At 36.2% G+C, this 57,671-nt stretch carries 53 protein-coding genes (2 of these 53 running past the window's edge); 5 read left to right on the forward strand and 48 right to left on the reverse strand.

Going from position 1 to position 57,671, the window contains the following annotated elements; all coding sequences use genetic code 11:
- Both AQ616_RS16795 and AQ616_RS19685 read right to left on the reverse strand, forming a co-directional pair.
- Positions 1-176, reverse strand: the beginning of a protein-coding gene (locus AQ616_RS16795) for a diacylglycerol/lipid kinase family protein (protein ID WP_069686334.1). The gene continues 730 nt to the left of window position 1, outside the view; the window shows 176 of its 906 coding nt (coding positions 1-176); the start codon lies at positions 174-176; its stop codon lies beyond the left edge, outside the window.
- A 158-nt stretch (positions 177-334) separates the two neighbouring features.
- Positions 335-511 (reverse strand): hypothetical protein, encoded by a 177-nt coding sequence (locus tag AQ616_RS19685; RefSeq protein WP_017795940.1) that lies wholly within the window; start codon positions 509-511, stop codon positions 335-337.
- A gap of 114 nt (positions 512-625) precedes the next feature.
- Here AQ616_RS19685 and AQ616_RS16800 point away from each other — a divergent pair, with 114 nt between their 5' ends.
- Positions 626-1,534: a nuclease-related domain-containing protein gene (locus AQ616_RS16800; protein ID WP_017795939.1), complete on the forward strand. Its 909-nt coding sequence runs from the start codon at positions 626-628 to the stop codon at positions 1,532-1,534.
- Between the two features lie 285 nt (positions 1,535-1,819).
- On the opposite strand, the gene AQ616_RS20115 is transcribed toward AQ616_RS16800, so the two are convergent.
- The 7 genes from AQ616_RS20115 to AQ616_RS16830 form a co-directional block, all read right to left on the reverse strand.
- Positions 1,820-2,062: an LPXTG cell wall anchor domain-containing protein gene (locus tag AQ616_RS20115; protein WP_084822507.1), complete on the reverse strand. Its 243-nt coding sequence runs from the start codon at positions 2,060-2,062 to the stop codon at positions 1,820-1,822.
- A 68-nt stretch (positions 2,063-2,130) separates the two neighbouring features.
- A complete protein-coding gene (locus AQ616_RS16805; protein ID WP_069686335.1) occupies positions 2,131-2,673 on the reverse strand; it encodes an NUDIX hydrolase in 543 nt (180 codons plus the stop codon).
- A 211-nt stretch (positions 2,674-2,884) separates the two neighbouring features.
- Positions 2,885-3,358 (reverse strand): ASCH domain-containing protein, encoded by a 474-nt coding sequence (locus tag AQ616_RS16810; protein ID WP_069686336.1) that lies wholly within the window; start codon positions 3,356-3,358, stop codon positions 2,885-2,887.
- Between the two features lie 62 nt (positions 3,359-3,420).
- Positions 3,421-4,074, reverse strand: a complete 654-nt coding sequence (locus tag AQ616_RS16815; protein WP_069686337.1) for a hypothetical protein — start codon at positions 4,072-4,074, stop codon at positions 3,421-3,423.
- Positions 4,075-4,154: 80 nt separating this feature from the next.
- Entirely contained in the window at positions 4,155-4,991 is an 837-nt protein-coding gene (phaZ, locus tag AQ616_RS16820) for an intracellular short-chain-length polyhydroxyalkanoate depolymerase (RefSeq protein ID WP_069686338.1), read from the reverse strand.
- A 104-nt stretch (positions 4,992-5,095) separates the two neighbouring features.
- Positions 5,096-5,725 (reverse strand): class I SAM-dependent methyltransferase, encoded by a 630-nt coding sequence (locus AQ616_RS16825; protein WP_084822501.1) that lies wholly within the window; start codon positions 5,723-5,725, stop codon positions 5,096-5,098.
- Between the two features lie 183 nt (positions 5,726-5,908).
- A complete protein-coding gene (locus tag AQ616_RS16830) occupies positions 5,909-6,949 on the reverse strand; it encodes an NAD(P)-dependent alcohol dehydrogenase (RefSeq protein ID WP_069686339.1) in 1,041 nt (346 codons plus the stop codon).
- A gap of 192 nt (positions 6,950-7,141) precedes the next feature.
- Here AQ616_RS16830 and AQ616_RS16835 point away from each other — a divergent pair, with 192 nt between their 5' ends.
- Positions 7,142-7,558 (forward strand): MerR family transcriptional regulator, encoded by a 417-nt coding sequence (locus AQ616_RS16835; RefSeq protein WP_069686340.1) that lies wholly within the window; start codon positions 7,142-7,144, stop codon positions 7,556-7,558.
- A 44-nt stretch (positions 7,559-7,602) separates the two neighbouring features.
- Here AQ616_RS16835 and AQ616_RS16840 read toward each other — a convergent pair whose 3' ends face one another.
- From AQ616_RS16840 to AQ616_RS16960, 25 genes are all read right to left on the reverse strand, one after another.
- Positions 7,603-7,920 carry a CHY zinc finger protein gene (locus AQ616_RS16840; protein WP_026133719.1) on the reverse strand — a complete coding sequence of 106 codons (318 nt, stop codon included), beginning with the start codon at positions 7,918-7,920 and terminating at the stop codon, positions 7,603-7,605.
- A 120-nt stretch (positions 7,921-8,040) separates the two neighbouring features.
- Positions 8,041-9,021, reverse strand: coding sequence for a tRNA dihydrouridine synthase (locus AQ616_RS16845; RefSeq protein WP_069686341.1), 981 nt, complete (start codon positions 9,019-9,021; stop codon positions 8,041-8,043).
- 452 nt (positions 9,022-9,473) lie between these two features.
- Positions 9,474-10,790, reverse strand: coding sequence for a PTS cellobiose transporter subunit IIC (gene celB / locus AQ616_RS16850; RefSeq protein WP_069686342.1), 1,317 nt, complete (start codon positions 10,788-10,790; stop codon positions 9,474-9,476).
- A gap of 184 nt (positions 10,791-10,974) precedes the next feature.
- Positions 10,975-11,880 (reverse strand): ROK family protein, encoded by a 906-nt coding sequence (locus AQ616_RS16855; protein WP_069686343.1) that lies wholly within the window; start codon positions 11,878-11,880, stop codon positions 10,975-10,977.
- Between the two features lie 59 nt (positions 11,881-11,939).
- Complete coding sequence (locus AQ616_RS16860) at positions 11,940-13,379, reverse strand: glycoside hydrolase family 1 protein (RefSeq protein ID WP_017795927.1); 1,440 nt, start codon at positions 13,377-13,379, stop codon at positions 11,940-11,942.
- Between the two features lie 22 nt (positions 13,380-13,401).
- Positions 13,402-14,958 carry a response regulator gene (locus tag AQ616_RS16865; RefSeq protein WP_069686344.1) on the reverse strand — a complete coding sequence of 519 codons (1,557 nt, stop codon included), beginning with the start codon at positions 14,956-14,958 and terminating at the stop codon, positions 13,402-13,404.
- Entirely contained in the window at positions 14,959-16,692 is a 1,734-nt protein-coding gene (locus tag AQ616_RS16870; RefSeq protein ID WP_069686345.1) for a cache domain-containing sensor histidine kinase, read from the reverse strand.
- Positions 16,693-16,723: 31 nt separating this feature from the next.
- Positions 16,724-17,596: a carbohydrate ABC transporter permease gene (locus AQ616_RS16875; protein WP_017795924.1), complete on the reverse strand. Its 873-nt coding sequence runs from the start codon at positions 17,594-17,596 to the stop codon at positions 16,724-16,726.
- A 12-nt stretch (positions 17,597-17,608) separates the two neighbouring features.
- Positions 17,609-18,484, reverse strand: coding sequence for a carbohydrate ABC transporter permease (locus tag AQ616_RS16880; RefSeq protein WP_069686346.1), 876 nt, complete (start codon positions 18,482-18,484; stop codon positions 17,609-17,611).
- A gap of 60 nt (positions 18,485-18,544) precedes the next feature.
- Positions 18,545-19,825, reverse strand: coding sequence for an extracellular solute-binding protein (locus AQ616_RS16885; protein WP_069686347.1), 1,281 nt, complete (start codon positions 19,823-19,825; stop codon positions 18,545-18,547).
- A gap of 485 nt (positions 19,826-20,310) precedes the next feature.
- Positions 20,311-21,903: a glutathione ABC transporter substrate-binding protein gene (locus tag AQ616_RS16890; RefSeq protein WP_069686348.1), complete on the reverse strand. Its 1,593-nt coding sequence runs from the start codon at positions 21,901-21,903 to the stop codon at positions 20,311-20,313.
- Between the two features lie 22 nt (positions 21,904-21,925).
- Positions 21,926-22,990 (reverse strand): M42 family metallopeptidase, encoded by a 1,065-nt coding sequence (locus AQ616_RS16895; protein WP_017795920.1) that lies wholly within the window; start codon positions 22,988-22,990, stop codon positions 21,926-21,928.
- 391 nt (positions 22,991-23,381) lie between these two features.
- On the reverse strand, positions 23,382-24,236 hold the full coding sequence (locus AQ616_RS16900; protein WP_069686349.1) for a formate/nitrite transporter family protein: 855 nt from the start codon (positions 24,234-24,236) through the stop codon (positions 23,382-23,384).
- A 340-nt stretch (positions 24,237-24,576) separates the two neighbouring features.
- Positions 24,577-25,956, reverse strand: a complete 1,380-nt coding sequence (gene rlmD, locus AQ616_RS16905) for a 23S rRNA (uracil(1939)-C(5))-methyltransferase RlmD (RefSeq protein ID WP_069686350.1) — start codon at positions 25,954-25,956, stop codon at positions 24,577-24,579.
- A 115-nt stretch (positions 25,957-26,071) separates the two neighbouring features.
- Positions 26,072-26,989 carry a diacylglycerol kinase gene (locus AQ616_RS16910; RefSeq protein WP_069686351.1) on the reverse strand — a complete coding sequence of 306 codons (918 nt, stop codon included), beginning with the start codon at positions 26,987-26,989 and terminating at the stop codon, positions 26,072-26,074.
- Between the two features lie 221 nt (positions 26,990-27,210).
- On the reverse strand, positions 27,211-28,641 hold the full coding sequence (gene gatB / locus AQ616_RS16915; RefSeq protein WP_069686352.1) for an Asp-tRNA(Asn)/Glu-tRNA(Gln) amidotransferase subunit GatB: 1,431 nt from the start codon (positions 28,639-28,641) through the stop codon (positions 27,211-27,213).
- Positions 28,641-30,107 carry an Asp-tRNA(Asn)/Glu-tRNA(Gln) amidotransferase subunit GatA gene (gene gatA, locus AQ616_RS16920; RefSeq protein ID WP_069686353.1) on the reverse strand — a complete coding sequence of 489 codons (1,467 nt, stop codon included), beginning with the start codon at positions 30,105-30,107 and terminating at the stop codon, positions 28,641-28,643. Before gatA ends, gatB begins: the two co-directional genes overlap by 1 nt.
- A 16-nt stretch (positions 30,108-30,123) precedes the next feature.
- Entirely contained in the window at positions 30,124-30,414 is a 291-nt protein-coding gene (gene gatC, locus AQ616_RS16925) for an Asp-tRNA(Asn)/Glu-tRNA(Gln) amidotransferase subunit GatC (protein WP_011065172.1), read from the reverse strand.
- A 249-nt stretch (positions 30,415-30,663) separates the two neighbouring features.
- Positions 30,664-31,008: a hypothetical protein gene (locus AQ616_RS16930; RefSeq protein WP_069686354.1), complete on the reverse strand. Its 345-nt coding sequence runs from the start codon at positions 31,006-31,008 to the stop codon at positions 30,664-30,666.
- 21 nt (positions 31,009-31,029) lie between these two features.
- The gene (locus tag AQ616_RS16935; protein ID WP_069686355.1) at positions 31,030-32,301 is read right to left on the reverse strand and encodes a helix-turn-helix domain-containing protein; all 1,272 of its coding nucleotides are present in this window, start codon (positions 32,299-32,301) and stop codon (positions 31,030-31,032) included.
- 249 nt (positions 32,302-32,550) lie between these two features.
- Positions 32,551-33,660 carry a CamS family sex pheromone protein gene (locus tag AQ616_RS16940; RefSeq protein WP_017795911.1) on the reverse strand — a complete coding sequence of 370 codons (1,110 nt, stop codon included), beginning with the start codon at positions 33,658-33,660 and terminating at the stop codon, positions 32,551-32,553.
- Positions 33,661-33,672: 12 nt separating this feature from the next.
- Positions 33,673-35,676, reverse strand: a complete 2,004-nt coding sequence (gene ligA / locus AQ616_RS16945) for an NAD-dependent DNA ligase LigA (protein WP_017795910.1) — start codon at positions 35,674-35,676, stop codon at positions 33,673-33,675.
- A gap of 11 nt (positions 35,677-35,687) precedes the next feature.
- A complete protein-coding gene (gene pcrA / locus AQ616_RS16950; RefSeq protein ID WP_069686356.1) occupies positions 35,688-37,913 on the reverse strand; it encodes a DNA helicase PcrA in 2,226 nt (741 codons plus the stop codon).
- A gap of 23 nt (positions 37,914-37,936) precedes the next feature.
- Positions 37,937-38,626: a heptaprenylglyceryl phosphate synthase gene (pcrB, locus tag AQ616_RS16955; RefSeq protein WP_069686357.1), complete on the reverse strand. Its 690-nt coding sequence runs from the start codon at positions 38,624-38,626 to the stop codon at positions 37,937-37,939.
- A 397-nt stretch (positions 38,627-39,023) separates the two neighbouring features.
- Positions 39,024-39,644: a TetR/AcrR family transcriptional regulator gene (locus AQ616_RS16960; RefSeq protein ID WP_017795907.1), complete on the reverse strand. Its 621-nt coding sequence runs from the start codon at positions 39,642-39,644 to the stop codon at positions 39,024-39,026.
- A 135-nt stretch (positions 39,645-39,779) separates the two neighbouring features.
- Here AQ616_RS16960 and kynU point away from each other — a divergent pair, with 135 nt between their 5' ends.
- Genes kynU through kynA form a run of 3 tightly spaced genes read left to right on the forward strand, consistent with a single transcriptional unit; the run spans position 39,780 to position 42,534 of the window.
- The gene (kynU, locus tag AQ616_RS16965) at positions 39,780-41,054 is read left to right on the forward strand and encodes a kynureninase (protein ID WP_069686358.1); all 1,275 of its coding nucleotides are present in this window, start codon (positions 39,780-39,782) and stop codon (positions 41,052-41,054) included.
- Positions 41,055-41,702, forward strand: a complete 648-nt coding sequence (gene kynB / locus AQ616_RS16970; RefSeq protein ID WP_069686359.1) for an arylformamidase — start codon at positions 41,055-41,057, stop codon at positions 41,700-41,702.
- Positions 41,692-42,534 (forward strand): tryptophan 2,3-dioxygenase, encoded by an 843-nt coding sequence (kynA, locus tag AQ616_RS16975; protein ID WP_077595910.1) that lies wholly within the window; start codon positions 41,692-41,694, stop codon positions 42,532-42,534. The genes kynB and kynA overlap by 11 nt, the downstream gene beginning before the upstream one ends.
- A gap of 297 nt (positions 42,535-42,831) precedes the next feature.
- Here the strand turns inward: kynA and AQ616_RS16980 are convergent, their stop codons facing one another.
- From AQ616_RS16980 to purK, 14 genes are all read right to left on the reverse strand, one after another.
- Positions 42,832-43,128, reverse strand: coding sequence for a YerC/YecD family TrpR-related protein (locus AQ616_RS16980; RefSeq protein ID WP_017795903.1), 297 nt, complete (start codon positions 43,126-43,128; stop codon positions 42,832-42,834).
- Positions 43,129-43,152: 24 nt separating this feature from the next.
- Positions 43,153-44,211, reverse strand: a complete 1,059-nt coding sequence (locus tag AQ616_RS16985) for a DUF3048 domain-containing protein (protein WP_069686361.1) — start codon at positions 44,209-44,211, stop codon at positions 43,153-43,155.
- Positions 44,212-44,253: 42 nt separating this feature from the next.
- A complete protein-coding gene (locus tag AQ616_RS16990; RefSeq protein WP_069686362.1) occupies positions 44,254-45,993 on the reverse strand; it encodes an adenine deaminase in 1,740 nt (579 codons plus the stop codon).
- Positions 45,994-46,548: 555 nt separating this feature from the next.
- Positions 46,549-47,820: a phosphoribosylamine--glycine ligase gene (gene purD / locus AQ616_RS16995; RefSeq protein ID WP_069686363.1), complete on the reverse strand. Its 1,272-nt coding sequence runs from the start codon at positions 47,818-47,820 to the stop codon at positions 46,549-46,551.
- Positions 47,821-47,837: 17 nt separating this feature from the next.
- Positions 47,838-49,370, reverse strand: coding sequence for a bifunctional phosphoribosylaminoimidazolecarboxamide formyltransferase/IMP cyclohydrolase (gene purH / locus AQ616_RS17000; RefSeq protein ID WP_069686364.1), 1,533 nt, complete (start codon positions 49,368-49,370; stop codon positions 47,838-47,840).
- A 2-nt stretch (positions 49,371-49,372) separates the two neighbouring features.
- Positions 49,373-49,945 carry a phosphoribosylglycinamide formyltransferase gene (gene purN, locus AQ616_RS17005; RefSeq protein ID WP_069686365.1) on the reverse strand — a complete coding sequence of 191 codons (573 nt, stop codon included), beginning with the start codon at positions 49,943-49,945 and terminating at the stop codon, positions 49,373-49,375.
- Positions 49,942-50,961, reverse strand: a complete 1,020-nt coding sequence (gene purM, locus AQ616_RS17010; RefSeq protein ID WP_069686366.1) for a phosphoribosylformylglycinamidine cyclo-ligase — start codon at positions 50,959-50,961, stop codon at positions 49,942-49,944. The genes purN and purM overlap by 4 nt, the downstream gene beginning before the upstream one ends.
- Before the next feature lie 25 nt (positions 50,962-50,986).
- Complete coding sequence (gene purF / locus AQ616_RS17015; RefSeq protein WP_017795896.1) at positions 50,987-52,393, reverse strand: amidophosphoribosyltransferase; 1,407 nt, start codon at positions 52,391-52,393, stop codon at positions 50,987-50,989.
- On the reverse strand, positions 52,369-54,597 hold the full coding sequence (gene purL, locus AQ616_RS17020; RefSeq protein ID WP_069686367.1) for a phosphoribosylformylglycinamidine synthase subunit PurL: 2,229 nt from the start codon (positions 54,595-54,597) through the stop codon (positions 52,369-52,371). Before purL ends, purF begins: the two co-directional genes overlap by 25 nt.
- Complete coding sequence (gene purQ, locus AQ616_RS17025) at positions 54,581-55,267, reverse strand: phosphoribosylformylglycinamidine synthase subunit PurQ (protein WP_017795894.1); 687 nt, start codon at positions 55,265-55,267, stop codon at positions 54,581-54,583. Before purQ ends, purL begins: the two co-directional genes overlap by 17 nt.
- Positions 55,268-55,270: 3 nt before the next feature.
- The gene (gene purS, locus AQ616_RS17030; RefSeq protein WP_069686368.1) at positions 55,271-55,516 is read right to left on the reverse strand and encodes a phosphoribosylformylglycinamidine synthase subunit PurS; all 246 of its coding nucleotides are present in this window, start codon (positions 55,514-55,516) and stop codon (positions 55,271-55,273) included.
- On the reverse strand, positions 55,513-56,226 hold the full coding sequence (gene purC, locus AQ616_RS17035) for a phosphoribosylaminoimidazolesuccinocarboxamide synthase (RefSeq protein ID WP_017795892.1): 714 nt from the start codon (positions 56,224-56,226) through the stop codon (positions 55,513-55,515). The genes purS and purC overlap by 4 nt, the downstream gene beginning before the upstream one ends.
- Before the next feature lie 15 nt (positions 56,227-56,241).
- Positions 56,242-57,537 carry an adenylosuccinate lyase gene (purB, locus tag AQ616_RS17040; RefSeq protein ID WP_069686369.1) on the reverse strand — a complete coding sequence of 432 codons (1,296 nt, stop codon included), beginning with the start codon at positions 57,535-57,537 and terminating at the stop codon, positions 56,242-56,244.
- On the reverse strand, positions 57,534-57,671 hold the 3' portion of the coding sequence (purK, locus tag AQ616_RS17045; RefSeq protein ID WP_069686370.1) for a 5-(carboxyamino)imidazole ribonucleotide synthase. Its footprint extends 996 nt past the window's final position; only the last 138 of its 1,134 coding nucleotides appear in the window; its start codon lies beyond the right edge, outside the window; its stop codon occupies positions 57,534-57,536. The genes purB and purK overlap by 4 nt, the downstream gene beginning before the upstream one ends.

Genomic DNA, 57,671 nt, shown 5'->3' on the forward strand with positions numbered 1-57,671 from the left:
AAATCCACTTTACTATAGATTTTTTCAATGATCTTTTTACCGTCGCCTTCTTTTGCTGTAGTATATACGGTAACTTCTTCAAAAACATCTTTTAATCTCGCTTCAATTGTATTTATTTCATTCTTTAATTTTTGATTTCCTGCATTTGGATTTATTATGACTGCAACTGTCTTCATTAATCCTCTCTCCTTATCGAGCTTCTTCTATTATCATTCCCTAATTTTTATGATCTTGATCATTTTTTTAATGAAGAGGTTATTTTCAACTAAAAAGCCGTTACAAAATGAAGACCGAATGTAAGTAAGTCAGCCATCCAAAGATTTTCAATTTTTGATTACACTTTAGGACTTTTATTTTCCTTTAAGATTTTAAGAATATTTTTTAAAGTGCCATGAATATTCTGCAACGCCACTAATATAATCCCTAACATAATAAACGTGACGATTTCTCCAGTGAAGAATGCAAGTACTGCGAGTAGAATAGCATAAAGTGTGAAAAGTAAATAATTCATTAGACCACCCTTTATAACCGTTTCTTACAAATTATATCATTCTTTTTACATAGGTTGATACACTTATCAAAATATTCATTTATAATAGAAGGAAATAAGGAGAGGAATTGATTTATGATTACAAAGCGCAGAGAAAAAACAAGGGATTTAATGTTGTATGATTTATTGGTTCACAGAATGGATTTCTCTAATAAAGAACGGCAAATCTATGAAAAGATAAAACAAGGATATGAAGGAGAAAGAAGATTCGACCAATTATGTGATGAGATCGATGGTAATAACTTAATACTACAAGATTTATTGTTTACACATAATAATACAACTTTCCAAATCGATTCGGTGATTATTACTAAAGATACAATTTATTTATTAGAAATAAAGAACTATAAAGGCGAATATATTTATGAAAATGATAGGTTAATTAAAATGCCGAATATTGAAATTATACAACCGCTTCATCAACTGCATCGAAGTGAAGCATTATTTCGTAATTTGATGACAGGATTTAAATATACTCTCCCTATTAAGTCTTTGGTTATCTTTATACATCCTCACTTCACACTATATCAAGCTCCTGTAAAAACCCCCTTTGTCTTACCAACTCAAGTCCAATCATTTGTACAAAAAATCAAGCGTAATTCCACCAACATAATCATTAAACATCAACAACAGATCGCCGAACAACTACTAAAATTGCACACCTCTCCATCTCCTTTTCAAAATACCCCTAAATACCAATACAAAGATCTTAAAAAAGGAATTTACTGTCATGATTGTAATCACTATTTTAATCATGCTAATGGTAAATATCTTGTATGTAACTATTGTGGTAAAAAGGAAGATGTGAATACTAGTGTACTTAAAAGCGTGGAAGAAATAAAAGTTCTCTTTCCTGATTTAAAAATTACTACAAACAGAGTTCAAGATTGGTGCGCTATTATTTCTTCAAAAAAACGGATACGCAAAATACTAAGTGAGAACTATGAAGTAAAGGGAAATAGTCAATGGACTTATTATGTATAAAAGTGATTGTACAGTAAACAAGAAATGATTAAATGAGTTACCTTTTTTCTCGATATCAAGAATTTTGGTAACTCATTGGCTCTATGAGTTACCTTTTTTCTCGATATCAATATTTTTCGGCACTCATCGGCTCTATGAGTTACCTTTTTTCTCGATATCAATATTTTTCGGCACTCATCGGCTCTATGAGTTACCTTTTTTCTCGATATCAATATTTTTCGGCACTCATTGGCTCTATGAGTTACCTTTTTTCTCGATATCAAGTTTTTTGGGCACTCATCGGCTCTATGAGTTACCTTTTTCGGATAAATCCACAGCTAACTTTCTTTTCCGTTGAAAGAATAAAATTCCCGCTCCTGTTAATATAATGACGATACCTATTGTTAAATAGTTATATAGATTCGTTGCAGTATTTGGAAGTGTTGTAGTCCCTTTAGTCTTGTTGTTATTATTTGGTTCGGGATTTTTATTTATGTCTGAACATTTTACTGCTCCTCCTCCAGTATTGTCATTATCTTCTTGTATTATCGAATTCTCCCTTTAACGTATCAATCCCCTTATCTTTACAGTAACTTATTTGCCTATAATTTGCGGCCCTAAGTTAAATAATCTTTCGCCATATAATAAGCATGTGCAGTAAATAATTGAGTTTTAAGTGAGCTACTACGGAGCATATGACCAAATGTATCAAAATTAAACAGATGAACATTTATATCCTCGATATCATCTAAGTTTTGTTCCTTCTCTTTTTCAGCATCTAGTATTAAAAATGTTTTAATTTTATTTGTTTGTGTTGCAGGATTCACCATAAATTCTCCTAATAAGATTGGTCGATGAGGTGAAATATAGCCTGTCTCTTCCATTACCTCTCGTACAATACCCGCTTCACAGGTTTCAAATTCTTCAAGATTCCCTGCAGGTATCTCTAAAAATGTATCATTTCCTGCATACCGAAATTGTTCAACGATTACAATTTCTTTCTCCTTAGTTATCACTACAGCATTAACCCAATCAGGATATTCATTTACATGATAAGCTTCGATTATTGTTCCGTCTAATAATTCACAATTATCTTTTCTGATGTTTCCAAAATCACTTTTATGTATGTATTCAGATTGCAAAGTCTTCCATTTTTCCAATGTCCTTCTTACCTCCATTAACTAACTTATATATTTGGCGAATATAATTGTTTAGCTAAAACTGGAAAATATTTAGATCTTAATTTATATGTTGCAATAACTCTCTTCTTAATATCAGTCGGAATCGCACTAATTGCATTTATTATAAACAAAGGGAATTCTATTGCTCTCTAGTAGTGATCCACTACTTCTCTATTATCCTTCTAATCAATTACTTACTTTTTTGTTTATAAACTAATTCAAATCTTTCACAAACAACTGGAATATCATCACTAAATTCTTTGTCAATTCGTTGCAGCTCCCTAGTAAAAAAAGCTTCATGAACTTCTTGCCAATAGCGCAAAGAACGATCTCCTTCCCCTTCTAAATAAGCATGTTCTTCTGTTACTTCATGATAAGGTACTATTTCTACATCCGTAGTAACAATGATTGCAACTGCCTCTCCATCGCTATTGAGAATAATATTGTGCAGCCCTCGTTCAGGCAATGAATCACCATCAACTAGATAGTTTCTATAGCTTGATGAGGTAGCCGTTTTCTTCCCTTCCATTACTAATTTTGCGAGCCCGTCAGCGTGATCTGGAGCATCTCCAAATGCCCATACATCTACTTCATCAAAATTCGGAGTATCTCTTTGTATTTTTGTATAGTCATTCCACATATCTTTTACAGATTGTTCATTCATCTATATCATCCTTCTAAGTTTTTTTGTGTTTTCAGTACGAATAAATAATAACCGGAGCGCCTCTAAAAATTATCAAAACCTTTTATATAATCATATACCCATCGTATTTCAATTGGACCATTCACTACTTTATAATAGTCACCATTATTATTTATCGACATTAATTGATTTTCATAAATACTAGCCATGACGACCTCGTTCTCGGTCCTAATTTCAATCATAAAACCAGTCTCTTTACTGACATCGGAATTCCAATCTCGATCGTTTATCTTCTTCACTTGGTATTGACTAAGAAATTCGACCATCTTCTTAACTGCTTGATGATCTTCTGTCATCTTTTGATGATTCACGAATACCGCTTCAAAACTAGATTTATCGTATTCGAGTAGTTCTTTTAGACTTTTCGTTTTATATTCATTCAGCATGCTAACTGAAAAAACAATGATTGGTATAAACATTAGTACAGTAATCAAAGTATAATAAATTTTTTTCTCTGCTAACTTTCTCTTTAAAATAGAAGTGGTTAGTTTTTCAGATATAAATATGGTTATCGGGAGGACAATAACTACCAATATGACTATCGCGATAATATCTATCACACTATTCCATTTTTCTATATGGGCAGTAAAAAAGAGATAAATAGATTTTGAAATAAAAAAAGTAAACACAACCAAATATAGTGTAATGATAATAAATAGCAATTTACTCTTATTCAATTATTTACCTCTTTTTTTGAAAAATCAATCATTTAATGATAATCTAACTATAACTAAAATTGATAATACAGTAAACGTATTTAAGAAGTTATATCTAAAAAAGAATCTACTTCTGAAATGACGCTGTCAATATTATCAACTAATGGAGCATGCCCTGTATTCAGTTGTTTATAAATAAAAGATACATTATTCTCTTTCATTTCATCCATTAATTCTAATGTCATTGTCTCCGAAACCATTAAATCATACCTTCCCCATAAAATAAGAATTGGAGAAGTAATATTTTTTAGGTTGCGGCTTATATCAAACTTATTTGCCGCATTGGCTACATCGATTATATTCCGTTGATTCAATGCTGCTTCGATGTACTTCTTAAATCTAGTTTCCTCTGGTTTTTTAATAACAAACATTAGTTGTAACATAGCAGCTTCAAAAAATGACCTTTCTTTGTTCGTTTGCGCTTGAAGCATTCTATTGATCATTGGATCAACTGAAATTTCCTCCCTTGTGGTCATTCTTTCTCCATTCGAATTTAATGCTGGATAACCTTTGGTAGAAATAGAATTAAGTAGAGTTACTGATTTCACCCTTGTTGGATAATTAGCTGCAAATTGCATAGCCACACCCCCACCATTCGACCAACCCATCACATGACACATTTGAATATGTAATGCATCACAAAATAATCTTATATCTTCTGCAAAATCGTTAAAAGATTCTATTGGTGTATGATATGTAGATTGTCCATACCCACGCAAATCTAAGGCATAAATCGTATATTTCATCGGTAACTGTTCCATTAATTTATCCCAATGATCTGAAGAGGCAAAATTTCCATGGATCAATAAGAGTATAGCTTCTCCACCATTTCTTTTTTGGTAATGTATTGTTTCTCCATTAGTTATCGTAACCTTCATCCAATCCCCTCCCGTAACTTTAACTGTTTATTATATTCCACTTCACCATAGAAATGAACAGCAAAAAGGCAAGTATTTAGTATTTTTCCCAAAGCTGCCTAAACTTACTTTTCATCTTTCCTACAAATAATCATCGTAAATTTCATCGACGGTTTATTATTACTATCTTTATTTGGCTCTTCCACATCGAAAAAATCTACTAACCCATAATCTTTAAAATCTTGATCGATGGATTCCGCATCATAAAAATACAATTTCACACCGTCCTTTGTCTCAAAGTAGTCTTTACCCAATTGTTTGCCTTTACCATACATGGGAGCTTCTTTTGAAACAGTTGTGAATATCATATATCCATTTGGCTTGAGTTGATTCAAGCAATCTCGGAAAAACTGTTCTCTTTCCTCTTTATTTAGTAAGTGGATTAGTGCATGAGAAAATAACCCATCGTATTGCTTGTTATCAAAAGGCATATCACTCACAGGACCATGAAAAATAGGAATATCTAATCCATTTTTTCTAGCGAGATCGATTGCTGTTTTTGATATTTCTATGCCAGTAACATCTATTCCTTCTTCTATGAATACTTTCGCATTTCGCCCATATCCGATCCCTGGTAATAAAACCTCCTTTACATTTTTATCGATAAAGATGTCTTTTGCTTTAATAGCAGAATTAGTTGGTTGATATCCCCACATCGCTTGTTTTTCTATAAAACTTGCTTCCCAGAATTCCATTATATTTCTATCTCCTTTATACTTCATAATAATTACAGATATAATTACTCTTTAATAACTATAATTGTAATTATATTTTTTGTAAAGATTGAAGCCTTATCCATTAATCGATAACATCTGCTCAAAAAAAGATGTCCCATAACGCGAAGTATATGGAACATCTTAATCTTTTAACTATTATATTTAAATTGTGCTAACATCAATAACGAAACGATATTTTACATCTGAATCTAATACTCGTTTATATGCTTCATCAATTTGATCTGCAGAAATCACTTCAATTTTTGGAACAATGTGATGCTCCGCACAGAAGTCTAACATTTCTTGAGTCTCTCGAATGCCTCCAATTAAAGAACCTGCGAATGAGCGACGATGTCCAATGAGAGAGAATACATTTACGGACAATGGCTCTGCCGGTGCTCCAACATTTACCAAAGCACCATCCAGATTTAGAAGACTAAAGTAAGCATCCATATCAAGCTTAGCACTTACTGTATTAATGATTAAATCAAATGATCCCGCAAGTTTCTCGAAAGTTTCTTGTTCACTAGTTGCATAATAGTTTTCTGCTCCGAATTCCAGTCCATCTTCTTTTTTATTTAATGTTCTGGATAGAACGGTAACTTCTGCTCCCATTGCATGTGCAATCTTAACAGCCATATGACCAAGGCCGCCCATACCAACAACAGCTACTTTCTTGCCAGGACCAGCATTCCAATGATTGAGTGGAGAATATGTTGTAATACCAGCACAGAGTAACGGTGCTGCAACATCCAATTCGATATTGTCAGGAATTCTTAATACAAAATCCTCTGTTACGACAATATGAGTAGAATAACCACCTTGAGTTGGTTCACCATATTTATCAACACCACCATACGTTTGAATATTTCCTTGATGACAGTATTGTTCTTCTCCTCTGCAGCAATTCTCACATTCGCCACAAGAGTCAACCATACATCCGACTCCTACTCGATCACCAGCTTTGTATTTGGTGACCTCAGGTCCAACATCTGATACTACCCCAGCAATTTCATGTCCTGGGACTAGGGGATAGTTTACTTCTCCCCATTCACCGTGAGCAGTGTGTATATCAGAATGGCATATACCTGAATATTTAATTTCAATTAATACATCATGTGAATCCAGATTACGTCGTTTAATTTCCGTTGCGTGAAATGGTTGATGTGGCCCATCGACAGCCCTTGCTTTAGCAGTATACATAAAAAGAACCTCCTAGAAATTTAAGTTTATTACAAAATAATGGTAACCCTTATAGTTAACTCGAAGTCAATAGGTTCTCCAATATTTTTTAGAAATCAGTTAATTTTGACCATCAAAATATAATATGGTAGACTGTTTCAAAATCCTAGAGTTAACTCGAAGTATAAATTTAACTGAAAGGAGATACTGGTGATGAAAACATATTCTATCAGTGAAGTTGCAAATAAACTGAATCTCACTGTATATACACTACGTTATTATGATAAGGAAGGCTTACTGCCTTTCGTGGAAAGAAAAGACAATGGGACACGATTGTTTAAAGAATCCGATATTGAAGCTTTACACATTATCGAATGTCTTAAATCCACTGGAATGCCAATTAAAGAAATTAAAAATTTTATTGATTGGTGTGGAGAAGGCGATGCTACTTTGCAACAAAGGTATGATTTATTTGTGGAAAGAAAAGCAAATGTAAAAGCGCAATTAGAAGAATTAACTAAAACAATGGCAATTATCGATCATAAATGCGATTATTATAAGACTGCTTTAGATGCAGGGACAGAAGATATTCATAAAAACAAAAAATTAGATATTTACTCTACTAACTAACAGAGCCCGCCTAACTTTTCTTTATTAAGTGGGCGGGCTCTCTATTATTTATAATCAAAATAAAGATGATAATGGTATTGGCAATTTTGGTTAAATAGAGCCTTACAATTTTTACAAGAATTCATTTTCATGTATTCATTTATCGTTAATTCCGTCTGACAAACACCGCATAAGATAGCTTTTTTATCAAATTCTCTTTTCGGCCATCTCTCTATTTCATGATCTTCACACTCTTGATGACACTTATAACAAGGATAGTAAGTATTGCAACATTTAAATTTAATGCTGATAATATCTTTCTCAGAATGATAGTGTTCACATCGAGATTGATGGTCGACAACCTTCCCATAGACTTTCATCAATATTCTGCCTCCTTTGAATGCACTGAATCAAGTACAACTTTAATGCAAGCATTGTATATAACAAAAAAGGCTGGAATTATGATTTTCAGCCTTTTTTGTTATAGTAGCTCTGTACAACTTCTATTGCTCTACTTCAATCGTATTTTCTATTTCAAAGTTATCAAGTAATGCACGCACTTCTGCAGTGGATTTTGTATTCATCATTTGATTTCTTAACTCACTTGCGCCTCTAAACCCTTTAACATAAATCTTAAAGAAACGGTGAAGTGGTTTAAATGAACGTGATTCTAACTTGTCATATTTATCATGAAGGTCCAAATGCAATCGTAAAAGGTCAAGCATTTCTTGGCTGGTATGCTCTTGCTGCTCCTTCTCAAAAGCAAAAGGATTCTTAAACACACCTCGTCCAATCATTACTCCATCAACACCGTACTCTTCAACCAGTTTCAAACCCGTTTGGCGATCAGGAATATCTCCATTTATAGTTAACAGGGTATCTGGTGCAATCTCATCACGAAGTTTTTTAATCTCAGGAATAAGTTCCCAATGAGCGTCTACTTTGCTCATTTCTTTTCTCGTTCGAAGATGGATCGATAAATTCACAATATCTTGTTCCAATACATGTCTCAGCCATTCTTTCCATTCATCGATAAACGTGTAACCAAGCCTTGTCTTCACACTTACAGGCAACCCTCCAGCTTTTGCTGCTTGTATCAATTCAGCAGCGACCTCTGGACGATTAATCAGACCAGAACCTTTTCCATTCCCTGCTACATTTGCTACAGGACAACCCATATTAATATCTAGGCCTTTAAATCCCATTTCGGCCATACCAATACTCATTTGTCGGAAGTACTCTGGTTTATCTCCCCAAATATGAGCGACAATTGGTTGCTCGTCTTCCGTAAATGTTAAGCGTCCTCGCACGCTTTGTCGTCCATCTGGATGGCAATAACTCTCTGAATTTGTAAACTCTGTAAAAAACACATCCGGTCTAGCTGCTTCTGTTACTACATGACGGAAAACAACATCTGTCACATCTTCCATTGGTGCAAGTATAAAAAACGGACGTGGTAAATCGCGCCAAAAATTATCTATCATTGTTACATTTCAATCCTCTCATTGTGGGTTATAGCTAACCCTTATCCCAATATATCTTTTCTTCTTTTACACTTATATCATTTTTCCGCACGTTAAACAAACGGATTGCCTCAAATAGACCCTTCCAATAATCGCCACTATTGCGACTGGATAGAGCACTACTATATTATAAAGTACATTGGATAAATGCGAAACCTACCTTCATATTTTTCCTTTTACTTATAGTTGTAAAAGTATTTAAGAAAAAGATGTCAAAATTCATATATAAAAATATTCTTTTATACGAAATTACAAGGAACTGTAATAGACTAAAAACAATGAACAACATAACCACCAGAAAACTTATTTACTATTATGCTAAAAAGCCCTGCTGTAACGCAGGGCTATTCTCTTCTTTTTCGTTATACAATTAAAAGATTAGTCTTCCCCATAGTTTTCTTAAGCAAGACCAATCATCCTTTATCTTTACCAGCTGCAATTTCCTTACTCGCACCTGCCAATTCCTCACTAAAATACCGCTTATCCAAAAGTTTTAGGAAAGGAATCCAAATAAGCGTAACAATTACTAAGTTCACTAACTGCATAATTCCACCAGCTATCGAATTTGTTGTCAGCATCCCACCGATGAAGATGGGGGTCGTCCAAGGTACATGTACTCCAGTAGAAACAGGAACAAGACCTATCGACATGGAAAAATAAGTAACAATTGTAATAATAACTGGTGCTAATAACCAAGGTATTAAAACTAGCGGATTAAGAATAATTGGTAACCCAAATATAATCGGTTCATTTACATTAAATACCGAAGGCGGACCACCAATCTTACCGAGCTGCTTTAATTGTCTACTTTTAGCTATTATAAATAGACCAAGGATAACTGCCATCGTCATTCCTGATCCGCCCATTCCGACAATAAACGTATCGATAAATTGGTTGTTTACGATATGCAGTCTTTCTTCTCCTGCTTGATATGCTTCATAGTTTTCTAAAGACAACGTCATCCAAATTGGATCCATTATTGAATTAACGATAATCTGACCATGTAAACCAAAGAACCAAAAAACTTGGATTAAAAGGACTGCAATGATCGCTGCAGGCAATCCGCTTCCCAATGCTGTTATTGGTTCTTGGATAACAGAATAAATAAAGTTTTGTATCGTTTCAAAAGGTGTGATGCTAAAAAGAATACGAATTAACAAAAATATAGACAATGTAAACGAAATTGGAATTAAAGAACTAAACGACCTTGATACTGCTTCTGGAACACCTGGTGGCATTTTAATCATCCAATTTTTTTGTACAAAAAATCGAAAGAGCTCTGTCGAAATAAATGCCGTTAAGATTCCAAGAAACAGTCCTTCCGCTCCTAAACTTGATGTCGGAATTACTCCTGTGACATCTTCTAGTACTTGAGGTGTCAAAATGAGGAAGGATGCTAATGCAGTAACTCCACCATAAATAGCGTCTCCACCATAATAGGCTGTCAGTTTATAGGCAATTCCAACAATAACAAACATCCCCATTATTGATAACGTAGCCGCTGATGCTGGTCCGAGTGCATCTTTATATGCATTGTAAGCATCTTCACTTAGTAATTGATCTAAAAATGGGATATTAGCAATAACGACAAAAATTGATCCAAAGATAATGATAGGCAATGCTACCATAAATCCATCACGCAAAGCACCTAAGTAACGATTGTTATTGAGCTTATCTGCAATAGGTAAAAAGAACCGTTCCATAAAATGCATAAATTTGCTGTTTTCCATTTTAAACTCCCTTTGTAAATCTTTTATTTAAACTAGTAAATCTAGTTCTGACCACGATATGATTATAATCATCCATTAAAGTGATTAAGACTCACGATTTTTTGTATTCATCTACTCCATAATCATCCTGTTTCCACAAACTTCGCTTCAAAGCGTCTATTAAAATTTAACCAGCAGCAATCAATTAAATAGAAGCAACCTTTGAACGATTAAATTCTTTCAACCAGCCATATACAGCACCTAATAAATTAGCATTTTGTTTAAACTTGCAAGCTGCTATCTTAGGTTTGACCTTCGCTAAATCCACAACTGCCAAAATTCCGTCCAGCTTTTCATCAATTTTTTCTATTAAATTTTCTCTAGCGCTAATGCCCCCACCAAGTAAGATAACTTCCGGATCGTAAATATATTGGAGATTATAAATGCCTACTGCTAATAGATGATAAAATCTATCTAATGCTTGCAAACAATCCGCATCTCCAGCCTCTGCCATGCTAAAAATTTGTTCACCGGAAAGGGAGTCCACAGCAATGTTCTTTCGTTCGGCGACCACTCTCACTAATGCCTTTGTTGAAGCTACTCTGCTCCACACATCATTACTATCATGAATATCCGAGTTCAAAAGCATGTAGCCAAACTCACCACCGTGCAAATTTGCTCCCTTATGGAGCTCCGCATTTTTAAATACAGCACCACCAATACCAGTTCCAAGCACCATAACAAGTACGTCTTTCTTTCCTTTTGCGGCACCTTTCCAAAATTCTGCATAGCCAGCACAGTGTGCATCATTTTCCATAAAAATAGGTACGTTTAGTCGGTCTTCTATTAAATGCTTTATATTTGGCCCATGTAAATAATGAAGTGCACTAGAACCTTTTATAATTCCTTCTGGCGAAACTGCTCCTGGGCAGCTCACCGCCACTCCTTTCACTTCGTTATTCAAATGTGAGATCTCCTCCATAGTACGTAATAATCCTTCCAATGAATCTGGAGTCTTCACTTTATTGGTTTCTACCACTGTCATATTCTCAGCTACCACTCCATATTTCAAAAAGGTTCCACCAATATCGAACGCTAAATACCTGTCCATTTATCCACCCCTTAATGATTTATCTATAAATCTTCTGCTAGTAAAGATTACTTGCTTTCCTATTTGAAATTCTCATCATTTTCCGCTTCAAATTCCCTCAATTCTATTAGCTGTTTATACCAATAAGCAGATTTTTTCAAATGACGATTACGATTATTTTCCAAATCAATTTCTACTAATCCATATCTATTTTTAAAAGCATTCATAGGTGATACATTATCGGTAAATGCCCAGAGCATATAACCTTTACAATTTACGCCCTCTTCTACTGCCTTTAATAACCATTTCAAATGCTCACGAATAAATTCGATTCGATAATCATCCTGAATTATATTAGAAGCATCTTTAAATCTTTTCTCGTTTTCTACTCCCATCCCATTTTCCGCAATAAACCATTCGATATTGCCATATTCCTCTTTCATCCGAATTCCCATATCATACATAATTTGCGGATATATTTCCCATCCACGATAGGGATTCATTTTCTTTCCCGGAAGTTCAAACATTTCATAATAATACGCAGGGTGAAATGGGGTCTGTTCATTCCACACAGCTGTACGTGCTTTAACTCGATGTGGAAAATATAGATTTAACCCGACATAATCAACCGTATTATCCTTAATCAAAGCTAACTCTTCTTCTGTATAATCAAATGTAATCTCATGTTTCTTCATTACATCAAATAATTCCTCCGGATATTCTCCTTTAATCGAGGGATCGAGAAATACACGATTGAAAAACAAATCGTACATCTTTGCTGCTTGTTGATCATGTGCGGCAGTTGAACGTGCATAGGTGACCTCAGGATTTAAGATGACACCTATTTTTGCTCCATTTTTTTCTTTAAGTTGCATCTCTTTGAATAATCTTACTACCTTGGCTGTCGCCAATACTTTGTTATAGTTCCACTGCATCCATTTTTTTGTATTCTGTTCAAATGGCCAGCGAATAGCATCTAAATAAACGCGAGTCTGAACTACGATGGGTTCATTGAAGGTAAACCAGTTCCTTACCTTGTCTCCATACCGTTCAAAAACTTTTTTAGCATATTGAACAAATAATTCCACTACATGCTTTGATTCCCATCCACCGTATTTTTCAAATAAAACAGCTGGAATTTCATAATGCTCCAGACAGATCATTGGCTCTACACCGTTTTGGATTAATTTCTCAATAACATTATCCATATATGCTGCATATTCTTCATCAACAGTAGCATTCTCATAATCTACTAAAAAACGTGACCAGTTAATCGATGTCCGAAAATGGGTTAATCCTATTTCTTTCATATAATGAATATCTTCCTCATAACGTTGATAGAAATTCGTTGCTCCGGCAGGACCGTACCCGTTATGCCAAACATGTTTATTGTTTTTATACCAGATATCCAAATAAGAGTCCTGGGAGTCCTTCTTTCCTATCCATCCCTCTGTCTGCCAAGCCGAAACTGCTGCCCCTAGCATAAAATTACTCGGCACCTTTATTGTTACATTTTTCATTCAAACTCCTCCTTTGTAGCTTCTATTCAATTGCAGTTAATTTCCGGTAATTTGTTGGAGTCAATCCAGAAAACTTCTTAAACACACTGACAAAATATTTATACTCCTGAAAGCCTACTTGTCTTGAAATTTCACTTACTTTAAAAGGGGTATTTATGAGCAATGATTTGGCCTCGTCTACCCTTAATTTGTTGACATATTCATTGAAGTTTTCTCCTGTCTTCTGTTTAAATAAGGTGCTAAAATAATTGGATGATACATTTATGACATCCGCAACCTCCTGAACTTTTATTGTCGTACGGAAATATTCCTTGATGTATTCCTCTGCCTGTTTAATGAGCCAATCTGCTTTTTCAATCTTATGATGAGCTAGCTTTTTGATAATTAGCTCCAAATCCTGTTCAAATAAATACTGTATTGAAGAATAGGAATTAAAAAGAATGAGATCCAGTTCTTTTAAGAAATGACAATCTAACTTTACAGATATTTCCCCAAGTAGTGCCTCATATTCTTTCATAATTACCTTCAGCATATGGCTACATACCTCTTGTACTTCTTGAAGTAAAAATGAATGACTTCGAAAATAGTCAAATAAGTCTGTTATCTTTTTTCCTACTTGGTTATGTTGTATTGGTTTCCTGTGAAATAATGTATCTATCAATTCCTTCTCTATTTTGTACGGATAAGTTTGCATATCAGGTCGGTCCATTTGATAATTGGAGAAAATAACATCATGTTCTCTAATTAACGGTAAATAGTCATAGACTGTTTTTAGCTGATTATATTTGTTTTTTAAATCCATCACATTAATAACCGAATCGCTCCATATAAAAGAAAAGGAATGTTTGTCCTTGATTATTTCAGCTACCTGGATTGGATTAATTTCAGAATCTATTGGTTGTATCAAACAGGTAAGTAATTGATTGCAATGAACAAAAATCGATACAGTGTCAAACCCAAGCATTTTCGTCGTCTGCTCAATTGTGTCCTTCCATTGTTCGTTAAAGGATGCTAGACCTTGTTCAGATAGATGAGCAGTTTGTTTATCATATTCTTTTACCGTACTGATAAATGGGTAAATCTTGTTATCTAGATATCTATTAGGGTTTACAGTATCTTCTGGAAAATGATAAACCTGTTGAAAAATTGTATTCTTTATTTCCTTTTGTCTACTTTCGTTTTTCACATTGTGTTCCTCTTCGAGTTCATTTACAAGGGTATTCACTTTAGATTCCAGTTCATTTATGTCCACTGGCTTTAATAAGTAATCCTTCACACCTGACTGGATTGCTTTTTTTGCGTATGCGAATTCATCATATCCACTAATTAGCATAGTTTTTGTCTGTGGATGGTTTTTGTGTAAATAGGATGCTAATTGTAATCCATCCATGTTCGGCATGCGGACATCAGATAAGACAAGATCGATACCGCCCAACTCGTCTATTATTCGAATGGCATCCAATCCATCACAAGCTATCTCGACCTTGTCTATCTGATATTTTCCCCATGGTATAGTTTGCTGAAGACCTAATCGAATTATCGGTTCATCATCGACAATCAATATTCTGTATGACGACATCTAATCACCTAATTCTTTTGATTTATCCTCATTTAATAGCGGAAGGATCATGCGAAGGAATGCACCTTCATCTGGATCCAAAATAGAAAGCCCATAAGGTTCTCCAAAAACAATCGAGATCCGATCGTTTAGGTTTTTCAAAGCATATCCAGCACGCAGTTGACCATTCTTCTTGTGTTCACTAAATCCCCAACCATTATCGATAACATCAATTACTGCTTGATTTTCATTACGATAATAATGAATTCGAATAATCCCTTGTTTCGGAAGGTTCTTAAAACCATGCTGAATGCTATTCTCTATTAAAGGTTGAATCATTTGCTTCATAACATAAAAGCCTTTAAGTTGCTCCTCCATCACAATTTGATAATCGAGTTTTTCACCTAATCGTTTCTTTTGTAGTTCGAGATAAGCCTGACTATATTCCACTTCTTCCTCAAACTTTACCAAGGATTTTCCATTATTTAGATTCATGCGAAATATTTTGGAAAGTCGTTCTATCAATTGACCAGTTTCTGGTGCGTTTTCCAGTCTTGCATTCCAACGGATCATATCAAGTGTGTTATAGAGAAAATGTGGATTTATTTGATTTTGCAAGGCTTTTAGCTCTGATTCCTTCTGCTTTATTTTTAATCGATACTCTGTATCAATATGTTTCTGAATGGTTTTAACCATCTTATTAAAACGGTACCCTAGCTTCCCAATCTCATCGTCGGAGTCCACATGAACACTTGCAGTAAAATTTCCATTTTCCAATTGCTTTGTCTGTTTAGTCAATTCTACTATTCGTTTAATATTGGAATGGTAAAAGAAGATAAAGAACAGCATACCTGCAAGAAGAAGGATACCAATTAGATACCCGATCAATGCTCGAACTTCTGTTAAATCCGCTGCAAGCCTATCTTCATCGATGGCAGTAACAGAAAACCAATCGGTATTCGTAAGTTGATTTTTTACTACTACAAAATGGCTTTCTCCATCCTGATAGCTGTATGATTCCTCCTTTCCATCCATGACCCATTTAATCAAACCTGTGTCTGGAAATTGCTTACCGACCAGATCTGCATCCGGATGTAAGATGACATCCCCTTTATCAGAAACAATAAAATAATCACTCTGTTGAGACGGCACCTCAATTTGGTTATACAATTCCATTTGATCAAGTCGTATCCGTACGATTCCGATTTGTTCACTGATATTGTTCATATCATTAATTATTCTGGTTAAGCTGATTACATTTTTATCATCATTCCAATCACTTTTCACTTGATAGGGATTACTCCATACTGGACTTCCTTTCGATTCCTTGGCGACTTTATCCAACTCCTCTTCTTCCCCAGTAACTGGTTCTCCATGTTTCACCAAATGCCCATCTCTTCCTTCTAATAAAATGGAATTAATATATGGATTAGATATTAGCTGAAATGTAAAATAGCCTTTAATAACTTCCATAGCCTCTTGGTATTCGGGTTGATACATTTCATGCTCTTCGGAGATAAAAATTTTCCGGAAATTACGATCGTAAATCATATAGGACGACATCGCTTCTACTGTTGAAAATACGGTCAATAAATTTTGTTCATTTCTGCTTAGTCTTTCCGTTGCTTCCTCTATTGCTTGATTCTTCAATGCTATACTTGTTTGATAATAGATTAATAAACTAACAAACAGTATCGGTATCATTAATGCAAGAAAAAATGTAATGAACTTCCTCTTTAATCCCCATCTCTTCATCCAACCTAGTCCTTTAGCATTTATTTCTTCATTAACCCTTTACGGCTCCAGAAGTCATTCCATTCACAATCTCTTTCTCCATAAATAAATAGAAGATGACAATCGGAACTAATGACATCGTTAATCCTGCCATCTGTGCCCCATAGTTGGTTGTAAATTGCCCAGCAAAATTCGCTAATCCAAGTGGCAATGTTTGCAACTCTGGATCATTAATTAGTACTAATGCAAAAGAAAACTCATTCCAGTTATAGATGAAATTAAGAATAACAACCGTAGCAATTGCTGGTCTGGACATAGGAAGGATTATCGACCAAAAGATCCGGAATATTCCAGCACCATCCATAATTGCCGATTCTTCAATATCCTTTGGAAAAGCTTTCATAAAACTTGTTAAAATAAATATCGTAATTGGCAGATGGAAAGCCACATACGGAAATAATAGTGTAATTTCAGTATTAAGCAATCCGAGATTTTTCATCAGAATAAACATCGGAACGAGCGTAGCGTGAATCGGAATTAATAAACCGAATATAAAAAATGTATACATAATCTTATTAAATCTAAACTTGAATCTAGCTAAGAAATACGATGCCAATGCTCCAATAATTACGGTGACGACTGTTGCTGTGACACAGACGAATATACTATTTTTGAACAACACACCAAGATTAGCGATTTCCCATGCATTTGCATAATTGTCCAATATAAATTCATTTGGAAAACCAAACTGATTCACCGTAAATTCCTGTTCAGACTTAAAAGAGTTGATCGCCATCCAGATAATCGGGTAAACATTCACAATTGCGAATAAGCCAAGCAAGGTATAGATGATAATTCTTGATATTCGTTTTTTTATCGTTCCATTGGTCCGTCGGTTATTTTTAGTAGTCACAGTGGACTCCATTTACACCCCTCCTCATATCATTTTCTTTCCTAGTAATTTCGTAACTATAAAAATTAAAATGAGACTAAAGAAGAAGATAAATACAGAAACTGCACTACCGTACCCATATTGCAGGTTATTAAATGTCTCATGGAACATATAGAGCGCCATAACATCTGATGAATGGGCTGGACCACCATTCGTCATCACATAAATTAGATCAAATGTCTTCAAGCTTCCAGAAATACATAGAATAACTGCCACAATAATCGTATCCCATATCATCGGTATCGTAATTTTGAACGTGGTCGTCCATTCTGAAGCACCGTCCATTTTAGCTGCTTCCAGTACTTCCGTCGGCACGTTTTGTAATGCCGCCAGAAAAATAATTAAGTACAACCCAACGAATTGCCAAACCACGGTAACTAAAACGGCAATCATAACCCATTTCGTATCACCAAGCCAATTTTGCGCCATGAATCCAAGACCAATACTGCGCAAAAACTCATTCAGCATTCCATTCTGAGAATTATAAATAAGGCTCCATGTTAAAGAAATTACAACCGTTGATAAGACTACTGGAAGAAAACCAACTGTTCTAAAAAACTTTACTCCTTTAATCTTACGGTTCAGTAAAAGCGCGAAGAATAGTGCTATTGGTACCTGACCTAAAACAGAAGCAAAAACAACGTAAAGATTATTTTTGACTGAGTTCCAGAACAGGGGATCTTCAAATAGATTTCTGAAGTTATCAAGACCAATAAAGGTCATATCGGTAAATCCATCCCATTCCATTAATGAGTAATAAAATGATTGAAGGATTGGATAAATAGCAAAAACAGCATAGATAAGAAAAGCTGGAAGTAACCCAATGATGATCGCTGCTTTGCTTTTACGCGTTAGCTGCATCTTCTATCACTCCAATTTTCACAGGTTGTCAGTAAAACCGGCAACCTGTAAATTAATTGATTACTCATTAGATTTATCCCATTCTGCCTGCATTTCTGCAGCAAGCTCTTCTGGTGTTTTATCACCAAGTGTTATTGATTGGAGACCATTATTAATAATGTCAGTTAATTCAGGTGTTAATGTCGCGTCATAAACAGGTGATAACCCATTTTGAGCCATGCTATTTGCATCCTTAAACACTTGCGGGATACTATCATCCATTTCTACATCAGCGGGTACAATTATATTTGCCTGAACAAGCTGCTGGAACAGCTCTTCACTATAGTAAAATTTAAGAAACTCAAATGCTGCCTCTTGTTCCGCCTCACTTAAATTACTATTAACCGCAATTCCACCACCAGCAACTCCAGAAATTTTAGATGGGTCTCCTTCACCACCTTCAAAAGAAGGGAACGCAGCAACGCCGATATTTTCCACATCCTCTACACTGTCCATTATTGGTCCGATTGCCCAGGAACCTGCAAAATGCATTGCAGTAGATCCTTTAATAAATTCGTTTCTTGATTGAGCCTCATCTACTGTATTCATATCTTCATTAAACGCTTCTAATTTGGTCAATTCATCAATTACAGATAAAGCATTAATGAACTGTTCATCCTCAAACGTACCATCACCATTTAGAACATTTCCCAGGAAATCACTTCCTGTGTAACGATCCGCAATTCCTGAAATAAATACAGATTGCAATGGCCAAATCGCCTTATTGCCAAGAGAAATTGGTGTAATATCATTTGATTTCAATTCCTCTACTAAACTTTTAAATTCATCATAAGTTGTTGGAAATTCATCATACCCAGCTTCGCTCACAATTGCTTTATTATAAAAAATCAAGCTTGTTTCGCTAATATTAGATGGAATAGCATAATAATTTCCATCTACTGCATAATCCTGTAAAATCTCTTCAGGAATCAATCCTTCCCAATGATCAATAATCGGATTTAAAGGCAGCAGTGCATTACCTTCAACTAATGGTTGAACACGAGTCCCTGGCCAGACACGCATCATATCCGGCAACTGATTACCAGCTGCCTGTGTCCGCAACTTTATCTCGTAATCATCATGTGGAATACTTTCGTTAATAATATGAATGTCTTCATGTTGTTCATTGAATTTTTCTATTATATCTTTGTACACTGTATTTTCAGGTCGATCCTCTGTCCAATCATTCCATAAAGTTAGCTCAATCACCCCATCCTCGGATTGTGCTTCCTCATTGTCCCCACAGGCTGCAAGAATAAAAGTAATTGCTACACCCAGCAGTAAAAGCTTAATCGTTTTCATCATATTCCCCCTCATTTATTAAGCGCTTACAAAGATTGTAGCAATTCACCTATATTCTTGATATCCTATAATTCTATAAAAATATCCAAAAAATACAGATATTTTAAAAAATAACCACTTTAGAAAAACACAAATCCCGCTTCCGCTTGTTTCAGGCTTGTTTGTTACCGACGGGCTCTGAATATGAGTGAAATAGCTTGGACTATGCTTATGGGTTCATTCTTAAGTGACTAACTGCCTCGGGGGATAACCGAGTGACCAAGTTGTCATCATCTGCTCGCTTCCTGTATATAAAGCTTTTTCTTCTATAGTTATATTTTATTTGATACCATTTTTTAACTAAACCTAACCTATTTCCGGTTTAAGGAGGAAATGATTGAGCGTTTTCATTTAAAGTTGTGAACCAGTAGAATCTGATTTTCTCTAGAACCACTAAAAAAGCCCAATATCCATATAAAACAGTGGACATCAGACTTTTATAATATTTATTCTTCTAAAGAAACATTTTTCAATTGCAGTAACTGCGTTGGCAACTGGGTCAGACCCTTCACTTCATCACGAACTCCAAGTAAATATTCTTGGTGAAGTAAGTATACAAATGGAGAAAGCTCAACTAGCTTTTCCTGTGTCTTACTATATAAATCTAGACGTTTTTCTGAATCAGCCGTTTGACGCGCTTCTTGCAAATACGAATCCAATTCTTTATCTACTGTAAATGTGCGATTTCCTGCTGATCCAACATTTTCAGAATGGAAAAGTGGATACATGCCATTATCCGCATCACCGGTAACAGTTGTCCAACCAAATACCATCATCTCATGTTCTCCATTGGCAGTTTGATCAAGCATCGCGCCCCATTCAATTGTTACAACCTCTAAATCGATTCCAATTTCGGCAAGTTGAGCCTGAACATTTGTTGCTGTATCAATCCGTTGGCGATCATCATTCGTCCAGATCGTTGCAGAGAATCCATCTGGATAACCAGCTTCTTCTAACAATGCCCTTGCCTCTTCCATATTGTATTCCAATCCATTTAGTTGCTCATCATAACCAAAAATCCCTGGTGCAATTGGTCCCTTGGCTGGGATTCCAGCTCCTTCATAAATTCCATTAATGATTTCTTCTTTGTTAATAGCCATCGAAATTGCTTGTCGTACACGCACATCATCAAATGGTTCTTTTTCCATATTGAAACCTATATAAGCTAAAGAAGAACTTTCCTGGCGCTGTACCTTCATTCCATCTGTATTTTCAACTTCTGCAACATCGGATGGACTTAAAGGTGTAATAATATGAGAATCACCCGTAGATAATTCAGAGATACGAGTCAAATCCTCTGAAACTACTTTAAAGGTAACTGAATTGAGCATTGCTGGCTTTTGCCAGTAACCCTCATTCTTCACTAGCTTAACGGATTCACCAGTTTGCCAATTCTCAAATTTAAAAGGACCAGTACCCACTGGATTTGAATTAATTACATTGCTTGGATCTTCCCCATTTTCCATTGCTGCATAATCCTCTTCAATTAATTCCTGCGACACCATCTGTCCACCCGGATGTGCTAAATGAGCTGGCAACGGGGCAAAAGGATATTCTGTCTTAAAGCGTACCGTATAATCATCAACCACTTGAACCTCTGTTATCATATCGTACATAAATGCTACTGGTGACCCAATATCAGGATCAAGTATACGTTCGATATTTGCTTTTACTACGTTTGAATTGAACACGGAACCATCATGAAAAGTGACGTCTTCTCGAAGCTTAAATTCCCATGTTGTATCATTTACTTGCTCCCAACTTTCTGCTAGAGCAGGCTGCAGTTCCATATCTTCAATTTGTGTAACCAAATTATCAAAAATATTAATACGAATATTTGCAGAAGGTGTATCATTTGTTGCATGAGGATCTAGTGATACTGCATCTGCTTGACTAGCAATTACTAAGTCACCGTCCTGACTTCCACCTTCTTCTGAATTACTTTCACTATTTTCTTCTGGCTCACTGGCACAGGCAGCAAGCAATAAACTGAACACAAATGTTACGATAAGTGCAGCTAAGATTTTACGTGTTGTCATGCTGATCTTCCTCCATTATGTATTAAAATGTAAATTTGGTATTATCGGTTAAATTGAATATAAATGCTTTCACTAATTCTTTCGTTGCAATTAGATCGGATAAACTGATTGCTTCAACAGGAGAGTGTGCATAACGGGAAGGAATGGATAGCACTCCTGTTGGTATACCTTTATTGGCTAGAGCTACTGCTCCCCCATCTGTTCCAATCCCAGGAAAAACTTCCATCTGATGTATAATTTCTTCTTGGGCTGCGATTTTTTTCAATTCTTCCAATATGCTCTTTTGTACAATCAAGCTAAAATCCAACACCTTTATCCCAGTCCCATCGCCAAGGAAAAGACTTTGATCCATCGTTTCTTCAGGTGTATCACTTACAGCAGTCGTATCAATTGCAATAGCTACGTCTACATCTTCCAAACCATTAATTGCCGTTTGTGCACCACGTAATCCCACTTCCTCTTGTACCGTGAAAAGGAAAACAATTTCTCCTGCAAATTCTTGTTTGTCAATCTCATCTAATACGGATAAAAGTACGGCACATCCTGCCCGATCATCAAGTGCTTTTCCAACAATCAATTGTTTATCTTCAGGACCAATAAACCTGCTCTTAGTAGCCCATGTAACAGGTGTTCCTACCTCTACTCCCATTTTAAGGGCATCCTGTTTCGATGTTGCTCCAATGTCTATGTATAAATTAGCGTGTGGTCGTACTTTTTTTGGATCGTCAAATTTCACAAAATGTGCAGACATCGTCCCGATTACACCATCAAGCTCTTGCTTTGAACCTAGCACTTTCACAGCCTGTGCCAGCAAAATACGATCATCATGGCCACCCAATTTTTCAAAACGTAATAATCCATTATTTTCAATTTTCTTTATGATAAAACCGACCTCATCCATATGAGCTGTTATAAGTGTTACCGGACCCGGCTTGCCACCTTTTTTCCTTGCAATTACATTCCCCATTGCATCAACTTCTACACTTTCCACTTTATCCTTTACATAGTCTCTAATAAAATAAGCAACATCTTGTTCATAGCCACAAGGACCGTTTAATTCACTCAGTTGCCTTACAAGATTGTCCATTATTTCATCCCTTTCTCTATAGTCCTTATCACAATTAATAGAAAACCGTAATTTGTCTACATATTTAGATAATTACTGTTAATTCTATACCTCTCTTTATTTAGAATCAATATATTTTTTACATTTATATTGAAAATTCGACAAATTCATCTTTTATTATCTTATTGGTTTAGGATTTCTCTGTCGTATTACATTTGACTCAACCAAGACTATTCCATAAACACAAAAACCCCGATTTCGCAAATGTTTATACGGAATCAGGGTGATTTTACAATTGTTTTATTTTACGAGCAAAGGTTTATTTAGTTGTACATTGTAGATAAAAGCGCTAAAAAAAGAGAGGAATTAAACGTCACACGCCTTCAGTCTATAGAGGAGTATAAATTTTTGTTTAACCTCGCATCTCTTTCCGAAAAGCATATAAGAACAACAAGGAGATGAATATAGCTCCACCAATAATATTTCCGATACTGGCTGGGATTAAATTTAACAATATATAATCATGCCACGCATAGTTACCAGTTGTTAAAATCGCTAAACTAAAATACCCCATATTTGCCGCACTATGTTGAAAATTACCTGCCACAAACAAAATAACGGGAAGGGCTGTTCCTAATATCTTACCTGCTAAGTCCCTAGCAGATGTTGTTAGAAATGTAGCCATACCGATAAGCCAATTGGCTAAAATTCCTGACAGCATTACTTGGAACCAGCCTACCCATCCATATTCGGTAAATTTCATTTTATGTGAGATTAGTGTTTCAAGCTCTTTTGAAAATTCAGGTGTTAAAGAGTTTGAAATAATTATTAATAATGCCACAAATAACGCACCTATAAGATTGCCAACATATGCGACAGCCCAAAATTTGATAAACTTATGCTTTCTCCAATAAGACTTTTGTAAATAAGATGTTGGCAAAAGAACATTAACTTCCGTAAACAATACTGATTGTGACATAAATACCATTAGATAACCTGCAGTGAAGCCAATCCCCTGTAAAATATATGTTAGTCCTTTTGCATCCACACCAATGGCTAACAATACAGAAAATACAGCACCAAAGGTCATAAATGAACCTGCTTTTAAAGCAAGGACTAACTGCGAAGGAGTATTTGTATCAAGGTGTTCTTTTCCTTTATTACTAAACGACTGCATTACCTGGACTGGAAATAAAAATTGCCTTTCTGGGATCTCTTTCGTTTCATTTGTCTGGTTTGAAGATTCTTTGTTATTATTATCAGTCATATATATCCTCCTAATTTCATTAACTCTATGTTAAATGGGACAAGTTTTTATATCTTCGACTGCATTGAAAAGTCTATCAATATATGTACCCGAATAATCATTTATTCACGCTTTTTTACAAAGCTAGTTGTTCGGATAAAAATGATTAGTAATTTTATTGGATTATTATTAAAAATAATCATTGAAATGATAGCGGTAGATTCCAGTGGTTTTTGGTGGTTCTAAGAGTGGGAAAACATTGAAATTTTATTGGGGTAAACACCTGGATAGTATTAAAAAAACCCCGATTTCGCAAATGTTTATTTTTACGAAATCAGGGTCGGACTAGCAAGAGTTTATTTTAGTTAGACAACTTTAGAGTCAATTCCGCTACGCACTCAACATGATTTGTGCTAGGGAACATATCAACAGGTTGTACTTGTTTTGTTTCAAAACCACCATCTTCTAATATACGAAGATCACGAGCTAATGTGGAAGGGTTACAAGAAACATAGACAATACGTTTTGGTTTCATTGCAATCATTGCTTCTAAGAAATCGACATCGCATCCTTTTCGAGGCGGATCGACGACAATGACATCCGGATCTAATCCTTGTTCTTTCCACTTCGGCATCACTTTTTCTGCTTGTCCAACAGAAAATTCCACATTGTTCATCCCATTTATCTCTGCATTCATTTTCGCATCTTCTATAGCTTCTGGAACGACTTCAATGCCATATACTTTCTTTGCTTTTTGAGCTAAGAATAAGGAAATGCTACCGATACCGCAATACGCGTCAATCACTACATCGTCCTTATCAATATTGGCATATTCTAATGCTTTATCATATAAGACCTTTGTTTGAATAGGATTTACTTGGAAAAACGATTTAGGGGAAATCGCAAATGTAAGATCCCCAATTTTATCATATATATAATTCTCTCCCCAAAGAACCTTTGTCTTTTTACCAAGTACCACATTCGTTCGTTGATCATTCACATTTTGAACAATCGATTTCACTTGAGGAAATTGTTCTGTTAATTCCTTAATAATTCGATCCTTTTCCGGGAACTTGGACGTTTTCGTCACAAATACAATCATAATATCTTTTGTATGGTGTCCAACACGAACCATAATATGGCGGAGTTGACCTCGATGAGATTTTTCATCATAAGCTTGGATGCCATATTTATTCATCAATTGTCGAGTGAAAGGTAATACCTCATTAATTGCTTCATCTTGAATATGACAAGTATCTTGATTCTGAAGAATTCGATGGCTTCGTTTCTGATAAAAGCCAACAATCACTTCTCCATTCTTCTCTCCTACAGGAATTTGTACTTTGTTTCGGTAATGCGATGGTTCTTCCATCCCTAATATCGGATGTACCGGCACATGATCAAGATGAGCTACTTTCTTCATCACATTATGCACCTGATCTTGCTTCATTTGAAGCTGTAGATCGTAACTCATATGTTGTAATTGGCATCCACCGCAATGTACATGGCATGTAGGTTCTACACGATGGGAACTTGTTTTCGTTAGTTCAAGTAATTTCCCAAATCCAAAGTTCTTGTTGATCTTTACTACTTTTACTTTCGCTTCTTCATCTGGTAAAACATCCGGTACAAACAACGGATATCCTTCTATTTTTGCTACACCGTTCCCTTCATGTGTTAAATCCTCGAAGGTAAGTGTATATATTTCATTTTTATTTACTGGAGGCTTCGTTTTTGCCATAACATTCTTCCTTTTTATTACCATATTCGTCTTAAATAATTATTCTACCATAAGCGCCGTCTCAAGAATAGAATCCCATCTTTTTTGTACTTCTAAACATACAAAAGGAAGACTTTTAATCCAAGTCTTCCTGTGCTTCTATAAAGTCCTTCGGCACATAAAATTCAATATGCTGCCGCAGATTTAAAAATTCTCCGGGGAGTAATCCGCCATACTCTCCATCGATATTTAATTGCATTTTTTCTTCATTTGATATTTTTATATGCTTTGCTTGTGTATAGATAATATTTTTACTTCTAAAATGATCCCCGCGTAAAGCTAAAGTTGCGATCTGTATAAATTCTGCAAGATTTGTTTTCTTTAAGATTAGAAGATCGAAATACCCATCATTTAATTTTGCATCTGGGGCAAGCTTCTCAAATCCCCCTACAGAATTTGTATTGGAAATAAGAAACAGCATAATATCGTCTTCTAGGACCTGATCATCATATTCTATCTTCACTCTTGTTGCTTTCAAGAATGGGAGCATTTCAATACCTTTTATATAGTAAGCTAGCTGACCAAGGAGCGTTTTTAATTTACTAGGAACCTCATATGTGAGTTCCGTTAATTTTCCTCCACCAGCAATATTAATAAAATAATGATCATCATTGACTCTACCAATATCAAGCTCCATTGTATTTCCTTCGATAATAATATCAACTGCTTTGTCAATATCTCGAGGAATATGTAGAGCTCGTGCAAAGTCATTCGTAGTACCGGCCGGGATAATTCCTAATTGTGGACGATGTTCTTGTTCTGCTAGTCCATTTATTACTTCATTAATCGTTCCATCTCCACCAGCTGCAATAACTAAATCATATCTGCGTTCCACAGCTATTTTTGCAGCTTCCGTAGCATCTCCTTCACATGTTGTCGCATGTGTAGATGTCTCAAAACCAGCAACTTCTAATTTTTCAAGTATATTCGGTAAAGCTCTTTTTATTGCTTCGCGTCCCGAAGTTGGATTATAGATGATTCGGGCCTTTTTCATGTTATTTCCTCCCCATACGTTCAACAGATAGAAACTTTATCATATATATCGGAGAACCCTTGGGTGTTTTACTTTTTGAAGAAGTATCTCCTAGGTTTCTTGATATCGATCTTAATAATCATGCCTACCCAATATCATAGTCCTTTTTTTATAGTTTGAAAAGGATATTCGATAATTTTGTAGGCTGCCATTAATTCATAATGACAGCCTCTCTTAGAGTATTAGCGATTATTAAGTTCTTCTGCAAGAATTTTATTTACTAATGGTGGATTTGCTTGTCCTTTTGTTGCTTTCATAATTTGTCCCACTAAGAAGCCTTTTGCTTTGTTCTTTCCATTTTTAAAATCAATGATGGACTGTTCATTTTCATCCAATATATCGTTCACAATCTGTTTAAGTTGTTCTGGATCAGAAATTTGTACGAGCCCTTTTTCTTCCACAATTTTCTGAGGATCGCCACCATTTTCTACAAGCTCTGCGAATACTTTTTTAGCAATTTTAGAAGAAATGGTTCCATCTTCAATTAAGTTAATCATTTTTGCAAGTGCTTCAGGTGTGATTGCCAATTCATCTAATTCTTTATAGTGTTTATTCATATAAGCAGATACTTCACCCATCAACCAGTTAGAAACTTGCTTCATATCAGCGCCTTGTGCAGTTGCTTCTTCAAAGAAATCAGACATTTGCTTGGAAGCTGTTAACACATTGGCATCATATGCAGAAAGCCCAAGCTCATTAATATAACGTTCTAAACGAGCATCAGGTAATTCAGGAATCTCGCTTCTTACACGTTCTTTCCATTCCTCATCAATATATAATGGGACTAAATCTGGCTCTGGGAAATAACGATAATCATCCGAACCTTCTTTTACACGCATAAGAATTGTTTCTTTTGTTTTCTCATCATAACGGCGAGTTTCTTGTAGAATCTCTCCACCTGATAACAATTCTTTTTCCTGACGTTTTTCTTCAAACTCTAATCCTTTTTGAACATAAGAGAAAGAATTTAAGTTCTTCAATTCCGCTTTCGTACCAAATTCTTCTTGTCCAATTGGACGTAAAGAAATATTCGCATCACAACGTAAAGAACCTTCTTGCATCTTTACATCGGAAACACCAGTATATTGAATGATATTTTTTAGTTTTTCTAAATATGCATATGCTTCTTCTGGAGAACGCATATCTGGTTCCGATACAATTTCAATTAACGGCGTACCTTGACGGTTAAAGTCTACATAGGAATATCCGTCTTCACCGTGCGTTAATTTACCAGCATCTTCTTCTAAATGTAGGCGTGTGATGCCAATTTTCTTTTTCTCACCATTTACTTCAATTTCAATCCAACCGTTTTCGCCAATTGGTTGATCGAATTGAGAAATTTGATAAGCTTTCGGATTATCCGGATAGAAATAGTTTTTACGATCAAATTTTGTATCTGTTGCTATTTCACAATTTAAAGCCATTGCAGCCTTCATTGCAAAGTTAACTGCCTCTTCATTTAGTACAGGTAATGTACCTGGATAGCCTAAGTCAATTGGGTTCACATTCGTATTCGGATCAGAACCAAATTCATTTGTACTTGGACTAAAAATCTTTGAGTTTGTTTTTAATTCTACGTGTACTTCTAGACCTATAATTGTTTCGAAATTCATTATTTTGCACCTCCAAGTTGAGGTCTTTTCTTGTGATGTTCCGTTGCTTGTTCATATGCGTATGCAGTGCGGTATACTGTACTTTCATCGAAATAGTTACCGATAATTTGTAACCCAATAGGTAATCCTTCTGAAGAAAACCCACATGGAATAGAAATTCCTGGTACACCAGCCAAGTTAACTGGAATGGTTAAAATATCGTTCGCATACATCGTTAATGGATCACTTGTTTTTTCTCCGACTTTAAATGCTGGAGTTGGTGTTGTTGGTCCAACGATAACATCATATTCCTCTAAAATTTTATCAAAATCATTTTTTATTAATGTACGTACTTTTTGTGCTTTCTTATAGTAAGCATCATAGTAACCAGAGCTTAGCGCAAAGGTTCCTAACATGATACGACGCTTCACTTCTTCTCCAAAGCCTTCACTACGGGATTTTTTGAACATATCAATCATGTTATCTGCATTCTCTGAACGCACACCATAGCGTACCCCATCAAAACGTGCTAAGTTAGCAGAGGCCTCTGAAGATGAAAGTAAATAGTAAGTTGCAAGTGCATATTTAGAGTGCGGTAAAGAAACTTCTTCCCATGTAGCACCCATGGATTCATATACGTTTAACGCTTCTATAATTGCGTCTTTTACTTCTTTAGATACACCTTCTGCAAGATATTCTTTTGGTACTGCAATCTTAAGCCCTTTTACATCTTGTTTTAATGCTTCTGTATAAGAAGGAACTTCTACATTCGCACTTGTTGTATCCATTTGATCATGTCCGGCAATAACTTCAAGCACTCGTGCATTATCTTCTACTGTACGAGTAACTGGTCCAATTTGATCAAGAGAAGAAGCAAAGGCAACCAATCCAAAACGAGAAACTCTACCGTACGTTGGTTTCATTCCAACTACTCCACAGAATGCTGCTGGTTGGCGAATCGAACCACCAGTATCAGACCCTAATGTAAATAGCACTTCTCCTGCAGCTACTGCAGCAGCAGAGCCACCACTAGACCCACCAGGTACGTGCTCTATATTCCATGGGTTACGTGTTGGTTCATAACCAGAGTTCTCATTAGAGGAACCCATTGCAAATTCATCCATATTTAACTTACCAACAGCGACCATGTTTTCTTTTTGTAGTTGTTGAACGACTGTCGCATCATACAAAGGATCATTGAAATTATCTAAGAACTGACTTGCACAAGTTGTACGAAGCCCTTTCGTTACAATATTATCTTTAATACCACCAGGCATACCAAATAAGATACCTGTTTTATCTTCGAGTTGATCAAGTTCTCTCGCTTTTTCTAACGCTTTTTCTTCATCTAATGTAAGAAAAGCATGGACCTCTTGATCTACTTCATGAATACGTTGATATGATTCTTTCACAAGATCTTCAACGGTAATTTCCTTGTTATGTAGCTTTTCTTCTAATTCTTTTATCGTGTAATCAAATAAACTCATAATGATTTTCTCCTCCCTACTCTAATATCGATGGAACACGAATTTGACCATCTTTATGATCAGGAGCATTACGCAATGCATCTTCCTGGCTAATCCATTTCTTCGGTTCGTCTTTTCGCATTACATTCTTAAGATTAAGTACGTGTGTAGTCGGTTCTACAGAATCCGTATCTAGTTCATTTAATTGTTCAGCAAAATCAATAATCGCACTCAACTCGTCCGACATCTTTTCAACAGCTTCATCGTCTAACTCTAGACGAGCTAAGTGAGCAACATGCTTCACTTGATCTTTTGAAATCTCTGCCATTATAAGTACCTCCTATATGTTTTCTAACATGTATCTACAATTTTTTCATTCCCTTATTATAACACTATTGATAATAGCAAAGATAGCTTATTAAAGGCAAATCTTCTAGTTAGCCATAATTATTTAATTTAATAATGACATACATTATTTCTAAAAATGAACAAAAAAATACCTGAAACTGGTTTCCACACCGTCTCAGGAAATCTGTCATTTGTATAGGGTAAAAAAACATGTGTTAATATTTAAAAATTAAACTTGTGAAGTAGAACCTGTGCTTAGTACTCCTGGCAATAAATCTACTGCTACTTCATTACCTGATTTTAACACTCCTGGTAACAAATCTACTGCTACTTCATTACCTGATTTTAATACTCCTGGTAACAAATCTACTGCTACTTCATTACCTGATTTTAACACTCCTGGTAACAAATCTACTGCTACTTCATTACCTGATTTTAACACTCCTGGTAATAAATCTACTGCTACTTCATTAGTTCTATCACCTGTGTTACTTTGCCCCGTAATATCATGAGTAAAAAGAGAGCTTGTGACAAGAAGGGCACCTAAAACTAATCCTACTAATAACTTTTTCATCAAACTTCCCTCCTAAAATATTTATATATTTGAAATTTGCTCATAGGCAAAGGTAGCCTCTTTATAATAACTAGCAGCTAACTTGTACTTATTGATTCTTTCAAAATGATTAGCTAATAATTTTAGATAGTTACTTAATTCTGCATAATCTTTTTTCTTTTGTAAATGTGGAATAAATTTTGTAGTTAAATGGCTAACGAATTTATCCCAATTACCCTCTAATAAATATTTATACGTATAAATCACATAAACATAATATTGTTCATCAGAATCTACTGATTCAAAACTCTTTAGTAATACTAATGCATTTTCTACTTTTTCTTTTGTTTCTTCATAGTTTTCCGTATTATATAACTCTTTAATTAAGGAAGATATGGCAGCTAGTTTCGTTAAAATGTAAACTTCTGAATCACTTATAACTTCTTTATAATGAACAATAGCTTGTTCCGAATTCCCTCTTGCAGAGTACAAATAACCTAAATTTTGATTCGTTAATTGAATTAATTTTTTATTTTTCTCAAGCTTTCCTAGGTGTAGTGCTAAATTAAAATTTTTAATTGCTTTATCATAAAGTTTTATTCTTCGATATGATATTCCTAGAATGTTATGACACTGAGCGCAACGAATAAAATTATAATCTTTCATAAAAATATCTAATGCTTGATTTGCATATTCAATAGCTTCGAGAGTATTACGAAATTTTGAATGAGTTATAGAAATTACATATTTTAAATCAGCAATCTCTTTTTCATCCAAACGAACATGCTGTAATTTATCTTCCGCATTTTTATACATATGCATTGCTTGTGAAAAGTCATCTACTATAGAGTAGTAATTCCCTTTAAACTTAAACCAATAATATTGTTGCTCATTATCAAATGAATTCGAAATTTCACTGAGCTCATTGATTTTTTTTAAAGAAGCTTCTAATTCTCCTAAAACGAGGAAATAACGAATTTTATGAATTTCGAACATCATTAAACTTTCCGACAAATTCTTATCCATTAGCTCCTGTAACTCATTGTATGTGTCGACAATATCGTCTTTATCATGACTATCAAACAACATCCCATACCATTCAGAGCATCGTTGTCTAATTAGATCTTCCTGACTATTATCGACCTCTATACCTAGTCGATTACAGAGCATTTGAATAATTTCCGGGCTCGCTTGAGTCTTTTGATTCTCAATTTTCGATAGATAAGATACTGAAACAATCCCGTCTGACAACTCTCCAAGCGTCATTTCTTGTTTATTTCGTTGTAATTTTATAAAGGATCCAATCTCAATCATTGTACCCACCCTATCAATTAATTCTGAATTCTGTTTCGTTAAATTAATTATAACATGTTTCCTATATTTTCATATTGGGAAAATCATAGAGGTATATGCTTGTTTAATATAAGAAAAGTTTTCCTGTTTTCCTAAATAAAGAAAATTTACTGTTTCTGTAAGCACATATAACTAGAAACAGTAAATCCTCATTTTTACCAATATTTGTTTATTAAATAGTTACTTTGGATGAACTTATTTGTAACCTAATCAATCATAAATGTGTACGTTAACCTGATCTTCTCCCGCATTTCGATAAATAATACTCTCTGTTTTTTGACTAGAAACGACATCTATTTCGATATCATAGTAGTTAGGAAAGATCTCTTGTACAAGCCCATAAGCATATTGGGTGAAACCTATTACTTCACCTTTTCCATTAAACTCGATAGGTATTTCTATTTGTAATTTTTGCAGTTCCTCATCGATATAGAATCCTTCCCCAACCAGTCCTACATAGTTAGGAAAGAATTTTCTCACTTCATTACCAAAGTTTGTTACGAGTTCTTGATCCTCGAAATATTTTTCTGATCCTTCATCAGATGGAAAAAGTATATTCTCTTCCTTGACTTCTTCCCAATCGTCAACCGTACTACTTCCACCTGGGACATTCGTTCTTGCTACAAAATTTCCTGGGACAGGAGATGCTTGTTCTTCTTCTCTATAGATTGCAATCATAATTGGTACATCACGCAAATTTTCATCATTTTCTCTTATATCAGTTACGATATTTTGTGCAACATCATTCGCGACACTTAACATTTCCTGTTCTGGTATATCTTGATAGTAAGTAGTTCCGCCCGGTTCCGTTTGGAAACTATATACTGACTTCATTGCAATACCTAGGGAAATACCTTCAAGCTCAACACTTTGATCATCAGAATGTCGCATAAAATTTTGCTCGAGAACATGTGTGAGATAACGCGGGTTATCTCTATACTCTTGAACATCTGCCCCTTCTTCAACTTCAGGATTCAACTCGTCAATCCATGAATATATTCGATCTGTGTCAAAGTACTGTCCTTCTTGGAAATATAATTCCTCTGGACTGTAGACATCTTTAGACAAACGCCTTAATCCTTCTTCCATTTCATCAATATCGACACGGTTCGCGATCTGATTCACAATTGCTCCCCTAGCTGCACTCGTTTTATACGGTAAAATCATACGATAATTTTCACCAGATAATTGATAACTAGGGACAATTGATGTCTTTTGTTCCGCATCATCTTGTACTACTTCTTCTTCACTATTTTGATTTTGAAGACAACCACTTAACAAAAGAAGTAGCACCAACATTAACAAGCTGACTTTTTTCAACCTGCTCCCTCCTTACTTCCCAACAACATCTTCTAGCTGTTGTTCGCTCCACACGTCAATTCCTAATTTCTCTGCTTTATCCAATTTTGAACCAGCATCTTCACCAGCAATGACAATATCTGTTTTCTTGCTGACACTTCCAGTAACAGTGCCTCCAAGTGACTCGATTATTTCTTTTGCTTCTTTTCTAGAAAACTTCTCCATCTTGCCTGTAAGAACAACTGTTTTCCCTGAAAACATACTATCTGTTGCCTGTTCTGATTTACGTGGTCCTTTATATTCCATTTGAACTCCTAGTTCTCGTAGACTGTTTAAGAGTTCAGTAACTTTTTCTTCAGCAAAATATTGTACAATGGAATCAGCCATCTTATCTCCAATCTCATCAATAGCTAGTATATCTTCATATGTTGCTTTTTGGAGGTTTTCCATTGTTTCAAATTCCATTGCCAGTGTTTTCGCTGCTTTCGCACCTATAAATCGAATCCCCAATCCGAATAACAGACGCTCCAATGAATTTTCTTTTGATTTCTCGATTGCTTCTAAAAGGTTTGTAACTGATTTTTCTGCCATTCTTTCTAACTGTAAGAGTTCTTCTTTATCAAGTCGATAAAGGTCAGCCATGGTTTGAACAAGGTTTTCTTGGAATAACTGAATAATTACTTTCTCACCAAGTCCATCAATATTCATTGCATTACGTGATACGAAATGGATTAATCCCTCCATTAGTTGAGCAGGGCAATTCGGATTGATACAACGGAGAGCAACTTCTTCTTCTAGTCTAACTAGTTCATTGCCGCATGCAGGGCATTCCTCTGGCATATGGAATTCTTCTTCATCCCCATTTCGCTGTTCGACTACAGAACGAACTACTTTTGGAATAATATCTCCAGCTTTTTTAATTACTACTTTGTCTCCAATCCGGATATCCTGTTCGCGAATTAAATCCTCATTATGAAGAGAAGCACGCTGAACTGTCGTACCTGCTACTCGTACTGGATCTAATATTGCTGTTGGTGTGACAACACCCGTTCTTCCAATACTCAATTCAATATCTCGAAGAGTTGTCATCGCTTCTTCTGCCGGAAATTTATATGCAATCGCCCAACGCGGACTTTTTGCTGTAAATCCTAATTCATCCTGCTGGTCAAGACTATCTACTTTGATTACTATACCATCAATTTCATAGGAAAGATCATTTCGATGTTCTGTCCAATAGTTTACATAGTCAATGACTTCTTCAATCGTATTACACTTCTTCCATTCCTTGTTTGTTTTAAAGCCTAGTTCTTTTAAACGAGCTAAATGCTCACTATGAGATGTAAGGTCACTATTCTCCCATTCACCTACACCGTATAGGAAAATATCTAAATTACGCTTTGCAGCAATTTTTGGATCGAGTTGGCGCAATGATCCGGCAGCAGCATTTCTCGGATTTGCAAAAGGTTCCTCTTCATTTTTCTCACGTTGCTCATTTAATGCTAAAAATGACTTATGTGGCATATATGCTTCTCCACGAACTTCTAATGTACCTTCTTCTTTTATCGATAAAGGGATACTGCGGATTGTTTTTAAATTCGATGTTATATCTTCTCCAATTGTTCCATCTCCACGAGTAGCTCCTCGAACAAACTTGCCATTTTCATATGTAAGAGAAATAGCAAGACCATCGATTTTAAGCTCACATACAAAGCTGATTGGTTGGTCGGTACCGTTACTGGCACGTCTCGCAAAATCACGTAAATCTTGTTCATTAAATGCATTTCCAAGACTTAGCATAGGAATATTATGGGTTACTTTTTGAAACGATGCTAACGGAGCTCCACCTATACGCTGGGTCGGTGAATTTTCCATCACTAAGTCTGGAAAGTCCTGCTCCAATTGTTGTAACTCTCGTAATTTCTGATCGTATTCCGAATCAGGAACTGTAGGGTTATCCAACACATAATATTCATATCCATATTGATTTAATAATTCAATTAAGGATTCTATCTTTTTACTTGCTTGTTCTTTATTCATTTGCGTTGCCCCTATTCTTCCTTCGTAATTGGTGCAAATTTGGCTAATAACCGTTTAATACCTATAGGTGCAGGAAAAGCGATATCCAATTCCATTTTTTCTCCATCGCCCTGTACTTTAACAACCGTTCCTATTCCCCACTTCTTGTGGTTTGCTTTTTCACCTACGGCCCATATTTTACTTTCAGCACCTGTAGAATGTTGCATTTTTTCAGCACGTCTCTTCCTTGGAGCTGGTTGTTGTGGGGAACGTTCAAGAGATTTTGCGCCAAACATCGGTTTATCCTTTTCTTCCAAACCATCAATTAATTCTTTTGGTATTTCGTTAATAAATCTACTTATTGGATTCATATTTGTTCTACCATACAGTGTACGCATTTTTGCATGTGTAACATATAATTCTTTTTCAGCACGTGTAATCCCTACATAAGCAAGCCTTCTTTCCTCTTCCATTTCCTCTTCATCCATGATGGATCGACTATGTGGGAAAACATTTTCTTCCATTCCAATTAGAAATACAACAGGGAATTCTAATCCTTTTGCTGCGTGTAATGTCATTAATGTAATTTTTTCATTATGATCTGGATCTTCTTCATCCACACGATCAATATCTGCAACTAACGCAAGGTCGGTTAAGAAAGCAATAAGTGTTTTATCTTCGCTTGCTTTCTCGAAATCTTTTGTAACTGTCATGAATTCTTCTAAGTTTTCTAGGCGACTTTGTGCTTCAATCGAACGCTCATTCTTTAACATCTCTTCATAGCCTGTTCGTTCTAATACAGCTTCTACCATATCTGTAGCCGTTAAGAACTCTTGCTGTTGCGATAAAGTTCGAATTAGATTTTCAAAGCCAGCTAGCGCATTCGCTGCTTTCTTGGATACTCCAGTAAAATCAACTTCTTTGACCGCTTCATATAACGAAATATCATGTTCTCCTGCATACGCTTGTAAACGTTCAACCGAGGTCTTACCAACCCCACGTTTCGGTTCATTTACTACACGTACAAAACTAATATCGTCATCTGGATTCGTAATTAATCTAAGATAGGCAATCATGTCCTTAATTTCTTTACGGTCATAGAACTTCATGCCGCCAACCATTTGATACGCAATACCTGATTTTAATAAAGTATCCTCTATCGCACGTGATTGTGCATTTGTTCGATATAAAATAGCAACATCACTTGGTTTATAATCATTCTCTCTTATTAACTGTTGAATCTTATCCGTGACATAAAGAGCTTCTTCTTGTTCTGTTGCGCCTTGATAATAGTTTAGATTTTTTCCATCAATATTATCCGTCCATAAGTTTTTCGGCTTTCTACCTGAGTTGTTAGAAATCACTTGATTAGCCGCTTGTAATATAGATTTTGTAGAACGGTAATTTTGCTCTAATAAAACCGTGCGAGCAGAAGGATAGTCTTTTTCAAAAGTTAAGATGTTTCCAATATCCGCACCTCTCCAACGATAAATCGATTGGTCAGAATCTCCTACTACACATAGATTTTGAAATCTGCTAGCTAGTTGTTTCACTAAATAATATTGTGCATGATTGGTATCTTGATACTCGTCCACATGAATATATTGAAAACGGCGCTGATAATACTCCAGCACTTCTGGTATACGTTGGAATAAATGAATGGTTTGCATGATTAAATCATCAAAATCGAGTGATTGATTTTTACGAAGCATTTTTTGATATCCTTCATATACTTGAGCTACTTGACGATCAAAGAAATTCCCAGCGTTTTTCGTATATTCTTCTTCAGTAATTAATTCGTTTTTTGCTGTACTTATTTGTCCTAGCATAGCACGCGGATCGAATTTTTTTGGATCGATATTCAAATTTTTTAAAACTTGCTTGATTACCGATAATTGATCATTACTATCTAATATAGAGAAATTGGTTGAATATCCAATTCGATCTATGTCACGACGCAAAATACGGACACACATGGAGTGAAAGGTGGATACCCACATATATTCTCCTTGTGGTCCGACTAATTTGCTCACACGCTCTTTCATTTCACGTGCAGCCTTATTCGTAAATGTAATGGCTAATATATTTCGTGGCGATACATCTTTTTCTCCCATTAAATATGCAATTCGATGGGTTAGTACACGTGTTTTTCCACTTCCTGCTCCTGCCATAATCAGTAATGGTCCTTCTGTATGTCGCACAGCCTCTTGCTGTTGTTTATTTAACGTATTGATCATACTTTCCAATGATTGATTCATACGTACACCGTCCTTACTACTGTTTAATTCCCTTTTACTGCCTCTACTGTTTTTAATGCTTCCTTTATATTGGTATAAATACTATTTCCTACAATAATTGTATCAGCATATTTTTTCATTTCTTTCGCTTGTGTTGATGTTTCGATTCCTCCACCGTATAGAAGTTGAGTATTTTGAAGCTCTTCTTTTACTTCTTTTACTAAAGTAGGATCTCCATACGTACCACTATATTCTACATAAAAAAATGGTAAATGAAATACCTTTTCTGCCATATACGCATATGCTTTTACATCATCAAGATCAGGCATTACACAATTCGTATATTGAAACGCCTTCGCATCTTCATTTAAAATACAGTATCCCTCAAAGTATACTTCAGCAAATTCCATCATGTCGATAAATTCTTTAATTGCCTTATGTTGAATATCCATCATGTATTTTTTTTCTTTTGAATTCAATACCATTGGAACAAAATAATAATCAAATCCTGGAGTTAACGTTTCTTCTTCTGACACTTCTAATACAACGGGAACCATATGACTTCGACGTATCCTAGATAACAAATCTAGTACACCATCTAAGGTGACATTATCTGTTCCCCCAACAATAATAGCATCTGTCCCAGACTCACAAATTTGATCTAGATGTTCATCGGATATTTCTTTCGCAGGATCTAATTTAAAAATATGATGCCACTCATTTATATTTTTCAAACCGTAATTCCTCCATCAATAAATTCATTACTTTATTATACCAAAAATAATATGCGGAATTTAGTGATTGAGCGAAATTTTTATTACGTACCATAATCTGACGAATTTACAGCACAGAAGTGCATGTGTTCATTAGAAACGTAGCTAGTGTTCCGCTTTTTGGAGTAGAGATAGTTATCGGGTTTTGCCCACCCCCTAGTGGGTACTGAAGCGATTTGTAGGTTGAGGAGACAAATGATAAAACATTTGTGATCTATTCTAAAGAGGATAGAAGGCCCGCTTTTAAAAGGTGGAGGATTGGTCTTTTATAACAACCCTCTATTCTTTCAGTGACATTTTAAAAAGGATTTGAACGGGCAATTTTCATCTAAGGAGGCTTTCATATTAATTTTTATAATCAGCTGTCACTAACCCCATACAATGCGCTGGTATAGAAGAGTGATAACTGATGGACAATAAGTTCCAGATTTTCATTGTTATCTGCGTCAACCAATTCCCACATAAACATCTCATTCATGTAATACCAGTTTTTTGCAGTAATGAAGGGATTAAAGGCCGTATTGACCAGCTGCTTATCCTGGGAATGTTTAATATCGGTAGTAATACCTTGAATGAATTCATTTCGTATATTTCCCCATTCTGATTCAATCTCCTCACTAGAGCCGATCGCATCTTTCACAACTTTCATAATCGGTCTATGTTTAATTGCTAAAGACATATAATCTCTCACCTGATTTTTTATCCGTGAACATGCTTCTTCAGGTGTAGCAGGGCGAAATTCCTGATTGGCTACTTTGAAAAAATCCTGCATGACTTCTTCCATAACAGTAATAAATAGTTCATGTTTATTTTTAAAATATACATATGCTGTTCCATATCCAACACCAGCATTTTTTATAATCTGAGAAATAGTCGTTTTTTCAAAACCATTTTGTAAATAGACATGATGGGCAGATTTAATTAGTTTTCTTTTTGTCTCCTGCGCTTGCTTATCTCGATTGGTCAATTTATTTTTCATGACAACCTCCTACAATGTCAATGACACGAAATAACTGACATTATGTCATTGACACTATGTCAGTGATTAAATATAATTTAACCATACAATAAATAAACAATTCAAGTTAAAAATTATAGTTCCAGGGGGAAACATATGGTTAAAAAATACACTAGATCGTATGCGCAGGAAATGGATGAACAGGACGAATTGAAACAGTTCCGTAGTGAATTTTATCTTAAAAATGAAAGCATTTACATGGATGGGAATTCATTAGGTTTAATGTCTAAAAGGGCAGAAAACGCACTACATAACATAATTGACTCTTGGAAGAAATATGGCATCGACGGTTGGATGGAAGGAGATCATCCGTGGTACTATCTGTCTGAACGTCTAGGTGAAAAGATGTCAGTCCTAGTTGGTGGAAAAAAAGATGAAGTTATTGCGACCGGTTCCACAACGGTTAATTTACATCAGCTTGTATCAACTTTTTTTCAGCCTGAAGGAAAGCGTACAAAGATTTTAGCAGATGCATTAACGTTTCCAAGTGATATTTATGCATTGAAGGCACAATTGCAATTAAAAGGGTATGATGAATCCCATTTGGTACAGGTGCAGAGTGAGGATGGAAATCTGTTAAACGAGGAACACATTATTGAAGCGATGACAGATGATATTGCGCTGATCGTGCTCCCAAGTGTTCTATACCGGAGCGGACAAATTCTTGATATGGAACGACTTACAAGAGAGGCCCACAAACGCAACATTAAAATTGGTTTTGATTTATGCCATTCGATTGGATCTATTCCACATGACCTTCATAAATGGGGTGTTGATTTTGCCTTCTGGTGCACCTACAAACATCTAAACGGAGGACCGGGTAGTGTCGCAGGTTTATTTTTACATGAAAAGCATTTTGGTGTTGCACCTGGACTAGCGGGATGGTTCAGTTCTGCTAAGGATAAGCAATTTGACATGGAACATACCTTAACACCTGCTAATAATGCCGGGGCTTTTCAAATTGGAACACCTCATCTTTTTAGTGTGGCACCTCTGATTGGATCACTAGACTTATTTCATGAAGCCGGAATTGAAAAAGTACGTAGAAAATCACTCGCGCTGACGGACTATTTAATGGAGTTAATTAAATATGAACTCGATGGGCATGGCGTAGTGATCTGTAACCCAGAAAATCATATCCAACGCGGCGGTCACATATATGTCGAACATCCTGAAGCTGCTCGGATATGCAAAGCATTAAAAATGAAAAAGGTTATTCCGGATTTCAGAACCCCAAGCGGCATTCGCCTAGCACCTGTTGCTTTATATAATACATTTGAAGATGTTTATGATTGCGTACAAATTTTTAAAACGATTATGGAAGATGAATTATATAAGCAATTTGAAAATGTAAGGGAGGTTGTTTCCTAAATGGGTGTATGGATTGATATTTCTCAACCGATAAATAATAATTTAGCTTGTTGGCCGGGGGATCAATCATTTCATTTTCATACACCGGTAACGAAGGAAATGACCGGTTCTGTGAATATTGGAAGGATCAAGACGAGCACGCATGTGGGGACCCATGCGGATGCTCCCTATCATTTTATGGAAGATGGAAAACGGATCCTTGACCTGGAAATCGATCGGTATATTGGGCCGTGTAAAGTAATAGACCTCAGTGCATTTGACGAAATAAATGAAACAGCTTTAAAAAGTAAAGTGAAAGAAGATACAGAACGATTATTAATCCGGACATCACTGCCGAACAATCCGGAACAATTTCCGACTGATGTCACGCCAATTACAGCTGACGGCGCTGCTTACATGCATTTTCTTGGAGTAAAACTGGTCGGTGTCGATACGCCTTCGGTAGATCCGCTTTCAAGTAAGGAGCTAGTTGGACATCATGCACTTTTTAAGTATGACATTAACATTTTAGAAAATGTCATGCTTGATCAGATAGTTGAAGGCGACTATGAAATGATTGCTCTGCCACTCCCGCTTCAGGATGCCGACGGAAGTCTGGTTAGAGCTGTGATTAAACCAATAAATGGAGGAAATCACGATGCAAAATAAACATGAAGCATTTAAAAATGAAAAGCGTATTCATACAGACTTTAAAAAGAAGATGACTTACAGTGATTATTTAGGCTTGGATACATTATTGAGCAGTCATCATCCGTTGAGTGACCATCATGATGAAATGCTGTTTATTTCAGTGCATCATGTGAGTGAGATTTGGATGAAACAGATTCTACATGAAATAGATTCTGCTATTCGCGATATTCAGGCTGATAATTTGTCTACTTCTTTTAAAAAATTAGCACGCGTATCACAAATACAAGCGCAGATGAAAAATGTATGGGATGTTCTCTCCACGTTGACTCCAGCTGAATACATGGAGTTCCGCGACAAGCTGGGCAACGCATCCGGTTTTCAGTCATATCAGAACCGGATACTTGAGTTTGCTCTTGGTTATAAGACTGAATATGTGCTGAAGATTTATGAAAAAGACCCAGAGCTGCTAGAGATTTTACAGGAAGCTTACGATGCACCAAGTCTTTATGACGTTTCTATTCAGGCACTAGTAAGGGCTGGTTTACCAATCGATGAAGAAGTGCTGAATCGTGATGTGCGTGTAACACATCAATCAAATGAGAGTGTAAAACAAGCATGGTTAACTGTTTATCGGAACGTTGATAAGTACTGGGAGCTTTATGAGCTTGCAGAAGAGTTGGTGGATATTGAAGATCTATTCCAGCAGTGGCGGTTCAGACATATGAAGACTGTTGAACGAATTATTGGATTTAAACGCGGTACTGGCGGTTCCGGCGGTGTTGCTTATTTGAAAAAAGTAATCGATCAGTACTTTTTCCCGGAATTGTGGGAGCTTCGTACGGAATTGTAAAGGAAAGCTTTGTGCTTTCCTTTTCAATTTATATAATCATCAGTAGTTTGCCATAATTGGACTCGGTCTATGTGGAAATCCACTTATGTTGCTGGACAATATGACCGAGAGATGTTCTTGGGAACCTTTATCCTATTTACTATTTTCACAAGATTTCCTACGGCACACTTCCTTCATCCTTTACCTCGAAATAAGTACTTTCGTTTCTCTAGCGGTTGGTTAATGTGTAGCTCTACAGTGGAATTGGATGCCTAGCACGCATAAAAAAACACCTTCCTGATTGGAAGGTGCTTGCTACTATTCTTTTATATTCATTCGTTCTAACACTAAATTGTATCCGTCACTACCATAGTTAATACAACGTCTTACTCTGGAAATTGTCGCAGTAGATGCTTTTGTTTCCTTCTCAATTGCACTATACGTTTTTCCTTCCGTCAGCATTTTCGCTACTTGAAATCGTTGCGACAATGACTGAACCTCTGACATTGTCGCAATATCATCAAAAAATTTATAGCATTCTTCTTTATCTTTTAACGATAGAATAGCATCAAACAAAAGATCTAATTGCTCTCCTCGTAATTTATCGATTTGCACGAAATTTCCTCCTTAACCTTAGCCCTACTGACCAGAAATAGTAACAGCTTGTTCCATTCCAGGATCTTCGCTTGGTACGACGTTTACCCAAGTCATTCCTGGAATAAGTCCAATTTCTTTGCCATCTTTTACCGGTACAATTCTTCCGTCTCTATTTTCCCACTCCACTTTTTGATATTGTCCATGTTGAATTAAATATGCAGAGCCGCCACTTGTTAAATCAACTGTTCTTCTGCCAGCATCATCAATAACTTCGTGGTGAGTTTCTAAGATAAATATGTTCTCAACAGTTATTGGTTGGTCTGTTTGTAATTCAACTGTCTGTATCCCTTCACTTGATCGAGTATATGTACCTTCATCTTCTTGGTATATATATTCTACCACATTTGCAGGGTTACTACTGTAGACAACTTCAATACTATTCGCCGAGTCTCCAGATAAACCTTCTACCTCCGCATCTGTTAAAAACTCAAGTGATTCTATTGAATTTGATATTTCGACACCTTTTTCGGTTGCAACTTCGTTTACGGCAGGTAGTTGCAAGTATGAATTATGCGGTGCTTTTCTAAAGCTCTCTCTTTTAAATAAATGTCCATCGTTATCATAAACCGATCCATTCAAATGATCAATTCCTTTTGAAGCAATGATATCATTTACAAAATTAGCGGCACCATGGTATACATATATACTATTATAGCCATTCGCGATATCTGCATAATACTCTCTTGCACTTCGCACAGGACCAACTACTTCAGGCAGATCACTTTGGTAAATGGCAAGAAATCGCGTTATTGTTCCTTCAGCTAATATTTCAAATATAATATCAGCATCAGATAAACCAGATTGAGGTCGAGCAGACCGATGATTGTTAACCATCACACCAATCGGACGTTGATCAATATTCTCACCTTTAGAAACCATCCCTGATAATGGATATACTTCTTGATTACGACTATCTGTCACTTGTTCTTTTTTATCTACACCTGGTTCTTTTTGTGTGTTTGCTGTTGCATCATGATTGTCCTCTTCGCAAGCGATTAATAAAGAAATAATGAGCAATATAACGAACCCTACTCTTTTCATAGACAACACCTTTTTGTAAAATAAGTTATTTCTTATTATAGGCTACCTCATCGTTGCTGGAAAGACTATATCACGATTTTTTACATCTAATAGTCCTTTCTGTGTAATTCTAAAGAAAGGTAGATGAAAAGCGGACAAGAATAATAGGCTATAGACTGGATCATAAAAGGCAAATCCATATTTTTGTAACGTATCCTTTAATTGTTTATCTAACACTATCATTTGTTCCATTGGCTCATTTGGAAGAGATCCTCCAAGTTGTAATGGAATTTCCGTTAATATTTCACCATCATTAACAAGAATGATGCCGCCTTTTAATTCTTTGAACCGATTCCAAGCAATAAATATATCCTTTTTGCTATTACCGATAATAATAATATCACCCGATGCAGAATAACTACTTATGAGCGCTCCAAGTTTCGGTGCAAATCCCCGAATAATAGTATTTACTCTCCATTTTCCTTTTCTATCTATTAAAAGGATAAATTGTTCTCCCTTTTCTTCATTTAATTCTTCAAAACTAACATCTGAATCGATCGTATAAGGCTTAATAATGACATCATTGATTACATCCATTCCTACTGGAACAGAGAATTGTAAATCATCTTCCGTTAAATCCCAATCTATATTCATTTCATTAATCTCATAATTACTCCAATCGATAATTGGTGGAATATCTATCTCTTTTGTTTCTTTTACAATCCATTGTCCTTTCGCGAGCACACTTACCGGATTTGGATTATCTTTTTCTTGTAGGATGTTAATATGTGCGATTCTACCCGGTGCAATGCTGCCAAGTTCCTCATCCATACGCAAATGTTTTGCAGCATGAAAAGATCCCATGCGATACGCATCTTCTATTGGAATTCCTTTATCGATAGCTATCTGAATACAAGTATTAATTACTCCATCTTTCATAAAGTAAGGAGTTGGACCATCCATCGTCAACATCAGCTGGTCAAAAGTAGTTAACCTATACTCTAGTAAATCTTCTAAAATGGTAGGCAAATCAGGTCGAATTGGTGAGTAACGGAGACCTACCATGTATCCGAGCTGTAGACGATTCATGACTTCTTCTCCTGTCATTGCTTCATGATCGGCACTTATTCCTAATAATTTCATCTTTGTCAATGTTCGTAATGAAGCACCTGGCAGATGACCTTCAATTGGTTTTCCTTTACGTTTAGTCTCTTGAATCCAATATAATAGTCGATCATCTCCAGCTAACAAACTTGGCCAATCCGTTAATTCTCCACCTTGTACTACTACCGGATGTTCTATCCAATCAAGTACATCGTTGGTATTAATAAAATGATTCTCTTCTTGCAAGGTTGTCTGAGAATCATATCTCGACCACCAAAACATCGAAATTGGTAATTTGTTAAACTGATCAATAATAGAAAACGCTTTCTTTTTATTAGTTAGCAAATACCATGTCAAATTGTCATTTACGAGTGTAGTAGTTCCTGTTTTTGCTGCATGTGTAGCTGTTATCTCCGGATTTGCTAATTGAAACGGGTGTGAATGTGGCTCAATATAGCCTGGTACGATAAACTTATCTTTACAATCGTATATTTCTGTTCCTTTTGTCTGTTCTGGTAATTTTTCACCTACATACACAATTCGATCTTCATATATCCAAATATTTGCTTCTAACCATTGTTTCGTATGAACATTTAAGTATGTTGCATTTTTCAATAATAAAGTTGGTGATACCGTTCCATCAATCACCTTTACATGTTGTCGCAATTCGCGATTTCTCCAATTCCTTCCGTTTTCCATACGGCAACTCTCCAGTAATAAATAATTTCTTTTATTCTATCATATATATTGCTTTAATAAAGTAAAGAATGTGTATATTTTTGTAAAATTTACCAAATGTTAATATTGTGGTGTTTTTGTTTTCTTCCTAAAATAACTTAGGTACGTTTAACTTAATATGAATATTTTTTGAGGATCCCGGTGTTGTATTTGAGGTATAGCGCTGGTCTATTTACTACTTTTTTTGATTTCTCAGGTTTATTTGGTTCAGAGAGCACGTCTATTTACCACTTTTTTCGATTTTTCATGTTTATTTGGTTTAGAGAGCACGTCTATTCACTACTTTTTTCGGTTTCTGAAGTTTATTTGGTTTAGAGAGCACGTCTATTCACCACTTTTTACGCTTTCTCAGGTTTATTTGGTTTAGAGAAACGCTCCATTTTGGATCATCAATGCAGTTTAGTTTTACAAATGCTCTAATTTCTTTCTCAATACCCTATTGGCAATTCAGACATATAACGGGTGGGCCTCCATTTAATTTGCGAAGCCCACCCTCTCACATTTCATATAAATTTCTTATGTCCTAGCTTTGTTGTCTTGGTTTATTGCTATGTCTTTTCGGTAAAAGAAAGAATCTGTATTAATCGTTGTTTTCTCCAGTTGACGATATACATTTGCTGATGCTTCTTCCATACTGTTTGCACGACTACCTACTAAGAGCACGCGCCCCCCATCAGACACTAATTCGTCTTCTTTCACTTTTGTACCGGCATGAATGACAAAATTTTTCTGTTGTAAATCAAACATTGGAATTCTATGTCCTTTTTCATAAGCATTTGGATAACCTTGAGAGGCAAGCACCACACCAACACAAGCTTCTTCATACCACATTAATTCAGGATCTCTCTTCTCCAGCACATCCTGCATTACTTGTAGCAAATCGTTTTTAAGTAATGGAAGGACTACCTGTGTTTCAGGATCACCGAAACGGGTGTTAAATTCAATGACTTTCGGTCCTTGTTTCGTCATCATTAACCCGGCGTATAAAATACCTGTAAATGGCCGTCCTTCCTCTATCATCCCATCTGCAGTTTTTTGTAAAATACGTTCAAGAGAAAAGTCATAAGCTTCTTTTGTTAGATCAGGAACCGGAGCGAAAGCACCCATCCCCCCTGTATTCGGTCCTTGATCATGTTCAAACGCTCGTTTGTGATCTCTTGCGGCCAGCATAGGGTATACATGATTTTCATGGACAAAAGCCATTAAGGAAAATTCCTTACCTTCGAGGTATTCTTCAATAACGACAGTTGCTCCAGCATTAGAAAATGCTTTATCTACTAACATATCGTCTATTGCTTGAAAAGCCTCCTCTTCTGTCATAGCCACGATTACACCTTTTCCTGCGGCTAATCCATCTGCTTTAATAACAATTGGAGCACCTTGTTGTTCTACCATTTTTTTCGCTTCGTTTACATCAGTAAATACGCCATACGCAGCAGTTGGGATCTCGTACTTCTTCATAAAGTTTTTTGCAAAGCTTTTACTTCCTTCCAGTAAAGCCGCTTCTTTGGTTGGCGCAAAAATCGCTAATCCTTCTTCTTGAAATTTATTTACAATGCCAGCGTTTAAAGGATTTTCTGGTCCGACAATGGTAAACTCCACTTCGTTTTGTTTTGCAAACGCACATAATTTATCGATATCCATCTCATCGATTTCTACACATGTAGCGTCATTTGCGATTCCGCCATTTCCTGGAGCTACATAAAGATTTATTATCTCCGTATTCTCTTTTAGCTTTTGCACAATGGTATGTTCTCTACCGCCTCGGCCAATTACTAAAATGTTCAAGAGCGTCCCTCCTACTATTAGTGCTTAAAGTGTCTAACTTTCGTATAAACCATGGCAATGCCAAATTGATTACATACATCAATGGAATCTTGGTCTCGCTTCGATCCTCCCGGTTGGATAATTGCCTTAATACCAGATTTTGCAGCAGCTTCTACTGTATCTGGCATAGGGAAGAATGCGTCTGAAGCTAAAACTGCTCCTTCACTTTTATCTCCGGCTTGCTTAATGGCAATCTCTGCAGCTCCGATACGATTCATTTGTCCAGCACCGACACCAATTGTTTGTGAGTCTTTAGCTAATACAATCGCATTCGACTTCACATGTTTTACTGCTTTCCAAGCAAACAACATATCATTGATTTCTTGTTCGGTTGGTTGTTGATTGGTAACCACTTCAAGATCCTCTTCACTTACTTCTTTCGCGTCATAAGCTTGAATTAATGCACCGCCATATACTGTTGTTAAACGATTGGATTGTTTGTCATCACTTGTAACATCTAACTCCAATAGTCGGATATTTTTCTTTTGAGTTAATATTTCTAGCGCTTGTGTTTCAAAAGATGGCGCCACAACAATTTCTAAGAAGATTTGACTTAATTGTTTCGCAGTATCCACATCTACTGGTCGATTACATGCTACAATTCCACCGAATATCGAGATTGGATCTGCATGATATGCTCGTTCAAATGCAGTAGATATCGACTGACCAATTCCTATTCCACAAGGATTCATATGTTTTACTGCGACTGCAGCAGGTTCCGTAAATTCTTTTACAATTTCTATGGCTGCATTCGTATCTTGAATATTGTTATAAGAAAGCTCCTTACCATGTAGTTGTTTTGCTGTTGCTAAAGTAGGACGAGATTGAATTGGTTCTTTATAAAAAGCAGCCTGCTGATGTGGGTTTTCTCCATAACGTAAGTCTTGCACTTTTTCATACGTAACTGTATAGCTTTCTGGATATTGTTCTTCGGTCTGAGATAGGAAGTAATTCGCTATCATTGTGTCATAACTAGCAGTATGACGAAATACTTTTGCTGCTAATTGCTGACGAAATTCATATGTATCTTTTGCATATGTAATTGCTGCTAACACACGCTCGTAATCTGTCGGATCTGTTACAACTAGTACGTCTTCAAAGTTCTTCGCAGCAGAACGCAACATAGATGGACCACCGATATCTATATTCTCAATAATATCTTGATGACTTACATCCGTTTTTTGCACGGTCTCTTTAAATGGATATAGATTAACGGCTACTAAATCAATTGATACAATTCCATGCTCTTCCATTTGGGTAAGATGCTCCTGGTTGGAACGTTTACCAAGTAATCCCCCATGAATCATTGGGTGTAATGTTTTCACACGTCCATCTAACATTTCAGGAAATCCGGTTACTTCATCTACTGGTGTTACATTAATGCCCGCTTCAGCAATACTTCGTAATGTTCCACCTGTAGATAAGATTTCAAATCCTCTTTCTTTAAGACCTTTGGCAAATTCAATTATATTCGTTTTATCTGACACACTAATTAAAGCACGTTTACTCATTGTTATTCCCTCACTTTATTAGACACTACTTGATTAATTACTTTTGGATAAAGTTGATGTTCTACTTTCTGTATACGTTCTTTTAATTTTTCTATTGTATCATTTTCTTCAATCATGACGCTTTCCTGAGCGATAACTGGTCCCGTATCCATTCCCGCATCAACAAAATGAATGCTAACACCTGTTTCTCTCGCTCCTGCATCATATGCTTGACCAATAGCATCTTTTCCTGGAAAAAAAGGTAGCAAGGAAGGATGTATATTTAAAATTTTACTTTCATATTCATCCAATAATGTATTGCCAATCAGTCGCATATACCCCGCTAAAAATATCCAAGATATGCCATGATGCTGTAATTGACGGTGAATCATTTTTTCGTATTCGGACTTTGAACTGTATTCCTTTGGATTAAATACCAATGTTGGAATATCGTAACTAGCTGCTTTATCAATCACTAATGCTCCCGGTTTATCGCATACAAGAAGAGTAATCTTACACTTCAAATCGGTGGCTTCCATTATTGCTTCAAAATTACTTCCCGTACCTGAAGCAAATACAGCTGCTTTTATAGTCATAATGTAAAGCGCACTCCTTCCTCCTCTGTAACCTTACCAATCACATATGCTTGTTCATCTACATTTTCAAGCAATTGTAATGCGGTAGAAACATCATCTTCTGACACAACGACAGCCATTCCAATTCCCATGTTGAACACACCATACATTTCTCTGTCGTCGATATTTCCTTTTTCTTGTAGGAAGTGAAAAATCTCTGGTATGTCCCAACTATTTGATTCAATTAAAACACCTAATCCAGGTGGTAACATACGGGGAATATTTTCATCAAATCCCCCACCAGTAATATGCGATATTCCCTTCAATGTCACTTCTTTTTTTAATGCTTGAATCGACGTTGCATAAATTTTAGTTGGTGCCATCACTGCTTCTTCTATTGGTTGACTTAATCCAGGTTGCGTTTGATGTATATCAACATCCGCTATTAATTTACGGACGAGAGAGTAGCCATTCGAATGAATTCCGCTGGAAGAAAGTCCAATTACTACGTCTCCTGATTTGATTTCTGAACCTGTAATCATCGCAGACTTTTCCACGATTCCTACGACGAATCCTGCTAAATCATACTCACTAGGCTCATACATACCAGGCATTTCAGCAGTTTCTCCACCAATCAATGCAGCTCCTGCTTGTTCACACCCTTGGGCAATTCCAGAAACAATTGCTTCTATTCTAGACGGATCATTTTCACCACAAGCAATATAATCTAAAAAGAACAGTGGATCTCCGCCCTGGGCGACGATATCATTCACACACATTGCAACTAGATCAATCCCAACCGTATTATGCTTATCTAAGTCAATAGCTAGTTTTAATTTTGTTCCCACACCATCTGTACCGGAAAGAAGAACGGGTTCTTTATATTGAAACGACGATAGATCAAACGCTCCTGCAAATGCACCTATGGCCCCTAATACCTCCGGACGATGTGTACGAGCAACATGTTTTTTCATGCGTTCAACAGCTTCATAACCTTTTTCTACATCTACTCCAGCCTGTTTATAGACTTCTGACATGGTAATCCCTCCACGTAACCTTCTTCTAACAACTTGTATAATGAATTTCCAATCCACCGTCTTGTTTTACTGGGTATTTACCAGTCATACAAGCCATACAAACACCTTGATTAATAGTTTTATCTTTGACAATTGCTTTTACCAAGCCTTCTTCCGATAAATAAGCTAGCGTATCTGATCCTATAATTTCATTGATTTCATCAACAGAATAATTGGCTCCAATTAATTCTTTTTTAGTAGACATATCAATTCCGTAATAACAAGGATTTTGAATCGCTGGAGAAGCAATTCGAACATGAATCTCTTTTGCGCCTGCTTCTCTTAACATCTGAACAATTCGTCGACTTGTTGTACCACGTACAATCGAATCATCAATCATGACAACTCGTTTCCCTTCAATGATACTTCGCACAGGTGAAAGCTTCATCTTCACACCTAATTCTCTGAGTTCTTGTGAAGGTTGAATAAACGTTCGCCCGACATAACGATTTTTTATAATGCCCATTTCATACGGTAATCCACTTTCTTCCGCATAACCGATAGCTGCAGAAATACTAGAATCAGGAACACCGATAACCATATCCGCATCAATGGAAGATTCTTTCGCTAATTCTTTCCCCATTTCTTTTCGCGAGGCATGTACATTCACATAATTCACGTCACTGTCTGGTCGGGAGAGATAAACATATTCCATTGCGCACATACGACGCTTATCCCTTGGAGCAAACCTAGTCGAGGTAATCCCTTCGTCACTAATCGTAATCAATTCACCTGGCAATACTTCCCTTTCAAATATTGCGCCAATCTGGTCAAAAGCACATGTTTCAGAAGCTACGACATAAGCATCCCCTAAACGACCAATCGAAAGTGGACGAATTCCTGCAGGATCGAGTGCTGCAAACATTTTATCTTCTTGCAGTATGATATATGCGTACGCACCGACAACACGATTCAATGCCCGAGCAATCGAATCCTCCGTTACTTCTCCGCTTCGTTTAATTAAATGGGCTAACACTTCCGTATCCGAAGAGGTTTGCAAAATACTTCCTTCTCTTTCTAATTCGCCACGCAGTTCATGTGCGTTCATCAGATTACCATTATGTGCTAGTGCCATTCCACCAGTTTGTGACTGAAATAATAAAGGCTGGACATTTTCAATGCCTCGACCACCTTGTGTCGCATAACGAACATGTCCTACAGCTACGCTTCCCGCCAAATCATCAAATTTTACTCGTTTGAATACATCATTTACAAGCCCTAAACCTTTATGTCCTTTTAGTTCGCTACCCGTATTTACAACAATCCCGGCACCTTCTTGCCCTCTATGTTGCATGGAATGCAAGCCATAATAAGTTAATTCAGCTGCCTTTTCGTGACCCCAAATGCCAAAAACTCCACATTCTTCATTTATGCCTTTGATTTCAGCAAGCATGGAATAGCTCCCTTCCAAAGATTCTCTAATTCTCCGACACGTTCTTGAATAATTGTTTTATCATTGATAGAAATAGATAATTCACCTTGATCAGTAACCTTACCTAACTTAGCTGCTTCTGGAAAGTGAGCTTCAAATGCAGCTACATGTGTTTCATTGACGGAAACAAGAAACCGTGATTGGGTTTCACTAAATAATTCTACGGTTGCTTCTCCTACTAAATTAATTTCCGCTCCAAGTCCTTTACCATTGAATAACGACTCTGCTAGAGCAATCGCCAGACCGCCTTCTGATATATCATGTGCAGAAGAAATAATTCCTTCTTTAATGGCTGTTAATAAATTTTCTTGACGTTCTGCTTCCACATCTAAATCAATATGTGGTGCTTTTCCTTCATATTTCCCAGAGTATAATTGTTGTAATTCAGAACCGCCAAATTCAGCTTTTGCTTCACCAATACAATAAATTACATCCTCTTTCTGTTGAAAATAACTCGGTGTAATATGTTTCGTCGATTCATGTAACCCTACCATTCCTACAATAGGTGTTGGATAAATAGATTTTCCTTTTGATTGATTATATAAAGAGACATTTCCACTAATTACAGGTGTATGCAGGGCGTTACATGCAGCACTCATTCCTTCAACACTCTTCTCCATTTGCCAGAAAATCTCTGGATTGGTGGGATTACCAAAATTTAATCCATCTGTTAATCCTAATGGTTTCGCTCCTGAGCATACGATGTTCCTCGCTGCTTCTGCTACTGCAATTTTTCCACCTGTTTCTGGATCAAGATAGATATATCTTGAATTACAGTCCGTAGTCATTGCTAATGCTTTATCCGTTCCTTTGATCCGAATAACTGCTGCATCCGAACCAGGAGTAACGACGGTATTGGTTTGCACCATCGAATCATATTGGTCATAGACCCACTCTTTATTCGCAATCGTCGGTTGTTGTAATAGCTGTTTTAATGTATTTGCGTAATCTTCAATAGCTGGAGTTGCTATTTCCATCCGTTGAAAAGCTTTGTAGTATGCTGCCTCTTTTGAAGGCATATTATAGACAGGTGCATCATCTGCTAATGAATCAACAGGAATATCAGCGACCACTTCGCCAAGGTGTTTAATACGAAATACTTTTTCTTCAATTACTTTTCCTACCGGTACGGATTTTAGTCCGTATTTTTCAAATATATCGATAATTTCTCGTTCACGCCCCGCCTGCACACAAAGCAACATGCGCTCTTGAGACTCAGAAAGCATCATTTCATAAGCTGTCATTCCTTGTTCACGTTGGGGAACAAGATCCAGATTCATCTCTAAACCCGTTCCAGCTTTACTCGCCATTTCACTAGCAGATGAGGTTAATCCTGCCGCACCCATATCTTGAATACCGACTAATGCATCGGATTGGATCACCTCTAAACAAGCTTCGATTAATAATTTTTCCATAAACGGATCCCCAACCTGTACAGCTGGTCTATCTTTATTGGAATCTTCAGCTAAATCGTCAGAGGCAAACGTAGCACCATGGATACCATCACGACCAGTTGGCGGCCCTGCATAAAGAATCGTATTTCCAATCCCTGCTGCTATCCCTTTTTGTACATCGTTATGATTGATTAATCCGACACACATCGCATTTACTAATGGGTTATCTTCATAACTTTCATCGAATTGTACTTCTCCACCGACCGTTGGAACTCCGACGCAGTTACCGTATCCAGCTATTCCAGCGACCACTTCAGAAAAAAGATATTTCGTACGACTATTTGTTAATGGCCCAAATCGTAATGAATTAAGCGAGGCAATTGGTCGTGCTCCCATTGAGAATACATCACGAATGATTCCACCTACCCCAGTAGCAGCTCCTTGATATGGTTCTACTGCTGATGGATGGTTGTGACTTTCGATTTTAAATACAACTGCTTGCTCGTCACCAATATCAATTACTCCTGCACCTTCACCTGGACCTTGTAATACATGTGGCCCATCTGTAGGAAACTTTTTCAACAGTGGTTTTGAAGTTTTATAACTACAATGTTCTGACCACATTACGGAAAAAATACCCGTTTCTGTAAAGTTCGGATGACGTCCAATTATTTGTTTAATTCGTTGAAACTCTTCATCACTTAATCCCATATCCAGGTAAAGACGGTCTTTCTCAATTTGTTCTGGGTGTATATCATGCATTAACTGCATAGCTGTCCCTCCAATTTGCGATCATTGATTTAAAAAGTTTCAAACCATCTTCACTGCCAAGTAGTTCTTCTACAGCTCGTTCTGGATGAGGCATCATTCCAAGTACATTTCCTTGTTTATTTCGAATCCCTGCGATATTTTCAATCGATCCGTTTGGATTGTATTTATATGTAAAAACGATTTGATTATTTGCTTTTAACTCTTTCAATGTTGCATCGTCACAGAAATAATTTCCTTCACCATGTGCAATCGGATAACGAACAACTTCCTTCTTTTCATATAAAGAAGTGAAAAACGTTTGATTATCTTCCACCACTAATTCTTCTTGGTGGCACATGAATGACAGATGTTTATTTCTCATCAACGCTCCCGGAAGTAGCCCCGATTCCGTTAATATTTGGAATCCATTACACACTCCTAAGACAGGTTTACCTTTCGAAGCATGCTCACGAATTTTATGCATGACATTTGAAGTGGAAGCCATTGATCCCGAACGTAAGTAATCACCATAGGAAAAGCCACCAGGGAGTAAGATTCCATCTACATCTTCTAATCTATCTGTGTCTGTATACCAAACAAGTTCTGCTTCAGCACCTGCCACTTCTTTTACCGCATGGTACATATCTCGATCACAATTTGATCCTGGAAACACGATGACAGCAAATTTCACGGTTTACTTAACCTCCTCTAAATCAAATTGATAATTCTCAATAACTGGGTTCGCTAAAAGCCGATCACACATCTCCGTAATTCGCTCCTCAATATTTGGCCCTTCCTCAACTTGCAATTCAATATATTTACCTACTCGAGCATCTTCAACCTCTTGGTATCCTAAGGACTGAAGTGATTCTTGGATTGCTTTTCCTTGTGGATCTAAAACTCCTGGTTTTAATGTGATATATACCGTTACTTTTTTCATACATGAACCTCCAAGCGATTTAGAATTTCTTGATATACAGTAATTAAGTCTCCCGTACCTTGCCGAAATACATCTTTATCGAGTTTTTCGTTTGTTTCTATATCCCATAACCTGCACGTATCAGGAGAAACCTCATCTGAAAGAAGTATTTCTCCTTCTTTATTTCTTCCAAATTCCAGTTTAAAATCTACTAGGCTAATTCCGATAGATTGGAAGATTTCTTGAAGCGCTCCATTTACTTCTCTCGCTTTATCTTTAATTTCAGCCAATTCAGTTTCAGTTATATCCGTTAATAACAATGCATGTTCATCATTGATTAACGGATCCCCTAAAGCATCGTCTTTATAAAACAATTCGAGTAATGGTGGGGTAAAAGCGAGTCTTTCTTTAATCCCTAATCTTTTGGTAATACTACCTGTCGAAAGATTGCGAATTACCACCTCTAAAGGAATAATATTAGTTTTCTGAACAATTTGTTGAGTCGAATCCAATCGTTTTATAAAGTGTGTTTTAATCCCTACTTCATGTAAACGTTGAAAGATAAGGGAGGAGATCTCATTATTGAGTCTCCCTTTCCCTTCAAATTGACTTTTTTTCTCCCCATTAAAAGCTGTTGCATCATTTTTATAGGAGAGCACTAATTGATGTTCATCTTCAGAAGATTGATATACTTTTTTTGCTTTACCTTCATATAAAAGCGCTGCTTTCATATCTATATGGGCCTCCTAGGAAATACCGATTTTTGTAAAGATTTGATCGACATTCTTCAAGTGATACGTATAATCAAAACAATCATCAATCTCTTCTTGCGTTAGCTTTCCAGTAATTCTTTCATCACTCTCTACTAACTGTTTGAAATGTGTCTCTGTTTCCCATGCATCCATCGCTTTTGGTTGCACAATATCATATGCTTCCTCACGAGCCATTCCTTTATCAATTAATGAAAGCAATACTCGTTGAGAGAAGATAACCCCATGTGTGCGATCAATATTACGCTTCATATTTTCTGGGAATACCGTTAAGTTTTTAATAATATTACCAAAACGGTTTAACATATAATTTAATGCGATAGTGGCATCAGGTAAGATTACTCTTTCTGCTGATGAATGAGAAATATCGCGTTCATGCCATAAAGCCACATTTTCATAGGCTGTTACCATATATCCTCGAATCACACGAGCCATACCTGTCATATTTTCTGACCCGATTGGATTACGTTTATGTGGCATAGCAGACGAACCTTTTTGGCCTTTCGCAAATCGTTCTTCTACTTCACGTGTTTCTGTTTTTTGCAAACCACGAATTTCTGTTGCGAATTTTTCAATCGACGTTGCAATTAATGCAAGTGTTGATAAATAAGCAGCATGACGATCACGTTGTAATGTTTGTGTTGACACTGGAGCTGGAGAGGTACCTAACTTTTCACACACGTACTGTTCTACAAATGGATCGATATTTGCATAGGTACCGACTGCTCCAGAAATCTTACCAAATTCGATATTCTCAGCAGCCATCTCAAAACGCTCTACATTTCGTTTCATTTCCTCATACCATAATGCCATTTTCAAACCGAATGTCGTTGGCTCTGCATGTACACCATGTGTGCGTCCCATCATTACCGTGTGCTTATGCTCTATTGCTTTATCTTTAAGAATCTCTACGAATTGCTTTAAGTCTTTACGTAATATATCGTTTGCTTGTTTTAAAATATAAGATAATGCTGTATCTACAACGTCAGTCGATGTTAAACCATAATGTACCCATTTACGTTCTTCGCCTAATGTCTCGGATACAGCACGTGTGAATGCCACTACATCGTGTCGTGTTTCTTCTTCAATCTCATAAATGCGGTTCATATCAAAAGAAGCGTTTTCTCTTAATTTCTTTACATCTTCTTTCGGAATAACACCTAATTCGCTCCACGCTTCACAAGCTAATATTTCAACCTCTAACCACGCTTTGAATTTATTCTCTTCCGTCCAGATATTACCCATTTCTTCTCTTGTATAACGTTCAATCATGAATGTATTTCCTCCTTGAAGTAATTCACTTGTTTCTCTAATTCTTCTACTGTCTTTGCAGTGAATGTAATATGTCCCATTTTTCGTTTGTCCTTTGGCTCTTCTTTTCCATACAAATGTACAAAGCCGACATT

It is taken from the genome of Oceanobacillus sp. E9 (assembly GCF_001741975.1).
GTDB classification, from domain to species: domain Bacteria; phylum Bacillota; class Bacilli; order Bacillales; family Amphibacillaceae; genus Oceanobacillus; species Oceanobacillus kimchii.

Excerpts from the sequence above, each read along its gene's own strand:
- purS (WP_069686368.1), bottom strand. The coding sequence starts at position 55,516 with ATGAAAAAAGTAACGGTATATATCACATTAAAACCAGGAGTTTTAGAT.
- AQ616_RS16830 (WP_069686339.1), bottom strand. The coding sequence starts at position 6,949 with ATGTATACTGCTAAAGCAAGGGCTGTCGATGGGCCACATCAACCATTT.
- kynB (WP_069686359.1), top strand. The coding sequence starts at position 41,055 with ATGGGTGTATGGATTGATATTTCTCAACCGATAAATAATAATTTAGCT.
- celB (WP_069686342.1), bottom strand. The coding sequence starts at position 10,790 with ATGGAAAACAGCAAATTTATGCATTTTATGGAACGGTTCTTTTTACCT.
- AQ616_RS16935 (WP_069686355.1), bottom strand. The coding sequence starts at position 32,301 with ATGATTGAGATTGGATCCTTTATAAAATTACAACGAAATAAACAAGAA.
- AQ616_RS16870 (WP_069686345.1), bottom strand. The coding sequence starts at position 16,692 with ATGAAGAGATGGGGATTAAAGAGGAAGTTCATTACATTTTTTCTTGCA.
- AQ616_RS16930 (WP_069686354.1), bottom strand. The coding sequence starts at position 31,008 with ATGAAAAAGTTATTAGTAGGATTAGTTTTAGGTGCCCTTCTTGTCACA.
- gatB (WP_069686352.1), bottom strand. The coding sequence starts at position 28,641 with ATGAATTTCGAAACAATTATAGGTCTAGAAGTACACGTAGAATTAAAA.
- AQ616_RS16960 (WP_017795907.1), bottom strand. The coding sequence starts at position 39,644 with ATGAAAAATAAATTGACCAATCGAGATAAGCAAGCGCAGGAGACAAAA.
- gatA (WP_069686353.1), bottom strand. The coding sequence starts at position 30,107 with ATGAGTTTATTTGATTACACGATAAAAGAATTAGAAGAAAAGCTACAT.
- AQ616_RS16880 (WP_069686346.1), bottom strand. The coding sequence starts at position 18,484 with ATGCAGCTAACGCGTAAAAGCAAAGCAGCGATCATCATTGGGTTACTT.
- AQ616_RS16860 (WP_017795927.1), bottom strand. The coding sequence starts at position 13,379 with ATGAAAAATGTAACAATAAAGGTGCCGAGTAATTTTATGCTAGGGGCA.
- AQ616_RS16845 (WP_069686341.1), bottom strand. The coding sequence starts at position 9,021 with ATGATAGATAATTTTTGGCGCGATTTACCACGTCCGTTTTTTATACTT.
- AQ616_RS16985 (WP_069686361.1), bottom strand. The coding sequence starts at position 44,211 with ATGAAAAGAGTAGGGTTCGTTATATTGCTCATTATTTCTTTATTAATC.
- kynU (WP_069686358.1), top strand. The coding sequence starts at position 39,780 with ATGGTTAAAAAATACACTAGATCGTATGCGCAGGAAATGGATGAACAG.
- AQ616_RS16910 (WP_069686351.1), bottom strand. The coding sequence starts at position 26,989 with ATGAAAAAGGCCCGAATCATCTATAATCCAACTTCGGGACGCGAAGCA.
- AQ616_RS16835 (WP_069686340.1), top strand. The coding sequence starts at position 7,142 with ATGAAAACATATTCTATCAGTGAAGTTGCAAATAAACTGAATCTCACT.
- purB (WP_069686369.1), bottom strand. The coding sequence starts at position 57,537 with ATGATTGAACGTTATACAAGAGAAGAAATGGGTAATATCTGGACGGAA.
- AQ616_RS16865 (WP_069686344.1), bottom strand. The coding sequence starts at position 14,958 with ATGTCGTCATACAGAATATTGATTGTCGATGATGAACCGATAATTCGA.
- gatC (WP_011065172.1), bottom strand. The coding sequence starts at position 30,414 with ATGGCAGAGATTTCAAAAGATCAAGTGAAGCATGTTGCTCACTTAGCT.
- AQ616_RS16800 (WP_017795939.1), top strand. The coding sequence starts at position 626 with ATGATTACAAAGCGCAGAGAAAAAACAAGGGATTTAATGTTGTATGAT.
- purF (WP_017795896.1), bottom strand. The coding sequence starts at position 52,393 with ATGCTTGCTGAAATCAAAGGCATAAATGAAGAATGTGGAGTTTTTGGC.
- purH (WP_069686364.1), bottom strand. The coding sequence starts at position 49,370 with ATGAGTAAACGTGCTTTAATTAGTGTGTCAGATAAAACGAATATAATT.
- AQ616_RS16855 (WP_069686343.1), bottom strand. The coding sequence starts at position 11,880 with ATGGACAGGTATTTAGCGTTCGATATTGGTGGAACCTTTTTGAAATAT.
- AQ616_RS16990 (WP_069686362.1), bottom strand. The coding sequence starts at position 45,993 with ATGGAAAACGGAAGGAATTGGAGAAATCGCGAATTGCGACAACATGTA.
- AQ616_RS16900 (WP_069686349.1), bottom strand. The coding sequence starts at position 24,236 with ATGACTGATAATAATAACAAAGAATCTTCAAACCAGACAAATGAAACG.
- AQ616_RS16810 (WP_069686336.1), bottom strand. The coding sequence starts at position 3,358 with ATGAATGAACAATCTGTAAAAGATATGTGGAATGACTATACAAAAATA.
- purL (WP_069686367.1), bottom strand. The coding sequence starts at position 54,597 with ATGCAGTTAATGCATGATATACACCCAGAACAAATTGAGAAAGACCGT.
- purM (WP_069686366.1), bottom strand. The coding sequence starts at position 50,961 with ATGTCAGAAGTCTATAAACAGGCTGGAGTAGATGTAGAAAAAGGTTAT.
- ligA (WP_017795910.1), bottom strand. The coding sequence starts at position 35,676 with ATGAATAAAGAACAAGCAAGTAAAAAGATAGAATCCTTAATTGAATTA.
- AQ616_RS16895 (WP_017795920.1), bottom strand. The coding sequence starts at position 22,990 with ATGGACAATCTTGTAAGGCAACTGAGTGAATTAAACGGTCCTTGTGGC.
- AQ616_RS16875 (WP_017795924.1), bottom strand. The coding sequence starts at position 17,596 with ATGGAGTCCACTGTGACTACTAAAAATAACCGACGGACCAATGGAACG.
- purC (WP_017795892.1), bottom strand. The coding sequence starts at position 56,226 with ATGAAAGCAGCGCTTTTATATGAAGGTAAAGCAAAAAAAGTATATCAA.
- phaZ (WP_069686338.1), bottom strand. The coding sequence starts at position 4,991 with ATGAAGGTTACGATAACTAATGGAGAAACAATACATTACCAAAAAAGA.
- AQ616_RS16825 (WP_084822501.1), bottom strand. The coding sequence starts at position 5,725 with ATGGAATTCTGGGAAGCAAGTTTTATAGAAAAACAAGCGATGTGGGGA.
- rlmD (WP_069686350.1), bottom strand. The coding sequence starts at position 25,956 with ATGGCAAAAACGAAGCCTCCAGTAAATAAAAATGAAATATATACACTT.
- AQ616_RS19685 (WP_017795940.1), bottom strand. The coding sequence starts at position 511 with ATGAATTATTTACTTTTCACACTTTATGCTATTCTACTCGCAGTACTT.
- AQ616_RS16885 (WP_069686347.1), bottom strand. The coding sequence starts at position 19,825 with ATGAAAACGATTAAGCTTTTACTGCTGGGTGTAGCAATTACTTTTATT.
- kynA (WP_077595910.1), top strand. The coding sequence starts at position 41,692 with ATGCAAAATAAACATGAAGCATTTAAAAATGAAAAGCGTATTCATACA.
- pcrA (WP_069686356.1), bottom strand. The coding sequence starts at position 37,913 with ATGAATCAATCATTGGAAAGTATGATCAATACGTTAAATAAACAACAG.
- purN (WP_069686365.1), bottom strand. The coding sequence starts at position 49,945 with ATGACTATAAAAGCAGCTGTATTTGCTTCAGGTACGGGAAGTAATTTT.
- AQ616_RS16890 (WP_069686348.1), bottom strand. The coding sequence starts at position 21,903 with ATGACAACACGTAAAATCTTAGCTGCACTTATCGTAACATTTGTGTTC.